This window comes from Pseudomonas sp. Irchel 3A5 (assembly GCF_900187575.1).
GTDB lineage: Bacteria > Pseudomonadota > Gammaproteobacteria > Pseudomonadales > Pseudomonadaceae > Aquipseudomonas > Aquipseudomonas folii.
In genome coordinates, this window is record NZ_FYDU01000006.1 from 346030 (window position 1) to 387423 (window position 41394).

Below are 41394 nucleotides of genomic sequence, written 5' to 3' on the forward strand. Positions count from 1 at the left end.
ATCACCACCAAGCACACCACATGCCAAACCGCCCTTGCCAAAGGCAATTTCTGTGATAGGGTTCGCGCCCGCAAAAATCCGCCGAGCCGCGTAAAAAAACCTTAATAAGTCTCGGAAGGGCGTCGGTCCAGTAGTTATGCGGCCTACACGCGAGGCGGAGCTTTCATACACCAATTACACACAGCTTTATCCACAGGTAGTGCGTTGCAATTGGTGTCCAAAACGCTTTATCTTGTAGCCCGGCTTCACGGACAACCCTACATGTAGGGTTTTACGGTAAAAACCCAACACAAGTCGAACAGGGATTTCAAGCATTTTTCTTACGTGTCGAGGGTTGAATCAAAGGCTCATTCAATAGCCCAAGCTGCGCCCCAGACACCTGAGCATGCATACCCTCTTCGACCGCAGCAAATTCAAGCATTTGTTGCAATATTTAACAGGCACCATCCAACAGATTTCCCGAGGCAGCGAGCAACGATTTCGCTGCCTTTTTGACTTCAAAGCCAGGGACGGCGAAATCCGCCATCCCCATTCCGTTTTGAGGTCGTTACAGCCGACGCTTTTGTCGACTGAATGCCTACAAACCGGATCGGTGGGTGCTGAGTAGCACCCAAACAAACATAGAGAATGTGGAGACACCCATGCAAACAGACACAACTCGCGAGAATTCGCCGAATCCGGCGCCGCAGACAGGCCAGTCCCAACAGGATCTGTCCGCGACCGCTCCCGGCCAGCTGCGCGTGATCAAGCGTAACGGCACTGTCGTCGCCTACACCGACGACAAAATCACCGTCGCTATCACCAAAGCGTTTCTTGCAGTTGAGGGCGGCACTGCCGCTGCGTCTTCGCGTATCCACGACACCGTGGCCCGTCTGACCGAACAAGTCACCGCTACCTTCAAGCGTCGCATGCCTTCGGGCGGCACTATCCACATCGAAGAAATCCAGGACCAGGTTGAACTGGCCCTGATGCGTGCCGGTGAGCAGAAAGTGGCTCGCGACTACGTCATCTATCGTAACGAGCGCTCCAAGGAGCGTGCCGTTCGTGGCACCGACGCACCGGTCGACGCCCACCCTTCGATCCGTATCACCCGCGCCGACGGCAGCGTTGCGCCGCTGGACATGGGTCGTCTGAACACCATCGTCACCGAAGCATGTGAAGGCCTGGCTGAAGTCGACGCCAACCTGATCCAGAACGAAACCCTGAAAAACCTGTACGACGGCGTGGCGATGAAAGACGTCAACACCGCACTGGTGATGACCGCCCGTACCCTGGTTGAGCGTGAGCCGAACTACTCGTTCGTGACCGCCCGCCTGCTGATGGACACCCTGCGCGCTGAAGGCCTGAATTTCCTGGAAGTGGCCGAAAGCGCTACTCACCACGAAATGGCCGACCTGTACGCCAAGGCCCTGCCTTCGTACATCGCCAAAGGCATTCAGTTCGAATTGCTGAACCCGATCCTGGCCACTTTTGACCTGGAAAAACTCGGCAAGGCGATCAACCACGAGCGCGATCAGCAGTTCACCTACCTGGGCCTGCAAACCCTGTACGACCGTTACTTCATCCACAAGGATGGTATCCGTTTCGAACTGCCGCAGATCTTCTTCATGCGTGTGGCCATGGGCCTGGCAATCGAAGAGAAAGCCAAAGAAGACCGCGCCATCGAGTTCTACAACCTGTTGTCGTCCTTCGACTACATGGCTTCGACGCCTACGCTGTTCAACGCCGGTACCCTGCGTCCGCAACTGTCCAGCTGCTACCTGACCACCGTTCCGGATGACCTGTCGGGCATTTACCACGCCATTCACGACAACGCCATGCTGTCCAAATTCGCAGGCGGTCTGGGCAACGACTGGACGCCGGTTCGTGCTTTGGGTTCGTACATCAAGGGCACCAACGGGAAATCCCAGGGCGTTGTACCGTTCCTGAAAGTCGTGAACGACACCGCCGTAGCCGTTAACCAGGGTGGCAAGCGCAAAGGCGCGGTATGTGCCTACCTGGAAACCTGGCACATGGACATCGAAGAGTTCATCGAGCTGCGCAAGAACACCGGTGATGATCGTCGTCGTACCCACGACATGAACACCGCCAACTGGATCCCTGACCTGTTCATGAAGCGTGTCTTCGATGACGGCAAATGGACCCTGTTCTCGCCTTCCGAAGTACCGGACCTGCACGACCTGACCGGTAAAGCCTTCGAAGAGCGTTACGAGTACTACGAAGCCCTGAGCGAATATCCAGGCAAGATCAAGCTGTTCAAGACCATCCAGGCCAAAGACCTGTGGCGCAAGATGCTCTCGATGCTGTTCGAAACCGGCCACCCATGGCTGACGTTCAAAGACCCGTGCAACCTGCGTAGCCCGCAGCAGCACGTGGGCGTGGTTCACAGCTCGAACCTGTGCACCGAGATCACCCTGAACACCAACAAGGACGAGATCGCGGTCTGCAACCTGGGCTCGATCAACCTGCCGAACCACATCGTCAACGGCAAGCTGGACACCGACAAGCTCAAGCGCACCATCGACGTAGCCGTTCGCATGCTCGATAACGTGATCGACATCAACTACTACTCCGTGCCGCAAGCGAAGAACTCCAACTTCCGTCACCGTCCAGTGGGTCTGGGCATCATGGGCTTCCAGGACGCGCTGTATCTGCAGCACATTCCTTACGGTTCCGATGCAGCTGTCGAGTTCGCCGACCGTTCGATGGAAGCTGTCAGCTACTACGCGATCCAGGCCTCTTGCGACCTGGCCGACGAGCGCGGTGCCTACGAGACGTTCCAGGGTTCCCTGTGGTCCAAAGGCGTTCTGCCACTGGATTCGCAACAGATCCTGATCGAGCAGCGTGGCCAGAAGTACATCGACGTTGACCTGAACGAAACCCTGGACTGGGCGCCAGTACGTGCCCGTGTACAGAAAGGTATTCGTAACTCCAACATCATGGCCATCGCACCGACCGCGACCATCGCCAACATCACTGGCGTATCGCAGTCGATCGAACCGACTTATCAGAACCTGTACGTGAAATCGAACCTCTCGGGCGAATTCACCGTGATCAACCCGTACCTGGTTCGCGACCTCAAAGCCCGCGACCTATGGGACTCGGTCATGATCAACGACCTGAAGTACTACGACGGTTCGGTACAGCAGATCGAGCGCATCCCGCAGGAACTCAAAGACCTGTACGCCACCGCGTTCGAAGTCGACACCAAGTGGATTGTTGACGCAGCAAGCCGTCGCCAGAAGTGGATCGACCAGGCTCAGTCCCTGAACCTGTACATCGCTGGCGCATCGGGCAAGAAACTGGACGTGACCTACCGCATGGCCTGGTACCGTGGTCTGAAAACCACTTACTACCTCCGTGCCCTGGCCGCAACCAGCACCGAGAAATCCACCGTCAACACCGGCAAGCTCAACGCAGTATCGAGCGGCGGCCACGGCCCGGACGACTCGGCGATCACCGCCCCGCGTCCAACCGAAGCTGCACCCGCCGGTCCAGCACCAGTGCCGAAGGCCTGTGCGATTGACGAGCCGGATTGCGAGGCTTGCCAATAAGGCAATCTTGAAAGCTGCCTCGCTCTCCCTGTGGAATGATATTCCTTGTGGGAGCGAGGCTTGCCCGCGATAAGGTCACTCTGCTGTAACTACCGAAATACAAACCGGGAGCCTCAAAACCTCCCGGCTTCACCCCGCCAAACCGCTTCCTGCACAGGTCGCCCGCGTGATAACCCTCTCCCTCGCTGCAAAAAAAGCCTACTGCGCCAAAACCCGCAGATCCAACTACGTAGCAAGCCTACGCCTGTCAGACTTCAATACCACCCCACTTGATATTGCACGCCCTCTTCCAACTCGCGAAGACCTACTCAAAACCTATCGCAACAAACACACCTGACATTGACCTGAAACACCGCGTCAAACCCTTTCGGCAACAAGTTACCTCCTACCCGGCACGCGCCACACGGTAGGAGCGAACTTGTTCGCGAGAGGCGTCAGACAATCCCTCCCCCGCAAACGCATGCGCAGTGGCATGATATGGAGCCAGACGGACGGACGGGCTCACTAAATTCCATAGCATGCCGCTATGCCTACTGTAGCCACCCTCAATTGGGCGTAAAGGCCAACTGGAGATACCTTCCCGTTATCGCAATAGATGGCGCATTGATACCAGCGCGCTTCAGCAGTTTGCTTACCCACGAGTTCACTTCATGAAAAACCCGATTTCTCTCGCATCGCGCATCGGCCTGGGCTTTGCCGCCATCGTGTCGCTGCTTGTATTGATTACCGCCGTGGGTATCCAACGAGTTGGATATATCGACACCACCCTGGAAGACGTCAGCGAAAACGCCGCGAAAGTGCAGCGCTACGCGATCAACTTCCGCGGCAGCGTTCACAACCGCGCCATCGCCATTCGCGATGCAGTGCTGGTGACCAATGATCGCGATCTTGAATCCCACCTGACTGAAGTCACCCGCCTGCAAAAAGACTACGTGGACTCAGCCACGCCGATGGACCAACTGTTCGCAAGTAACCCCGTCAGCCCGCAAGAGCAATCCATGCTGCAGGCCATTAAAGACATCGAACAGCGCACCCTCGCCTCCACCAGTAAATTGATCGAGCTGCGCCGCACCGGCGACATCGCTGGTTCCCAGGCTTTGCTGCTCAACCAGATATCCGCCGACTACAGCGAGTGGCTGAAGCGCATCAACGCCTTGATTGACTATGAAGAAGCCTCCATCAAATCGCAGCTCAATGATGTGCAGGCCACCGCCAGCCAGTTCCGTGGCTTGATGTTATTGGCGACCGGCGCGGCTCTGCTGTTGAGCATCTTCCTGTCGATCCTCATCATCCGCTTCGTCAAATCCACCCTCGGCGCAGAACCCACCGAAGTGGCTCAAGCCATCCAGCGCCTCGCCGCGGGCGACCTGCAACAAAGCATCGTGACCCCATACCCCGACAGCGTGATGGGTGTACTGAAAACAGCCCTCAGCCGCCTGTCCGACACCATCACCCAGGTGCGCATGGCCGCTCAGGAAGTTAACCAGTCGTCCACGCTGCTGTCCGCCACCTCGATTACCAACAACGACCAGATCAACCTGCAAACCCGTGAAGCCGAGCAAGTAGCCACCGCCATCACGCAAATGGCAGCCACCGTCAACGAAGTCACCGGCTACGCCTCGCAAGCCGCTGATGCAACGCGCCTGGCCGACGGCGAAGTGGTCAGCGGCAACCAGTTGGTTGCAGACACCACCCTGGCGATCGAACAACTGGCTACGTCACTGGCGGAAACCACCCTGACCGTCGAGCGGGTATCCAAACAAAGCGAAGAGATTGAGAGCGTGATCGACGTGATCAACTCAATCGCCAGCCAAACCAACCTGCTGGCCCTTAACGCGGCCATTGAAGCAGCGCGGGCTGGCGAGCATGGCCGAGGCTTTGCGGTCGTCGCCGATGAAGTGCGCTCTCTGGCCAACCGCACCCAGCGCTCGACGCAAGACATCCGGGACATGATCAGCACCCTGCAAAGCGGCACTGAAACCGCTGCGCAAACCATGCGTGACAACTGCGAACTGGTGGGCCGCACGGTTGAGCAAACCCGCAACGCACAAGGCGCACTGTCCAAGATCAGCCAGGAAGTGGGCGCCATCAACCGCATGAACGCGCAGATCGCCAGCGCCTCGGTTCAGCAAAACAGCGTGGCGGAAGAAGTTGCCGTCAACATCAACCGTATTCACGGCTCAACGGTTCAGTCCGCAAGCGGATCAAAACAAGTGGCCACCGCAAGCCAGGAACTGGCAAAACTGGCAGACCGCCTCACGGAAAAAGTCGCGTTCTTCAAAGTAGGCTAACCGAAGCCCTTCGAAGAAGAACGAAACACACCCTACCTGCCGACACGGACGTGGGACCGGCTTTAGCCGGGAAGGCGGCATTCCTGAAGATCAATTTTCAGTGACTGCCCCGGCCTCTTCCCGGCTAAAGCCGGTCCCACGTCAAGCCCCGTTCGCGAGGCGTCATACCTGATACAACGCGCAGCCCCTCTCGCCAACAAGTTGCCTCCTACCCGAACGGCGACACCGCGCCACACCAACCGTTGGTCGCCTAAAAACCACTACCGCACAGCCCTTCCCCGCCACACCCCCCGGTATCCAAGGCGTAGAGAAACATTGACCAACATCAACTCCGACTGAGTTGCCCGAAATCGATGCGAGCAACACATTGCCGGACACCCTCATCACCTATATGCTGTGTCTCGAAATATGAAAACCACTACATAAGGGATTTCCGCTGCATTTCCGGTCGTTACCTCTCCACTGAGAACGAACCCCCAAATGCAGAAGAAAAAGCAAAAATCCCTTCTTAAACGTAGTCTCAGATGAACAAGTGTCGGGCGAAATCTGTATAATCCCGCGCTCGCTCCAAGGTACTCAAATGACCCTTTGCCCACGCAATGCCGTCTTCCCTGAAAGCCACCTGGGCTCTCCGTTTTGCTCGCCTGTAAGGCCCCCGGCCGCGGCGGCAATCACAGATCGATCCGCTGCATCACCCTCAGGTCGGCCCTGAGTAATACCCGAAAATTCCGTTGCCAGCGTCATCCACTCGACGCAGGCACTACATCCTTTGAAATTCAGGAGCTTCCACCATGCTGAGCTGGGACGAATTCGATAAAGAAGACGGCGAAGTAGCCACCAAAGCGACCAACGCCGGTCACGCCAACGAAGCCAACATGGACCGCCTAGACAGCGCCGGTGGTGCCGCAGCTACCGAAGCTCGCGCCGTCACCGAAAAAGACTCCCCTGCCCTGATCCGTGCCAAAAAAGCACTGGACGCACTGGACGTTGCCGAAGGCCTGGCTGAACTCGAAGGCGCCAGCGCTCGCGTTGCCGTTGACGAAAAAATGATGATCAACTGCCGCGCCGACCTTAACCAGCTCGTGCCCTTCAAGTACGACTGGGCGTGGCAGAAGTATCTGGACGGTTGCGCAAACCACTGGATGCCGCAAGAAGTCAACATGACCGCCGACATCGCCCTGTGGAAAGACCCACAAGGCCTGACCGACGACGAGCGCCGCATCGTCATGCGAAACCTGGGCTTCTTCTCCACCGCCGACTCCCTGGTTGCCAATAACCTCGTACTGGCCGTGTACCGCCTGATCACCAACCCGGAGTGCCGCCAGTACATCCTGCGCCAGGCCTTCGAAGAAGCGATCCACACCCACGCTTACCAGTACTGCATCGAATCGCTGGCCATGGATGAAGGCGAGATCTTCAACATGTACCACGAGATCCCATCGGTCGCGAAAAAAGCCGCCTGGGGCCTGAAATACACCCGTTCGATCTCCGATCCGAAGTTCGAAACCGGCACCGTCGAAACCGACAAAGAACTGCTGCGCAACCTGATCGCCTACTACTGCGTACTGGAAGGCATCTTCTTCTACTGCGGCTTCACCCAGATCCTGTCCATGGGCCGTCGCAACAAAATGACCGGCGTCGCCGAGCAGTTCCAATACATCCTGCGCGACGAATCCATGCACCTGAACTTCGGCATCGACGTGATCAACCAGATCAAAATCGAAAACCCACATCTGTGGGACGCCGAAATGAAGGAAGAAGCCAGCCAGATGATTCTGCAAGGCACCCAACTGGAAATCGAATACGCACGCGACACCATGCCGCGCGGCGTACTGGGCATGAACGCCGCGATGATGGAGGACTACCTCAAGTTCATCGCCAACCGTCGCCTGAGCCAGATCGGTTTGAAAGAAGAATACCCAGGCACCACTAACCCATTCCCATGGATGAGCGAAATCATGGACTTGAAGAAAGAGAAAAACTTCTTCGAGACGCGGGTTATTGAGTATCAGACGGGTGGGGCGTTGAGCTGGGATTGATTTGATCCCGCGCTGACAAGCTTATATGAAAGGGCTGCCTGAAAAGGTGGCCCTTTTTATTGGCTATGTATGCCGTTCAATGACGGTGTGATTGAGGAGCTATAGGAGCGGCGCTGTCGCAAAGCAAACACAGACCTGTAGGAGCGCACGAGCAACGCGAGGCCGCGATAGTGTATCAGACAGGACGCCATCGCTGCCTCGCGTTGCTCGTGAGTTCCTACAGAAGATCATTCCAAATCAGGCGGTTACATTTCTTTGATGAACGCGCTGATCACAAGATTCTCGAATCCCATTTCTCGTCCCCGTACCGGCGGGATTTGTAGCTATCGATCTTCCACTCCCCCGCTTTTTTCAACATGACGAAGAGATACTCGTCCTGAAAGCTCGTCTCCGTTTTAATCACGACTTCGGCTCTGGATTTGGTTTTGATCTCCACCAGAACTTCCGTTGGACTTTCGACGCCGTTGAACTTAGCTATAAAGCCAAACTTTCCAGGATTTTTACCGCCGTACACCCGACGCTTATCAGTGCAGTATTGATCAAACAGCGGGGCCGTACGCTCACCGAATATCTCAAACCAATCGGTTCTTCCCTCCGCGTAGTGGTATTCAATGCCCGGATACTTCTGCCGTAGCTCATCATCTTCTTTTTTATGCCCGGCGTAGATCTCACGCTCGATCGAATTCCACTTGGTCCCGAATTCACTGACCTGCAATGCCAGATGTGATTTGAGTGAAGCTTCGTCCATTTTACCTGGTCCCAGAATTTCCATTGATGCAGAACACTGCTTGAACGCTCGACTTCGTAGCTTACAAAGAGCCAGGCCTGATGGCTATCACAGGTTCAAATCTGGCTCTCATGGACCTATGGCCCTCCCCACCTCACTTCACATCGCAATGTATGGCACGATAATCTTTGAAGGAACATCGCCATACGCAACCCGCTTATTTTGAACCAGAGACAGGACGCTGAAATGGACGCCGCTTTTCAAAAGCTCGCACTCAAGATCGGCATTGAGCTACCAGAACGTTTTTCCGCACTGATCGCCATAGCGCAATCTGGAAAAGCTGGAACAGTCAGACCCTATTGAATTTGCAATACAGCGTGACTGGATGCGCTGAGTACGCCTTGCAGTCAGCAGAACCACAACGGAGTGACCATGAGCGAAAAACAACCCTGCCGGGCTTGCGCAAATTTGATATTGGCAACCACGGCGGCGCGCAACGACGGGATGTGCGTGCCCTGCAAGCGCGGCTATCGGAAAGATATCGAAGACGGGAAACTCCGGGCCGAAGAGCACAAGCGTTACATCGTCAGCCCGCGAGCGCTGTACTGGACGGCGCTGGTTAACCGCGTCTACAACACCCCCGAAGGTTTCTCAGGGCTGACATTGGCAGAACAGCGCTATTACGCCGTCAGTGCATTACAGGGCGAGGTCTACAACGGCGGCTTCGACCAGTACTTCGGCAACTCCTCGGGGGAGCACTTCGACATCGCTTGCGCGGGCCTGATTGAACTGGGCGCGACGCAGACACTGGCGCTGTTCGAAGAGGCCAGGCGCCTGCTGTTCGGTACCCAGCCCGTGCCCACCGACCAGGGCTTGCGCCAGTTGAGCATGCCCACCTACGCAGACGAGCGAGATCTTGATTGCGAAGCGGCGCTGGATGCCCTCGACAACCAATTTTATAAGGATGCCGAACAACTCGACGACCGCTTGCTGAAGTACGCCCTTGAGCACGGCTTGTTCGAAAGGGAGGCTGATTGACCATCAGGCCAGATGACAATCCCCACCCAAATCAGCAAACCCAGGCAACGCCAACCATGAAAAATCACGCACCGTACTACGCGCTATTTACTGTGATGCTTTCAATGTTCTGCCCAGCCGTCCTGGCAGCATCGTGGCAAATCTGCAGCATGGAATTGCGTATTACGGATGTTCTGACGAAACCCTATCCAGCGTTGCAGGCCGAGATCCTCAAGGTAAGCGCAAAGACCGCCACGGTCGTCTGCCCGGAGCAAGGCAAGACTCTCAAGTTTCTGCCGGAAACGTCAGACTATCAGGCCATGATTCCACGCCGAAACTGGCCCAAAAAAGGGCAAGTGGTGCGTTTTGATTACCGATACCTGGATGGCACCTGTAAAGGCGAATGGAAGGATTATCCGTGCCGCATCAAGCACTACCCGCAGACGAGGTAATGAGTGAAGGCAATCGGGCTTCCATCGCCAGTTATCCACAGTGGGAAATTGATTTAGACGAGCATCAGTAGGTGGGCGCATTGCCCATCTCATCGCACCCTGCTTGCGTCGACAAAGCCCGCCGTCGCACCTTACGCAGCGCGAAGAACTACGGGAGCGCGTCGATCATAATATTCGTGAATCCCATTTCTCATTCCCGTAGCGGCGGGCTTTGTAGCTATCGATTTTCCACTCTCCAGCCTTTTTCAACATGACGAAGAGATATTCGTCCTGAAAGTTCGTTTCCGTTTTAATAACGACTTCGGCTCTGGATTTGGTTTTGATCTCCACCAGGACTTCCGTTGGGCTTTCGACACCGTTGAATTTAGCTGGAAAACCAAAGCTTCCAGGACCTTTACCGCCGTACACACGACGCTTATCAGTGCAGTAATCGTCAAAAAGAGGGGCAGTACGCTCGCCGAAAATCGCAAACCAATCGGTTCTCGCCGCGTAGTGGTATTCAATACCCGGACACGTCTCCTGCAGCTCATCGTCCTCTTTTTCATGCCCGGCGTAGACATCACGCTCGATCTCGTTCCACTTAGCCCCGAACTCACTGACACGCAATGCCAGATGTGATTTGAGTGACGCCTCGTCCATATTACCTGGCTCCAAATTTTCCTTTAAAGCAGAACACTGCCTTGAACGTAGCCGACTCTCGACTTTCAGTTTTGAAGCTTACAAAGCGCCAAGCCTGATGCCAACTCACCTTGCGTGGTTTAACGGTTAAAGACGTTCGGCAGTGATTTCGCAGTACTTCTGCACAATGGGCTTTGGACATGGGATGTACTGAAATGGCATGGCCACCGCCCTCGGTAGGAGCGAACTTGTTCGCGATGCGATCGACCTCACACAACCGACCGTCAAGGCAAGACCAAGCATGCCTTATGATCTTCAACCGCCAAGCCATCAGAGCGTTCCTGCGATGATCAAACGCTGCACCTTGCTCGACCACAACGGATGGCTGCCCCTGCGCACAGCCCTATGGCCTGACTCCGCCACTGAAAACGACCACGACAGCCACACCCTACTCAGCAGTGAGCGCTACCTGGTCCTCACCTTCACTCACAAAAATGGCGAAACGCTTGGCTTTGCAGAAGCCTCGATCCGAACAGACTACGTCAACGGCACCCACTCCTCGCCGGTAGCCTTCCTCGAAGGCCTTTACGTCCAACCCGCAAACCGAGGCCAACGCATCGCGCGACAACTCGTAGCGGGCGTTGAACAGTGGGCCGTGGAAATGGGTTGCATTGAACTGGCTTCGGATGCGTTGGTTGAGAATCAGGTGAGTCATGCGATGCATGAGGCACTGGGGTTTGAGGAGACTGAACGGGTGGTTTATTTTTTGAAGGGGTTGGGGGCAAAGACTTAGTCCAAGCCCTCTGCCCGATCAAAGAAGTAAAACGTAACGCGAAAACTACAGCGGAAGAATTAATGACGGGCGCTTCAAACTCACCTCGTCATCGAAAAACTGCCTGAACGTAATGACATTATCGTACCCGTCGTAAGCCGACTCTTTGGCTTTTTTCAAAGACTCCGGTACTACAAGCGTAATCGAGTTTCGCTCCATTTCGTCGATGGCCTCACCCGAAACCCGGTCATCAACAGTTGCAAGAAAAATCGCCCCTAGCGGCTTCTCTAAAGCCAACTGCTTCCAACGTTCTCTCAGCGTGGTCTTCAATGAGACAATCACAGCATCTCCATTTACGTTGAGTGCCTTAACGTCAGGTAAAACGAAATCCGGGCGACGGCCGCCGAAAACGGCTTGGGCCTCGTAACGAACTCGACCGTCCCTGAAAAGTCTCGCCACATGATGCTCAAATGAAAGCCCTGCTCTGCTCTTTCTGGTTTGAGCCGCGCTTAAGAATATCGAGTCGAGCTCAGAGAATGCTCGAACAAGATTGCCTACAGGATCACCTCCGCCATGAAGGAGAATTCGGGCGACTTGAGCGGCGCGGAAACGAAGCTCTGCCTGCTTGTAAATTGAATACTCTATATCCCTGCTGATGAGCATGACTGCATCACCAGGATGGGTTATAGAGAACGGACACATTCCACTGAGTTTGTTCTCCTCAAGCCATTTGTCCTGTGCTTGCCTCGCCAGACTATCCGGCGATGGTAGCGCCTGCCTCTTGATAAATTGCTCTAGAGTTCCGTCCTTGATTGCTTGTGACAGCTCGGCAATCAATTGATCGGTTTCAGACGCAGGCTCAGTTAGAGATGCGGGATCGAATAGGCCATAGTGAAAATCAGAATCCAGATCGAATGCCGTCTCGATAATTTCCGCTTCGTCACTCACCGAATCAACAACGATGAACCAGTAACTGGCACCACATATTGACTCTCGGACTTTTCCGATCACGAGCAGGGAAGCAGGTGAAATCGCCCGAAATTGCTCCTTAGGTATTCCCGTGTGGTGCCACTCGTACCTGGGTCTTGCCTTCTCTATATCGTTGGGATTACGCATAGAGAAATGCTTGATCGTCGAGGTTTTTATCTCGCCAGAAGCAGGCCAAAACGTCAGATATTCCACATCAAAAATATGCGGCTTTTCCGGATTCGAGTTATTTAGTTTTGGAAAAAAAGCAGACTCCGCAATGAAGCGAGGAATGTAAAAGCCATTCTGGTGCCCGTTCTTGTGACTATCCGCCCAAGATGTGTCGTTACGCGATAACTTCTTGATGAAGAGACTTTCACTTTGAGCGATCAAAGCGGAGATATCATTCCATTCAGGGTGGAAGCCCATTCTCTTTCCTTATGTCTGACTCAAGCTTGCCTTCACAGGCGCCAACAATTCGACCGGCTTTATGTACGACAACGCCGGTGATCAGCTTGACCTACTCATTCACGATTGCGCCATAAGATATTAGCGCCTCCACATGTTCTGTTTGCAGTATTACGATCTCGTCGCTGATATTCGGCGCAAAATGTAGATTCAAGCAACTCTTCCTGACCTGAGATCAGCCAGTCGGTTCCAGCGTCCTTTCGTCGATCTGGAAATATTGGGATCCATTTATCAGCCAGTCAGCTACCTGGTCAATAAGCAGCGGAGATTTTTCTTTTTTCATGGACCGCACAGCACATTCCCATATGACAAGTACCCTCCAGCCCATTTCTTTCAGGGCCTTCTCTTGAAGGTTGTCACGAATCTTATTTTTCCCGATTTTCTCCATCCAGAACTCAGTACGAGTCTGAGGGACTTTGAAATAGCGACATGCATGACCATGCCAAAAGCATCCATGGATGAATACAGCCGCTTTGTATTTCGGGAAAAGCAGGTCCGGTTTACCGGGTAGCTGCTTGGCGTGGATACGAAATCGAAAGCCTCGCGCATGCAGAGCTTTACGGATCAGCACCTCAGGCGATGTATTTTTGCCCTGTATGCCGGACATCATTCTGGAACGGGTTGCTACATCGACAACGTCGACCAAGGAAACCTCCGAACCGTAACGCTGGTGCGTCACGGTCAATGCAGAAGTTTTATTGACCTCAAGCAGGCAGTGCGAATTCCATCTGAGGCTGGCTTTCAGTGGTTTTGGCTTTGGCGGCTAAAATTCGATCTTTCATAAGCCTGGCTACGGCCTCGAAAACAGGAACAGCAACAGAGTTACCAAACTGCCGGTAGGCCTGGGTATCCGAAACAGGAATTACGAATTTGCTCTCGCCCGGTTTATCAAAACCCATCAAACGCGAGCACTCATGTGGTGTGAGCCTCCGAGGACGGTTGAGCTGATTGAGCTCACTATTGAAATCCAGGTGCTCCACAAAACCACGGTCCACCAGAATCTCCGAACCATCTTTGTGATATCTCGCGGACAGCGTGCGTGCTACGTCATTTGGCCGGGTCAAGCCAAAACCGAAGCCGTTGCCCTTCTGGCGGTGCTTCTCTGCGTACCTGTAGAGGTAATCCCAGAGCTTGGGAGTAAGGATGTATTTATCGTCTACCTCCTTGTCCAGCAAATCGCCAAAGCTAGGGCGCTGCTTCGGTATGAGCTTGTCAATGTCACGCAAGGTGAAGCCACCATGGATATTCAGATCACGACGGAACCCGACCAACACAATTCGCTCTCGATGCTGAGGGACGAAGTGCTTTGCATCGATCACTTTCGGATCTGAACCCTTTGGAGCATTTACGTCAGCAACTTCATAACCAAGCTCATCCAGTGCCTCACAGATGATTCTAAAAGTGTTGCCCTTGTCATGACTCTTCAGGTTTTTGACGTTTTCAAGCAGGAACGCTGCTGGACGCTTTGCGGCAATGATCCGGGCTACGTCGAAAAAGAGGGTGCCTTGCGTTTCGCATTCGAAACCATGCTTGCGACCAAGGGAGTTCTTCTTGGATACGCCAGCCAGCGAGAACGGCTGGCAGGGAAAGCCTGCCAGCAATACGTCATGATTTGGGATTTCGCGATCAATATTCCTATAAGCGTCTTCGTCGCTCACTTCTGGCTTGTCCGACAAGGTTACGGTGCGAATATCCTGGTTGAACCGGTGGCGAACAGGGTCGCAATAATGGTTGGCCTTATAGGTCCTTACGGCGAAAGGATTCCATTCGGAGGTAAAAACACATTCCCCTCCAATGGCTTCAAATCCTTTACGAATACCACCTATGCCTGCGAACAAATCGATAAAAGTAAACGAAGGCTTTGTGGTCGGGCGCTTTGGTAGCAGGGATTTCAGATGTTGAAACTCTTGGTGAGTCAGACGCGGCAACGCCTTTCCTTTGACCCAGCGATTCACGGTCTCACGGCAATGAGAGGAACCGATTTCGTTCAGCTTTGCCGCCAGTTGCCCTTGGTCATAGATCTCCAACAGCTTGTGAAGGAGTGCCATGTCTTCAGCAGGATGCGGATCAGGTGAAAAAGTGGATTGGCCCATTGAGTATGAATCGGGTGCGGTGCTTTCAAAAAGGTTCATGGGCCTAACTATCCTCTGGGTCAAAGCTGTGACGAACGATCACCATTCTATCCCTTGAATGCCAGATGTAAATTCCTCATTTCATATCACGGGAAAATAGATTCGCATTGCGGGCCGTAGCGATACTGTATGGATGAACAGCATATATTGAATTCTATTTATGTCCACCTGCACGAGCTGCTTAAGAAAATTTCGGAAATGCCCTACAGCCTTCCTGCTTGCCCACCCCGTCAGGTCGCCCTACCCTTGCACCGCGCCTAAGAAACGCACCAGAAACTCAATGTAGCGGCCTGCCCGCCCCCGACAAAATGCGGCTTTTGTACCTGCGGCCTCCGGCTGCGCGTCCTAAAATCTCTGCTATGTCGGGAGTGGACCAATACAAGACCCGCAAGGGAAATACGTCCGGCCTTTTCTACATTGAGGTTTCTTAACTCCCGACGCCTTGGCTCTCACAAGGCGAACAATGTAGAGATCACACGATGCCAAACCTCGATTCATCCCAGCCTCCCAGGCAGCCCACCCCCGAACCTCTCATACCCACCACCTTCCACCGCCATCACCGCCCACTGCGCACAGTTCTGCTGGAATCCCAGGTCTGGTTCTGCGCCCGGGATTTCGGTCGGTTGATGAGTTGGCCATTGAATGAGCGCACGACGCGCAAGCTGGATGAGGATCAGCGTCGTGTGGTGTTGCTCGGCGCTCATTACGGCGCTGAGGAGGAGTTGATGGTGAGTGAGTCGGGTATCTACGAGATGCTGGTGTATCACTGTCATGCGGAGAAGCGCAGTTTGCGGCGTTGGATCACTAATGAGGTGGTGCCTTGCGTGCGTGACGGTGTGCCGCTCAATGACAACGCGCCGAGTTTGAGCCTGCTGCAATGGCCGGAGTTGTCGGTGTGTCTGTTGAATTGGCGCAGTGAGCCGTGGATCAGGTTGCGGGATATGCCGAGGCTGTTGCCGCATGGGCAGTTGCCGGAGGATTCAGTGCGGGGTAAGGGGTGGTTGGGTTGGTGGCGGGCGGTTTGGCGTGGAGTTGATTGATCTGGGAGCGCTGCATTGAAAGCATCTACGGAGCAGGTGGGCGACTTAGCGCCAGTTATGACTGTAACGAGCTAGACGGCGCATAGTTATAAAAACTGACTACGGGGTCGTGACCTGCCGATCGGAACGCCGGTAAAGATACATCAGCCGATAACGCCAAGGGGATTGATATTAAGTTGCTATCAGTCGATGCTTACACCTGCGCAGAGGACTAGCGACAAGGCCTGCCTAGTCAGCGCGCAGCTCCGTCTGTGACGGTGAACCGGATGGCAAGGACGGGCCCGTCTATCCACTAAGGGTCTGGAGCTTAACCTTGCCGATATTGGCCTAAGGAATTGCAGGGAGCTCTATGACAACCTCACAGATTGATATCTTCGAGAAGCAGATCCGCGAAAAGCTTCCGACGTATGAAAGCCCCGCCACGGCTGCAGAAGCCATCAAACGAGAGGCTTCTGTTTTTGGCATTACGTTTTCCGCCGACATGGATCAAAACCTCGCAATCGCACTTACGCGTGTCATCGCGTCGCTGGGAAGTGTTGAGGTACTGCGTCATTCCTCCCTCATCAAGCCGAGAGATGAGTGGTACACAGGGCCGAGTGCCCACGACGTTCACTGGCCAGCGCTCGAAGGCTACTTGAGCAACGTCAAGGGCTGGGACAAGGACGCGGTCAAATCGATAGACAAAAGCTCGTCAGAAGTGGTCTCGCTGCTGGCAAACCCCTCTACGGCCAAATTTCGTCACCGCGGCCTTGTCGTGGGTTACGTACAGTCAGGCAAAACAGCCAACATGACTGCCGTCATCGCCAAGGCAGTGGATGCAGGCTACAACCTCATTGTTCTTCTCGCAGGCGTCACTAATAAGCTCAGGGCACAGACACAGAGCCGAATCGAAAGTGACATCGTGAAACGCCACAGCCATTTGTGGCAGCTATGGACAGAGATTGATGACGACGGCGACTTTGTGATCCCACCCAATCGGCACTTCGCGCTGCCCGTGCCCGGTCGCGCTCAACTGGTAGTGATGAAAAAAGTTGCCTCACGGCTGCAAGCCTTTCGCCGAACGATCATCGACGACAAGGGGCGCAGCACTTCGACGAGTGTCTTGGCGCAACTCAAGGTACTCATCATCGATGATGAGTGCGATCAGGCCTCAGTGAACGCCTCGAACAATGACGAGGACATGACTCGAATCAACGAAGAGATTCGGAAAATCATCCGAGCTCTTCCTGCGGTCTCTTACGTGGGCTACACCGCCACGCCGTTTGCTAACGTCTTTATCGATCCGTATCCGCGCAACAAGGACGAACTGGACGATCTTTACCCTGAAGATTTCATCACTGCGCTACCTCGGTCCGACAATTATTTTGGTGCGAGGGAGGTGTTCGGCTTCGATCCGAAGGACGCCGACAACGAAAGTACAGAAGAAGCCGGCCGGGACATGATACGTACCATACCGGTGGAGAAGCTGAATACGTTGCGCCCCGCTCGCGCAGCCGATAAAAACTTCAAGCCGCAGATGACAGAGGAGTTGGAGGAAGCAATCCTCTGGTTCCTCATCTCGTGTTCCATACGTCGAACGCGTGGCCAAGGGCACGAGCATATGTCGATGCTCATCCACACCTCACCGCTTATTTCTCAGCACGAAGGTATGGACGCGGTCATCTGTGGATGGCTGAAGACGCACAGTACCGATCTGGCTAAAGGTACCGGTGATATCTCTGCGAAATTGAGTACGATTTTCAAGCGTGAAATCTCTGCGGTTTCGCTTGAGAGCGACGCAAGCCTTCCGACATTGCAACAGCTTTTGCCGCATCTCCAGCAGACGCTTGCAGCACTGGAGGTTGCCATCGAAAACGGGGTCAGCGAGAAGCGGCTGGACTACACGAAGGGCCCAAAAACTTATGTAGTGATCGGCGGGGCGGTGCTGGCTCGGGGGCTAACAATCGAAGGGCTCTGCGTTTCCTTTTTCCTTCGCACTTCGATGCAGTACGACACCCTTCTGCAGATGGGGCGCTGGTTCGGCTACCGCAAAGGTTACGAGGATCTTCCTCGTCTCTGGACTACGGCTGAGCTGATTTCAAGCTTCAGGGCGCTTGCACGCATAGAGGAGGAAATCCGCGACGACATCGCACGGTACAGCGAATACAAGACCACTCCTGCGGAGTTCGCAGTGAAGGTACGGGCCATTCCCGGGATGGCAATTACTTCGGCGGCAAAAATGCGCCACGCCTTTCGTACCAGCATCAGCTTTGAAGGGCGTCACGTACAGACCATTCGCTTTGACCATCAAAGTGAACGAGTGGTCAGCGCCAACTGGTCTGCTGCAAGCGGCCTCGTGGATGATATTGGTGCTGAAAACATCGAGGATTTGGGAAATAGAAAACTCGCACAAAACATACCGCTGGCGCTGGTAAGAAAGTTTTTGAAGACCTACGAGATCTGCGACCAGCATATGGATCTGAAAAGAGAAATGCTACTGGCTTATATCGACAAGGCAGAACAACAGCTGCAAACCTGGAACGTGGGGTTCATCACACCGGGATCCAGTCTCTCTCGCAAGCCGCTGGGGCAGTTGGGTCCAATCCCTACCAACCGCCGTGCGCAGTTGAGCGCTTCGGAGAAAAGCTATGCCGACATCAAAGCCTTGATGTCGAAGAACGATATTCTCATCGACGTCTCAAGTCCAGCTAGCGACGAAGATGATGACTCATGGGCATCCTTCAAAAGCCGAAGACCCGCCAGACCGCTGTTACTGCTGTATGCGATTGACCAGGAGTCTCCGCCAATGCCGAGCACGAAAAATCGCGTCATGCTGGATGCCACCGATGACCTCATCGGAATCGGTATCGTGTTTCCCGGTGCCAAGGATCACGCTGGCGCGTACTACGCGGTGGAGCTGGATGTACCATCGGAAGAAAAGATTGATGAAGCACTGGAAGAGCTGCTTGCAGCGGAAGAGGCGCAGACTGCTGATGCATAATCCTCTTCAGCGGTGGTCGCAACTTCGCTCCAGTGAGAGGGGCGATGGCATCGTCGAGATTCCGACTTTGGACTCCGGCATCGACACTGGCTTCGGTGTCGTACGTTACGCTATCGGCCTGCATGGCGAACCCCGTCTATTGGTCCCAACCAGCGGGCATCATCCCGGAGGGCTCACCTCTACCAGCAAGCTCTCGGTATCCATCGTCAGTCTGGCAGTCGCGGGCAAAAGCGTCCGGTTTATTGACATCATGTGCCTCGACAAAACGCTGAATGCAGTGTTTGCGGAGCTGGCGGAAGCAATTCTCAGGCGCCTGGAAAGCGGAGATTCGCCTCACACGGCAGTCGTAAGCGCGATTCATGATTTCCGTGAATTACTGCGGGAAACATCGGACCCGCAAATTCCTGAAAGCGCCATACTGGGGCTTGTTGGTGAACTGCTGGTACTTCATGAACTGGTGAAGATAGACTCAGGCGCTGTCGATGCGTGGTCGGGGCCACTGGGCCAACGCCACGACTTCCGTAGGGGGGTTCACGCGCTGGAAGTGAAGACTTCCGGTCGCCTAAACACGATGCAGATAGGTATCAACGGCATCGACCAACTGGAGCTGCCGGACGACGGCTCGCTTGTCTTGGCTCATGTCAACATTGAGAAGGCAAAGGACGGCGAGTTGTCCGTCGCGGAGCTGGCAAAACTGTTGCAAGCCTGCGGGGTGAATACCTCAACGCTCCATGAGCGCTTGGCCGCGATCGGTTGCCAAAGCCCCGACGCTCCGGAATGGAATCGCATTGCTTATTCCGACTGGTCGATCAAGACCTATCAGGTTGGGCCTGGTTTCCCCCGAATCACCCGTTCGGCACTCGAGTCAAAATCACTCCCGGCCGGCGTGAGCAATTTGACATATGCCGTAGACCTGACCCATGCCACCGCATACGAGCTCTCTGAAAGTGAGCAGATGGGCGCCTTCGAGAGAATCTCGAAATGAGCCTGTTGGAACTCTTCAGCGAACCATTCGCGCGCACCGGTAATATTGCAGCCGATGGATTCAGAAAGTTACTTGGCTGCCCTGCACAGGATCTTCTACAGACAGTATTGCGCGAGTCCATACAGAACAGCATCGATGCGGGCCGTCTCGGCAAAGGCCCCGCCATCCATCTGCGTTATCGCACGCTGACATCGGAGCAGTTGAGCTTTCTCCTGAACGACGTTCTATCTGATCAAATCTCTTGCGACGAAACTGCAGGCGCCGTCCAGGAGACCCTTGGGAAGGCCGATCTAAAAGTCTTGGAGATCTGCGATTTCAATACCACTGGATTAGGCGGTCCGACGTCGGGAGATGCCGTTGCGGAAGGTGACGAGGCGTTAGATTTCGTGAATTTCATGCGCAATGTCGGCGTCGCGCGGGATACTCATAATGGCGGGGGTACATACGGGTATGGCAAAAGCTCCCTTTATGCAATGAGCGCCTGCTCAAGCATTCTCGTCGATACCCAAACCACCGCAGGCGGCATCCCGACAAGAAGGTTCATGGGCTGTCACCTCGGAAGTGCTTTTGACGCCGTAGCATCGGACGGCAAAAGAAAGCGTTTCACCGGGCGCCACTGGTGGGGTATCAAAGATAGCGAAGGCGGTATCGACCCAGCCACCGACGGCACAGCTGAAGAGCTTGCGACATCCTTAGGCATGCCAGCACGTGGGCACGCCTTAAGCGGTACGACAATCATGATCCTCGACCCCTACATAGAGGAGGGGTCACGAATGGCCGCTGATGAGATCATCGAGACGATACTCTGGAACTTCTGGCCTCGACTCACGCAGACGACCCCAGTGAAAAAGAAGCTGGACATTCGGTTGTTCATAGAGCAAACAGAAATACCCATCCCTCTACCGGAACAGTTTCCACCGCTTGATTTATTTTCTGCTGCCATTGCCGAGCATCGCAATATTGACGGCGATATCATTCGGATACAACGGGACAAGCCGCACAAAACGCTTGGGGCTCTCGCGTTCAAGAGGGGGATGCGCGCGACGCGCTCAGCATTAGCCCTTCATGACAATTCCAAGGTACCTCATCAGGCAAGCCACATCGCGGTAATGCGCCCTGTGGAGCTCATCGTCAAATATATAAGCGGTACGCCTTTCCCGGATGCGCGCTACGAATGGGCGGGCGTTTTTATCTGTTCGGATGAGAAGCTGGTAGAAGAAGCATTCGCAATGGCCGAGCCCCCTGCACATGACGATTGGGTGCCTGACATGCTCTCGGGCTCAGACGCTAAGTCAATGGTCAGGATTGCACTGAAGCGCCTTGAACATCATGCCCAAAACTACACCGCCCCTACCTCGACACTTGTTGCGAGCGCAGGAACCAAAGGTCCCTCGCTAGCAAAGACTGCAGCCAAGCTAGGAAATCTTTTGGATGCTGTTTCGGGTAAAGGGCCAGGCAAACCAATCACAGCAAGCTCTCGCACTATCCGTAAACGTGATGAGCTATCAGTCTCTATCCCTGAATTTCTGCGACTCGAAATTAATGAGAATGGGCAGCCATGTGCGGTTTTCGAAGCGGAACTACGTAATGACGAGAGAAATGAACATCTCAAATTAATCGCTGAATCAAAACTCATCGCCGATGGTGGGATGACAGACAGCACCGACCTTCCGCTTGGATTTGAATCCAGAGTATTGAAGATGGATTTGGAAGGGGCTCAAAAAGAAACGAGTGGCGGTATCCTGGAAGTGGGCAAGCAAAGTGGTGTTGTGACTATTTGGGTGCTGCGTCCAGCTCATGCCGCCATCGGGGTACGCTTGGCTTTTGTGAAGGAGGGTGATCAATGAAAAGAATAGCACTGCCATTCCTCACACTCTCTGATGACTCCGTTTTGCTAAGTGACTGGACAATCGGCGAACCTGATCAGCCGCGGTTTCCTCTTGCGGAAACTCTGGAGGACTGGGACTACGAAAAAAATCTAGAGATCGGAGTGGAAGTCACTGTTGATCTTGACCGAGCTGCTTTGGACCTATCTCTCGACGCAACTTCACTTAAACTTGCCGCAGTGCTCGTGGTAGGGACCGGCGCAGGGTCGCTTCCTCGCGTAACCCATCACGCGTGCATAAGAATCCTTGATCTTGAAAACACCTGTGTACGTCTTGAAACGACGCTCGCAGGGCACACACTCTCATCCCAGCTTTATTTTGAAATCAGAATTCTCCTCCACGGGCCCATTACATCGGGAAACCAGTTATCACCCCGATTCAAGGGGGCCAAGCTTTGGCAAACAGACTTGCGTGTTCTCATTGAGGATGGAGGTGGATCGCGCTTTCCGATCGAGCTCACGAGTTTCACTGACAGCTTTCAGGGCATGCCTGAGCAGAATGCTCCTTGGTACGTGCAGTGGGACCCATCAAACTTCCATGCCGACTTCGGCGGAAATGTGCGGCTCTACGTGAACGCCGATATAGAGGAAGTCGCGCAGCGCTTTGCAGACGGTGACCAGCTTTTGCTTCAAGCAATCGTCGCTGACGTCATGACACAAATGATTACGACCGCGCTTGATCAAGAGAATGAGGATGACTTTTTGGCCAGTTTCGAAGAGGGATCTATCGGACAACAGACCCGTGTTTGGATCGAAACCGCTTTTAAGGGGCAGAACTACCAAAGCATTAGCGTCTTGCGTCGAAGCTACCCCGGCCGCTTTCATGCATCGATTTTGGCAGCCGCCGAGTTAGGAGACGAAGAATAATGACCGTCGCGCTATTACCTCGCTTGAAGTCGATTGGTGTGGATACCGCTCTGGAACGATTTCATGAAACAGGCGCTAATACCCGATCTACTCTGAATATCCTGTCGGATTATTCGGACGTATTGTCGTTTGCTCCCAGTGGCGGTTACAAAACGGGCAAGGCCGCAGTGGATCTCGGACAGGGCCTCAAACAGATCGCACAAAGCGCAGGATTCCCTCGCAGAGGGAACCAAAGCGCTAAGGCCGGGTTCGATCAGGAAGCGGCGATTTACCTTGCACAAGCACCAGCACTGTCCAGTGGTGAAGCACTCCGAAACGATGTCTGGGCTTTCCTTGCGACTGTGATTGTCCCTGAACTGGTCGTGTGGCGCTTCCCTGGTGAAAACCGTAGCCGATTCGCCGGTGGAAACCGAAATACGTTCCAACGGCTGTGGATGCGCGGAAGAGGGCTTGATCGTGGAGAGGACCATGCTGACCGCTGGGGCTTGGTTAGAGCACTACCCGAAGATGCGATGGTGCAAATTTTTGAGAGGCCATCTATTGCAAGCTCCCAGCGACTTTCTGCAGCGGTAGCGGAAGGCTGGATGAGGGCGTCAATGACAATAGAAACTAGTACGATGGAGGACATCATGCGTAGAGCGATAAAAATTCTTCGTATTCGGAATGAGATTATCGATCTCACCTACCTCGATGCTGAGCAGTTGGAGAAAACCGTGGCCACGATTTTCGATGATGCAATGAACGCAAAATCTGCCACATGAAATACTTACTTCCGTAACTCATGTGGAAGCCGCAACTCATATATGTTGAAACCATCGACTTCCCCGGAAACATAGTACTGAGATTGACAATTAGCAGAGAAGCAATCATCTGCTGTGACAATGACAACGCGCCGAGTTTGAGCCTGCTGCAATGGCCGGAGTTGTCGGTGTGTCTGTTGAATTGGCGCAGTGAGCCGTGGATCAGGTTGCGGGATATGCCGAGGTTGTTGCCGCATGGGCAGTTGCCGGAGGATTCGGTGCGGGGTAAGGGGTGGTTGTCGTGGTGGCGGGCGGTTTGACGGGGCTGAGGTTGTCGCGAGCCAGGTAGATTGTCGTGAATGTCGTTGCTACAGGGGTTTGTCTGTAATGGGTTTGGCGACTGGGGTGGCCTCTTCCCGGATGAATCCGGTCCCACTGGGTTTAGGGTGTGGCAGTTGGTTTGATGGTCGCTGGGCTGGCGTCATCGCGAGCAAGCTCACTCCTACAGGTCCAATGTTTGCTGTGCGACAGCGTGGTGTCAGGGACATCAGGGCAGCGCCTACAGATGGGCTTCACTCTTGTTTTGGGCTGTTATCTCGCTGCGTCAGGGTGATCCGGTAACTCGTCAGTTTTTCGCCCTCGGTCAGGTACTGTTTGCTGAAGTATCGATAGACCGCGCCCTGTAGCTCGATATTTATGCCGTTGTGGGTGTCATGGATGGCGATGTCTTTCGGGTCGCTGTCCGTGATGAGAAATCCGCTGGTTTCATTCAACTGCTGCAGTATCTCTGTGTCATTGCCCTGCAGTGGCTTCTTTATGTAGAAACGAAGCGTATTCGGATCAGTTGCTGGCGCGAAGTAGCGCGTTGCGTAGAGCCAGGCTCCACCGGGCAGTTCTCGCTTCAAGACCACTTCGTCAGCATCGCCGGGGCCGTCGAGCAGATGGATGGTGACTGATGTGATCCCGACGAATGCGAGCACCCAGAACCCGATTTTGTAAAAGGAATTGGAACTCATACGGTTCAGTTTTGGCATGGCGAATCCGTCTTGATATCCACCGTTCGTGGGTGCGTTTGTCTGTAACGGATTTGGCGACTGGGCTGGCCTCTTCCCGGATGAAGTGGAGCGCCACCCCGCCCGTCCCAGGGTTAAGGGCCAGTGGATTGACGGGGCCGACGTCATGGCGGCCTCGTCATTTGGTTTACAGCGTGCTGAGCCGCTTCATCGACCATCGAATCGGGCGATAAGAATAAGCCGGGCGATCGGGCCAGACGGTTGTTGTCTGGAAATCTACCTCCAGCTTATCGCCAATAAAGCGTCCATTGAAGGTGTTAACCGTGGTGTAGACGAGTTCACCGGCTCTGCTCTTGAGCGGGGTGCGCGACTCGGCGGTGAAACGGTCGCCCGTGCGAGTGATCGCGATGGGAGCATCTACGTCGGCGCCGTCGCCCTTGATGTACTCGTCAAATTTACTCAGAACTGCATCGGGGTCTTCAACGGTACGCCAGTAGATGAAGTGGGTGTCGTCGGTGAACGTCAAGTAAGCATGCCAAGGCACCAATTGCGGCTGCTCGGTTTCTGCATACCAGACTTTCTCCCGAGCGGCGGAGCCAGGCCAAGTGGCACAACCCGACAGCGCGAGTAGAAAAAGCACAGCAATCAATGTCTGTTTCATGCGTCCGTTCCTGATGGTTCATTTTCTGGTTTTACGTTGGTCGAGGGTAGTGTGTCAGGTATGCCGCTTCGCCAACAAGTTGGCTCCTGCAGGGGATCGGCGGGGCCTGTCACTTGGCGTCCAGGCTGGCCTCTTCCCGGATCAATCCGGCCTTTTTCCTGCGGAGCGCACTGCTGAATACCGCGTATGTGACAGTTTCCGGTATGCCCCTCCCCCTTTCGTCGAAGGTGTCTCAAGTTTCCAAAGTTGGGTCGATAGGGTGTTGAGTACATCTACCCCTTCGTTGGAAAACAGGAATCTCGTATGCGTCTTAGAAATCTCAACGTGGCGCCCCGCGCTGCCCTGTTTTTCGCGTTGATTATTGCGTTGGTCTTTGTGCTTGGCGCGTTTGCCGTGGTGCAGATGGGCAAACTGAGGGACGCCGAAAAGGAAGTCGAACTGAACTGGATGGCCAGCATTCGACAGACGGCGTTGATGAACTCTACGGTCCTTCGCTTGAGGCTTGAAACACAGCGTGGCCTTGCTGACCCTCAGTCCATTCAAAAGACTATTGATAGCTTCCCTGGTTACCGTAAGACGTTCACCGATGCGGTGGCGCAGTACGATTCCCTCGTCGGGGACGACAAAGAGCGCACGTTGTATGCGCAGGTAAGAAACAGCGCCGATGCGTACTCCAGACAGTTGGACCTTCTCGAACCCATGATGAGGCAGGGCGACATCGCGGCTGCGGTGAGCCTGGTGAGTACCGGTATCCGTCCGCTGACGAATACGATGGAGCAGCAGATCAAGGATCTGACTAATTACAACAACGAAGGCGCAGCACAGGCCGGGCAGAACGCAACGGATCTTTACAACAACGGGCTCTGGCTGGTTGTGGGCATTATTGCCGGGGTTATCGTGCTGACGGTCGGCTTGGCATTGCTGCTGACGAAGAGCATCACGTCTCCCATTAATGATGCCCTGACCGTCGCTGAGCGTATCGCGGCCAGTGATCTCTCCAAAGAGGTACTGGTCAGCGGCACTGATGAAGCCGGGCGATTGTTGAAAGCCCTCGCACAGATGCAAGCGAACCTGCGCAGCACGATCATGGAGATATCTGATTCATCCACCCAACTGGCCTCGGCGTCAGAAGAGATGACGGCAGTCACCGAAGAATCGAGTCGGGGCCTTGTTGCCCAGAACGATGAGGTCAATCAAGCGGCAACAGCGGTCACGGAAATGAGTGCGGCCGTTGATGAAGTCGCTCGCAACGCGGAGTCGGCCTCCCAAGAGTCGAAGCTTACTCAGGGCTATACCGAGGTCGGTCTGGCGCGAGTGGCTCAGACGCTGAAGTCTATTCAGAAATTGAACGGTAACGTTGAAAACACGAGTGAGCAGATTCAGGGGTTGTCGGATCGCGCTCAGGGCATCACTAAAGTTGTCGAGGTCATTCGGGCGATTGCCGAACAGACCAACCTGTTGGCGTTGAACGCTGCCATCGAGGCAGCACGAGCAGGCGAGCAAGGTCGTGGGTTTGCGGTGGTGGCTGACGAGGTCAGAGCGTTGGCCCATCGTACTCAGGTATCGACTCAGGAAATCGAACAAATGATTGCTGCTATTCAGAACGAATCTGATCAGGCGGTGAAGGCTATGAATACAAGCAAAGACCTGGCAACTGAATCACTGGGCGTCGCCCAGGAGGCCAGTACCTCGCTGGATCAAATCGCCACGGCCATTGTTCAGATCAATGAGCGTAACTTGCTGATCGCGACCGCCTCTGAAGAACAATCCCATGTGGCGCGTGAGGTTGACCGCAATCTGGTCAGCATTCGCGAGCTGGCAACACAGAGTGCTGCGGGTGCGAGCCAGACGGCCAGTGCCTGCGGTGAAATGTCGAAACTGGCGGTTAACCTTAATCAGTTGGTGAGCCGGTTTGTGGTGTAGTCATGCATTCAGATCTACGAGCCAGTGGGACTGGCTCTTATCAAACAACAATCTGATTTGAAATACTTGGCTGTAGGAGCGCACGAGCACCGCGAGGCCGCGATGGCGATCTTTCTGATACACCGCCATCGCGGCCTCGCGGGGCTCGTGCGCTACTACAGGTCTACCGTTTGCCGCTAGAACAGGGATCGGCGACGCTTTTATCTACCCGGTTTGCGCGCCCATGCGCCGAACATGACGTCGCCGATGTAGATACCTTCGGACTTTGTGCGCTCTTGGTCCAGGCGTTGTTGCAGGGTTTCGATGTCGACTTCTTCTGCTGTTGCCACGCCCAGGGCGATGATGCGGGGTAGGCAGGCTTGCACGATGTAGCCGAGACTGTAAGCGCTGTCGGGTGTTTGTACGACGCATTCTGCGCGCACGCTTTCGACCGTCAGCCCGGCCTTGGTGAAGATGGCGTGCAGGTTGAAGCCGATGTGCAGGTCGGCGCCTTCACGCGCGAGCATCTGTTGTAACCAGCCTTGGGCTTTTCGGTGCAGGCTGAACGCGTCGATGCTGGCTGGGGCCAGGGTGGTGTCGTGCTCCTGGAACACCATGACCCCGCCCGGACGAAGATGCTTAGCCAGTGCCGCGACGGCTGCAACGGTGTCCGCCTGATACATGAGCACTCGACGGCCGACAATGGCGTCGAACGTGCCCATGGATGCAGGCAAGTCGAGCAGTCCGCTTTGAATGAAGGTGGGTGCAGGTTGCTGACTGGCACTCGCTCGGTTGCGGGCCGTCGTGAGCGCATTGCTGTCGTGATCAATTCCCACGACCTCGCCGGTATTTCCCACCAGACCGCAGAGCAGGAAGGCCACATCGCCCGATCCGCACCCAGCGTCCAGAACGCGCATCCCACTGCTAATGCCTGCATCCATGAGAAGTTGAGTGGTGAAGTCGTGTCTGGCAGTCGTCATGCGGCTAGCTCCTGGAATTGTGCGCAGAGTCTGAGGCAGGCTTGCCGTGTAGTGCAATGAACGTGCGGGATTTGTCTCGCCAGTGGCGAGACAAATCTGCGCTTGGGTTTGGGCTTTTTATTGCGGCTTCGGTGGGTCGATCGGGTCCCAGTTGAAGTGCTGGCGCTCGCCGATACCGTTGAAGTCCACGCGGTAGGTGTGTTGTTTGCCACCAACGTCACACACGCCAATGTAGTCGTGGTTGTGTTGTTCACGAGGCGGCGGCGTTTCGATGCGCACGGTTCCTTTGCAGCCCTGATGGTTGCAAGCCGCGGTTTTGCGATAGAGCAAGTAATCGCCAGCTTCGTCACGCTCGACCCAGCGACCATCAATGAAACGCGCCTGCCCTTCTGGAATGGTTTGCAGGGCTATCTTGCCTTTGGACTTGTAGAACACGAGGCCGAACATGCCGATGATGGCGATGGCCCAGGCGAGGATTTTCCAGCCGAGATTGAAGTAGGAAAAGATACCCACCGCATCGGCAAAGATGGACATGACGGACAGCGCAAACGCCGGTATGGAGCCTGCGAAATACCAGGCGCCTTTGTTGACGCTGGCACGGCTCAGCCGTTGCACGCTGCTGGCTACAACTTCGAACTCGATGGGCCTACGCATGGTGGATTGGCTCTGGGCAATATTGATGTGATTGGCGTTACCGATAGAGCCAATGTTGATGTTGTTACCATTCTCGTTGTCGTTGTCGTTGTCGTTGTCGTCGGACATAACGTGCCTCGTGGGATTTCAGGGATGTGCTTTGTGCAAGGTTGAAACTAAATAGAAGGACGTTCGAAAACCACCGGACTTGATGTCTTTGCTCGCGGACCTTGTAGCGTAAGGGTTTCAGAGCTGGTTGGGACAGGCTGAGATGTTCAGGTTCTCAGCGCCAGTTCGTTTGACGCAGGAATGGACCTTAGCAAGGCGACGGACAGGACTGGTCGTTGAGGGAGAAAAAGAGAAGAGTCCTACGTGGTAGTAGACTTTCTGGTGTAGGGCTGGTGTATCGCCAAGAAATTGTTCTAATCAAACAAAATATAAATCACTGAATGGATGCGTGTTACGTGGGGGCGGTGCTTGCCCGCGATAAGGGCAACGCGGTCTGAAGGATAAATCGCGGTGCTCTTATCGCGGGCAAGCACCGCTCCCACATGGAACTGTGTTCGCTGCGCGACCGCGTGGTGTCACGGGTGTGGTGATGTCGCAGATATCCATTTAGTGAATGGCCATGCTTGGCAGTGTGAGCAAAGTATCGTTGTCGCCTGGGCTGGTGCGCTAGTAATCCAGCCGCCCAAACAAATCGTCAAAAGGAATCATGACATGTTCCCGAAACGCTAGACTCGCTTGCAGCCGTTGATACCAAGCCTCCACGTGAGGGACATTGGGCCGGGCGATATCCAGATTGAAATAGCGATAGAGGTGGGTGCCCGCGGGTATGTCTGCCAACGTCAGGTGTTGCCCGGCGAGGAAGTCCTGGTCACTCAGAACTTGATTGAGTAGCTGAAAATATTGCGCACACAGCGCCACATTTCTTTCGATAGCTTTAACGTCTCGCTGGGCTTCGGGGGTTCTGTAAAATCCCCAGAACACGCCGGTCAGGAACTCGGGTTGCAGCGTTGTCTGAGACCAATCCATCCACCGGTCGACCTGCGAGCGACGCGCCGGGTCATCACTCCAGAAATCGGGCCCGCCGTATCGTGCTGCCAGATACCTGAGAATGCTGTGGGATTCCCACACTACGGTGCCATCGCTGTCCCTGATAACAGGGACACGGCCGTGAGGGTTCATGGCCAGGAATTCGGGGGTGTCTTTGAGGCCAAAGGCGCCACCTGCCGGGATATGCTCATGAGGCAGATCCAGCTCGCCAATGAGCCACATGACTTTCTGAACATTGAACGATGAGCGTCTTCCCCAGACTTGCAGCATGCAGCCTCCTTTTATTGATTCGTTCGAGCCAAGTGTCGCGGGCAACTTCACAAATCGGTAGCTTACCTTGATCAAGGTGGGTTGATGCATTTCGAGGAAGGCGTCCGCCTCGGTGCATCTCGCCCTACGTCGTAGGAGTGGCTTTAGCCGCGAGAGGGCCAGTACATTCGCTGGACTTTTTTTCGTCAGAACTATCGCCCTCCCGGCTAAAGCCAGTCCTACGGATTTGCGTTTGCGGTAAAGTCTGCGCCCTGCCCGCTTCTGACCCATCAGGTTATCACTGTGAAACGCTCTCGACTCTACACGTTGCTCGCTCGTGTTTTTGCCCGGTTCCAAGTCAAGCGTGAGACTGTGGTCGGGTCGCAGGTGGTTGAGGAGGCGTTACCCGATGTGCCGCCCGTTGAGCCCGTCAAACCGAAGGTCAGGAAGGCCAAACCGAAGGCAGCGCCCAAGGCTGCAGCCGAACCGAAAGCCCCTGCGTGTCCGCATTGCAAGAAAGTCATGGTGCAGAAAGTCGCACGCACCGGGGCCAATGCCGGAGGTAAATTCTGGGGGTGTGGGGATTATCCCAAGTGCCGCGGAATTCGGGCGATCTTTGCGTCGATGAAGGTTAAGTAATCTTTGTTTTGGATGGATGCGCTGAAGCAAAAGTCTCGGCAGTGCTGAGACTTTTGCTGTGCTGAAACGGGAGCGTTATTTGTGTCAGCAGCGCTGACACAAATGGTCCACTTAAATAGTGTCACCACTGGGGACACAAAGTCATAGGCTGGCAAATCCCGCTCGGTTGCTGACCCGGCAATATGTCATGGCAGATAACAGACTGATCAACAAATCCTCAATTGCCTGAGTTGAAATGAAATTCCAGTGGGAGCGAATTCATTCGCGAAGAGGCCGTCCTGAAAAACACCTGTGTCTGACACAACGCTTTCGCGAAAGAATTCGCACACAGATCCCTTTGTGCAGTGTCAGGAAGATTGTGTCAGTTACCCGTTGGGCATCGAAGTCCGCAGCCCTACCCCTCTACCCCATTACTGATAATCCAACGAATCATGTTTTTCAGCGGCACGCTGTGGTGGCGGGCCGTGCACCAGCTGTTGTTTTCGTCGCCGTAGAGTTCGACGTAGCGGCTGAGCGTTACATGGCGGCCGTCTTCGGTGAGGCGCAGTTCGATTTCGCGGCTGTGCAGTGACGCGGGATTGGGGTTTCGGGTTCTGCGGTGCAGCACCAGTGCTTCGGTTCTATTCGTCATCGGGTTCACCACCTGGGCAGGTTGAATGGGTTGGAGCGACAGCGCCCGATTTACCTTCGACCACGAAGTTGGCGCGTTTCTGGGCAACGGTGTCACGCAGGGCTACGTAGTAATCCGGTTGTTTGCGCAGCTGGTCGGTGAACGGCAAGGCTTCGGCGCGACCGTCGACAATCCCGCCAACCGTGTTGATGGTGCCCAGGGTCTGCACGGTGTCGCTGTTGCTGCCCAGCGGGTCAACCACGAAGCTCAGGACTTTACCGGTCGCGTCCCGCAGGTTGCCGGTGCCGAGCAATGGCAATTCGACGATTGGCCCGTTGGCAATGTTCCACACGCCGAAGGTCTGGCCGAAGTCTGACTTGTGGCGTTGGATGCCCATCTTGCCGGAGACGTCGATCAAGCCGACGATGCCCACGGTGGTGTTGATCACAAAACGCCCAAAGGTGGCGACCGAACGCTCGCCGTTACCTTGCAGCAGGTCGTTGATGAACACCTTTGGCTCGCCGAAGTTGGCGACGAAGTTATGCACGCCAGTCTGGAAGAAGTCCGGCAGGTGGCGATAACCACGGGCGACCGGGGCAATGGCGTAGTCGTCAACCGTGCGGTTGAACGCAAAGATGCCGCGGTTGACCGGCTCCGCCGGGTCATGAAGCGTGTAACTGACGTTGTCGCAAGGGCCAACCGGTGTGGAAGGCGCGCTTGCACACCCGCTGACCAGCACGACGACGAAACCGGCAAAGGTGAAGCGGGCAACAGGCGGAGCGGATTTGAGAGTGGGCATGCAAGATAATCTCGGCTAGGACTGGCGCTGATCCTGCCTGCGGTTTTTTGCCTGAAGATTTCTGTTTTATTGCCTGCCGGTCGCTTTATTACCGAGTTGAAATATATGACGTAGCGCCTGGAATGATTTTAGATAGGCGCTGCGAATCCACTCCGGCAGCGAGCCCACTGTGAGCCATTTATTACTGGTCGACGACGACGTTGAAGTCCTCGCCCTTCTGCAGAAATTCCTTGAGCAACACGGCTACAGCGTCGCCGTGGCGACCGATGGCCCGTCGCTGTGGCGGGCGGTGGAGCAGCGTTTGCCGGATCTGATCATTCTCGACGTTATGCTGCCCGGCGAAAGCGGCCTGGTGCTCTGTCAGCAATTGCGGGCCAAACACAAGATCGCTGTGATCATGCTGACGGCCATGGGCGAATTGAGTGACAGGGTCATCGGCCTGGAGTTGGGTGCCGACGATTACCTGACCAAGCCGTTCGACGCCCGGGAGTTGCTGGCGCGGGTGCGTGCGGTGCTCAGGCGTGTGGGGGAAGCGGCGACGGTGTCGACTGACTCCTCGCGCTCGATTCTGGAGTTCGCCAACTGGCAGCTGGATGTCACGCGGCGCGAGTTGCGCTCGCCGGAAAAAGTCATGATCCCGCTCTCCACCGGGGAGTTCGAATTGCTGTTGGTGTTTGCCGAACACCCGCGGCGCATCCTCACCCGTCAGCAGTTGCTGGACATGGCCCGTGGCGAAGCTTACGACGCGTTTGATCGCAGTGTGGATGTGCAAGTCAGCAGGCTGCGGCGCAAGCTGGAGGCCGATATTCACAGTGAGCCGATGATTCGCACGATCCGCAACGGCGGGTATCTGTTCAGCCCATCCGTGGTGAAGCGATGAGTTTTATGTCGGCATTGCGCGCCAGATGGAATCGCCCCCATGACACGGTCGCACGCTGGATCGCCCTGACGACGATGCTGGCGATGCTTACGTCACTGGCGCTGAATGGCGCCTTTACGTTGTTGGCAGGCGTCTGGGCGCGACCGCCGATTCTGGAAACCGGCCTGATGGAAAAGGTCGCGATCATCGCACGCATCATCAATGCTGCGCCTTTGGATCAGCGGGCAAGCATCGCCCTCTCCGCCACTGACTCGGTGTCCAATGTTCAATGGTTGCTCCGCCATGATGACGCAAATCTACCTGCCTCCAATGATCCGGGCTTTGATGATGGTCAGCAGCTTTTGCGTGATCTGCTGGAGATGCCCAATGCAACTATCGAGGCCTACGAGCCAAGTGACTGGGACACCGGGCAGGTCGAAAGGCCCTATGCGTTGATGCTGCAATTGACGGATGGCTCTTGGGTGAAGTTTTCAGTGCCCACTCGTAAATGGGGGCTGGACCCGTTCGAGCGTAATCTGGTCGTGCTCGTTCTGGTGCTGTTGTCGACCATCGTTGTGGTGTTGATTACAACTCGCCATTTGGCCGCACCGCTTGAACGCTTTGCCGAAGGGGCCAGGCGTTTTGGTAAAGACTTCAGGGCCCCGCCGATTCCGGTGGTCGGGCCCCATGAAATCCGTCAGGCGATCCTCGCCTTCAACGCGATGCAGGCGCAGATCCAGCATTTCCTCAACGATCGCACGCAGATGCTTGCGGCCATCTCCCACGACCTGCGGGCCCCGCTGACCCGCATGCGCTTGCGCGGGGAGTTCATCGAGGATGCCGAGCAGCAAACCAAGCTGTTCCGGGACGTGGATGAGATGCAGACGATGGTCAATTCTGCGCTGGAGTTCTTCAGGGACGATGCACGGCTGGAACCGGCCACGGCGTTTGATCTGGCGGAGCTGCTGCTTACGGTGGTGGATGATTTCAAGGACGCGGGCGTTGAAGTGCAGTTCGTGGGGGCTAGTCGTTTTGTGTATGAAGGACGTCCGATTGGCATCAAGCGCGCGCTGGTTAATTTGATTGATAACGCCGTGAAGTATGGTCATGAGGCCAGTGTGCAGCTCGACTCTCGCGCAGGTTGGGTCGAGATTCTGGTGCAGGATCGCGGGCCGGGTATTGCCCCGGAGCTGCACGAGCAGGTGTTTGCCCCGTTCTTTCGCATCGAAGGCTCGCGCAACAAAAACACCGGCGGTGTGGGATTGGGCTTATCCGCAGCACGGGCAACGGTGCTTGAACACGGTGGATCGCTGACCTTGCGCAACCGGCGCAGTGGCGGGTTGGAAGTGAAGGTGGCGTTGCCGTTGGATTGAGGTCTCTGTAGGTGATCTGTAGGAGCTGCCGAAGGCTGCGAAAGCGGCGTGTCAGGATAAATGCTTCGCAGCCTTCGGCAGCTCCTACAAAAAATGCATTTCAATTCGAGGATTGCATTCAGCTTTAGCCAGGTTGAAATTCGACATCAATCTCCCCTTAGGGCAGGATGCCAGCATCTCCCGCCGCGATCACACCGGCGCTCTCTTCGAGGACATCCGATGCGGTTTTTTAGCTGTAAGACTCTGCTGTTGGCCGCTGCGTTGGCGATGGGTCTGCAAGGTGCGAATCTGGCCGCCGCGCCTCAACAAAAAGCCCCAACCCAGCAGAAAGTCTCGATGCTGGAGGGCAAATGGGTGTTCCGCTTGCCCAAGGACTACGTGAAAAGCCCGATGCCGGAGATTGACGACAAGGCCAAGGCTGCAGGGGTCACGGGTTCGCTGTACATGAACAAGGCTGCCAAGCGTGTGGTGATCGTCACCGAAACGCCGCTGGAGTCTCGCGAAACGGTGTCGAGCAACGATGACGCCACCCTGAGCGGCGTCATTGCCGCGACCATCGAACAGCAGAAAGCCAGCTACCAGAACTTCAGGCAACTGGGCGACGTGAAGAAAATGGTCCGCCGCGGACTGGGCCTTCGCCAACTGGATATTTCCGGCAGCGTCGACGGCGGCAAAGTGTTGAGCACTACCGTGACAGCCGCCTCAGGCAAGCGCATGGCAATGGTCAACGTGATTTCCCTAGAGAAAGACGCCAAGGCGCATGGGGAGCTGTTAAAAGGGATTACGGCGGGGAAGTAGCGGACCGCTATGAGACCGCTTCAGCCTGCAGCGAATAGATGGCAAATTTTGTGTTCGGAAGGTCTATCTATGGACAGCTATCCAGGATTCAACTTCTCCGAGCAGCCGCAGGGCGTACTCCACAGCCTCGTTAGCCATGGCCCCACTCACGGGGTCTCCCGAGTAGTCACTGAGATTGCGCAATTTCCGCAGACCATCCAGCGTAATCATGAACTGCCGATCCAGGCCAATCGTTGTAGGCAGCGTCTGAATCATTGTCATGTGATGACCGGGCTTGCTGGTCAGTGTCCGAAAACCGTTGGCTTGCAAGGCTGCATTGGCGGCTTGCATGATGGACTTGTAAGCCATGTCGAAACGCCCTTCATTGCTCATCTGCGTGAGTTGGGCATCTGCAAGACTTCGCTGGGCCGCACTTATCAGACGGTCAATGTTGGCTGAATCCTTATGAATGCTTTCGAGTGCAGTGCCTAAAAGGTTTTCCAGCGTCATGCGTTACTCCCTGTGTTTTGCGTCAAGACCCTCCTCGGAGCCGATCACGAATAGCTTAGGTTTACTCAACAAGTCCCGCACAAAACCACCCTGCTCTTTTACCAATTGAAACCATTCACCTTCGGGATACTGTTTGGGATTGATCTCTCTGCCTAACGTCTCTTGCAGAGGATAAAGCAGGCTGATCAGCTCGCTGAAGGTCACGTCGCCAATCACCATAAGATCTATATCGCTGTCAGGGCCAGCTTTGCCGCTGGCCATCGAACCGAACACAAATGCCGCCTTGATCCTGTCTTCCAGAGGCTGGAGTACGACCGAAAGGGACTGAAGCCAGCCGTCGGTTTTGCGCAAAATACTGGCCAACTCTTCATATATCGGGCAGCCAGGATCAGCGCGATACTGCACCTGATTACCGACACGGATTTTTTTAAGAATCCCGACTTCGACCATCTTGTTCAATTCGCGACTCAGGGTGCCGGAAATGGTCCCGGTCAGCCGCGCGATCTCTCGCTGGTGATACTGCTCTCCCGGATGCAGGAGCAGAAGGGCTAAGACCTTGCGCCTGTATTCGGAGAACAGAAAACTGGCCAATTCCATACCGTCGTCCTCAACGCTGCTTTAAAGGCAGCAATTGAAGCCTTTAAAGCAGCAATTTGCCAGTCGATTTTAATGCTTCAATCCATCCGCAACGTCGTCGACAGTAATTCCACTAACTGATGCACCTTGGGCAGTGACTCGCGATTACGTGGCCAGGCCAGGTGCAGGTCGAGGCCCTCGGTTGCGAGGTGGGGAAGGATTTCTACCAGTTCTCCGCGTTGCAGTTGGTCCTTGATCAGCCAGGTTGCCAGCTGAGCAACGCCGCTGCCTGCCACCACGGCGGCGACTTGGGCTTCGCCATTTCCGACCACAATGCGGCCATCGACCATGCGCAGCTGGGTTTGCCCGGTGGCGTCGACGATCACCCAAGGGCTGGTGCCGCCCTTGTCTTTGCCGTACAGGATGCAGGCGTGATCGGCCAGATCATCAAAGGTCTGTGGCGTGCCGTGGCGATGCAGGTAAACCGGGGCGGCGCAGAAGATCACTCGCTCGGTCCCCAGGTAGCGATGACCGAGTGTCGATGGCCAGGCCGATGAGCCGCCGATGCGCACCGCGAGGTCGATGCCCTCTTCGATCAAGTCCACAAAACGATCCGTAAAAGACACGTGCGGGCGCAACTTGGGGTGCCGTTCGGCGAACTCCAACAGCCGTGGCAACACGTGGATGCGCCCGAACGATGCTGGCAAATCCACGCGCAGATTTCCGGCGGGCTCCGAGCGCTGTGCGGCCAATGCGGTTTCGGCGTCTGCCAGTTCATCGAGGATGCGGGTGCAGACGGCATAGTAAGCCGTGCCTTCATCCGTCAGCGCGAGGCTGCGGGTGGTCCGCTCGAACAGGCGCATGCCCAGCCGCCCTTCCAGCCGGGCAATGCTCTTACTGACCGCAGAGTTGGTCAGGCTCAGCCGTTCGGCGGCCGCGGTAAAACTCCCCGCATTGGCCACGGCTACGAATGTGGATATACCTTTGAGGCGGTCGGCGGAGATCATGAGCGCTGTCAACTGATGAAATTAATTCCATAGTGCACGGAAAAACCACCAAAGATAAGAAGTGATTTCTCGAATAGTCTAGCGTCATTCTTTCAATTCGAGTTATTCCCATGCCTTCTGTAGACACTACCGCTGCTGGTTCTGCCAGCGGCGCAAGCGCCACTGGTGCGAATCTGGCGATTGCGATGCTGGCGCTAGCCGGTTTTGTGATCGTCACCACTGAGTTTCTGATCATCGGCATGCTGCCGGGTATGGCCCGCGATCTGGGGATTTCAATCTCTGACGCGGGTTTGCTGGTGACCTTGTTCGCCTTCACGGTGATGTTGTTCGGTCCGCCGCTGACGGCAATGCTTTCACACCTTGATCGCAAGAAAACCTTTGTGGCAATCCTGCTGATCTTCGCCGCGTCCAACGCCCTGGCGGCTGTGTCCAGCAACATCTGGATCCTCGCATTCGCCCGCTTCGTACCTGCTCTGGCTTTGCCAGTGTTCTGGGGCACGGCCAGCGAAACCGCCAGCCTGATGGCCGGGCCAAGTCAGGCCGGTAAAGCCGTAGCGCGGGTTTATCTGGGTATTTCCGCGGCAATGCTGTTTGGTATTCCGCTGGGCACGCTGTTTGCGGGCGCAGTGGGCTGGCGCGGGGCCTTCTGGGCACTGACCGTGATGTCGTTGTTGATGGCGTTGCTGCTGTGGATTTCCATGCCTTCAGTCGCTAAAACGGCGAAGGTCGGCCTGGCCAAACAGGCAAAAATCCTCACTGACCCGCAGTTCATCGTCAATTTGCTGCTGTCGATTCTGGTGTTCACCGCGATGTTCACCGCTTACACCTACCTGGCGGATACCCTGGAGCGCATCGCGATGATCGCCCCTACCCAGGTCGGCTGGTGGTTGATGGGCTTCGGCGCAGTGGGCCTGATCGGTAATGGCCTTGGTGGTCGTTATGTGGATCGCAGTCCGTTGGGTTCGACGATTGTCTTCGCGCTGTTATTGGCAATAGGCATGACGGCCACTGTGCCTGCCGCTGGCTCGATCCCGCTGTTGTGTGCGGTCTTGCTGGTGTGGGGCATCGCCCATACGGCGTTGTTCCCTATTTGCCAGATCCGCGTCATGAAAACGGCACCCCATGCTCAGGCACTGGCCGGGACACTCAACGTGTCAGCCGCCAACGCCGGTATCGGCTTGGGTTCGGTGATTGGCGGTCTGACGATCGAGCATTTGAGCCTGGCTGATGTGGGTTATATCGCCGCGTTCATCGCCTTGCTGTCTATCGCAACGGCCGTGGTTGCCATTCAAATGAAGTCGAGATGAGTCGGAAAACATCCTTTACGTTCCAGATAGCGACTATTTGCGACGTTATTTTTCAATAATGGCGAAAGGCTCTTCCCATTTCTCATGAGGGAGAGCCAAAATCCGATATTTCGTTCTGACCTAAGGCTGGTAGGCCCTCAGATCGATTCGGTAGAGCGCCATGAAAAACCACGACGGCAAGGGAAGGTCCTTTGCCAAACGCATTTATTGGGTACGCAGTGTTGGCGTCGGCATCGGATTTTTCAGTGTCGCGGCTACCATGTACCCATTACGCCCGCCTGCCTGGGTCTGGGCAATCATGCTGTGCAACTCGATTGTCTGGCCTCCCATTGCCTTATGGCTCGCCACTCGCTCGCGCCAGCCGTATCACGCGGAACAACGCAATATCCTCGTTGATTCACTGGCAGGTGGTTTCTGGGCCGGCGCGATGGGTTTCAATCCATTACCGACCGTTACTGTGCTGGCGATGATGGCCATGCATAACCTCGCGGCCGGTGGTAAACGCCTGTTTCTGCGAGGCTGTGTTGCACAAATAGTCGGTGCCGCCATTTCCCTCTACCTGTTTCGCCAGCCTTTCGTGTCCTCCAGCACTCCCACGCAGATCTATGCCTGTCTACCGGTGCTGGTGTTCTACCCGATGTTCGTCGGTTATATGAGTTATCGGGTGGCGGTCAAGCTCAGTGAACACAAACATATTCTGGGGAAACTCAGCCGTACCGACAGCCTCACCGGGCTGATCAATCACGGTTCCTGGAAGGACCTGCTGCAGTTGGAGTTCAACAAATGCCAGGTATTGTCGCGGCAGTCGTCCATTGCGCTGATTGATATCGACCACTTCAAAGCGATCAACGATACCCATGGCCATATTGTGGGGGACAGCGTACTCAAGCGCTTGAGCGAGGCACTCCTGGCCAACCTGCGGGATGTTGATCTGGCAGGACGCTACGGTGGTGACGAATTCTGCCTTATCCTGCCCAATACCAGCGCAACGCTGGCGTGGGAAATTCTCGAACAGCTACGCCGCGATGTGAATAACCTGAAAGACCCACAGCTGCCTCACTTGCAGTTGAGCCTGAGCATCGGCATTTCGACATTCGGCCCTCACCTCAGCGATGCCGCCACGTGGATCAACGAAGCCGACAAGGCGCTGTATATCGCAAAAACCACAGGCCGTAATCGGGTCTGTTCTGCAGCACCGACGGTGATGGATTATCCACGACTGGGGATTGAATCCTCCGCGTCGTGACGTGCACGGCCGTTTGGTTTCATGCCTGTATAAGGCTCGCCCAGAGTACCGCTTCCAAATCTGCTCAGAAGCGGTAACCCCGTCAGCCAGTCAATGCCATTACTGGCTTATCAGTCGAGTGTTCTGCGCCCTTCAATCAACGGTAATCCTGCTCAGGCAGAGGTTCGTCAATAACCACTCAGGGGTGTGCTCTTCAAGCAGTTCACTCACGCTTTTTTCAAGTTCCAGCCTGCCATACAGCGCTTCTTCCCGTTCCAGGTGCCTTTGCTGAGCCAAACGGTAATCAACGGGGTAGATGCATTGTTCTATGGGTAACAGCGCATCGAAGTGTTCCAGCAACCCCATGAAAACCAGACGCCGCTCGACGGTATGCCGGGTGGTTGCGATGAGGTTAATGAAGTACAGGCTGTCGCGCTGACGCAAGGCTTCAGACGCCGCAAAGCGCTCTGCCAGGGTGTAGACCGACAGGTCGTCGAACACCATGCAACATAGCAACTGGCGTGAGAAGTCATGAAAAGGGTTGTCGGTCAGCGTCCGTCGATGATGCAGACCGAGGACAAAATCAACCGCCTTTTCTGCCTGCTGAAGACGCTCGAAATCACTGGATTCCGGGAGCTCAGCCAGCAAAGGCGCCTGCCGCCCCTGCGCAGCAACCTGCCGGGAGAACATCGATAGTTTCCCTTGCGGTCCCAGTAGCGCGACCTGTTGATCACACAACTCTGTTCTGGATAACGCTGCCTGCCGGGCGACCATTTGCTGGAAGCCCTGGCCCACCTGAACAAGTGGTGCACGCACCGATTGCCCCCACGCCTGATCATCCTCCCGAGAAAGCAAAACGCTCATGATATAACTCCCTTATATTTACGTTTGTGTTGTGCAGTTTTTATTGTTGGTTCACACATCGCCTGTACAGGCCGATAACAATCTATTCCATGGATAAAAAGGGCGTGGTTATAACCTCCTCTCTAATCGAATCCGTAGGAGAATTCTTTATTTACATTCCTTGTGATGACTGCAGGGCAATTCAAAGGCCTTGGGCATAACGCCGCGGGTTCTATAAGCAGCGAGCCGCGTGGCGAGATCGAGCACATCTATTAGCCCAAACAGAATCTTCCTACATAGAGCACGGACACATCTGTAAAACGTAATTTAAACAAGCCAGGACGACGTAAAGACGATGACTTGTATAGACAGAAACGATAAACATTCGGAATAACAATTACAATCATTCGTTACAAATATAGCGATTTGCAATTAACTTACAGAGATGGTTTTCGATTACGTGTTTGGAATAAGATTTTTCCCACATAAGTAATGGATATGTACTGACAGATATTATTATTTTAGTGTGTCTTCTGTGCCCTCATGAATCAGGATGGATGCGGGGACTGGAGGTGTAGAAATCACGAGCGATGCGAGACGGCAACTGGGCTCTTAATAAACTGCAATTGTCAGCAGTGAAATGCAGCGCCTATCAAACAAAATGCAATCACCTGACTCGGAATGATTCTCTGTAGCAACTGTGTTCTCAAGCCAGATGCGCGCCAGCCTGCAAGGCTTCGCGCATCCTTGCGTTGAGCATGGTAACCAGTTTACGAGCAGCGGCCACGAGGGCCACTTTCTTGGGTTTACCATTGGCGACCAAGCGTTGGTAAAAGGGTTTT

The 41394-nt window shown here is 55.1% G+C and carries 36 protein-coding genes; 20 read left to right on the plus strand and 16 right to left on the minus strand.

The features are described 5' to 3' along the window. Positions 1–641 precede the first annotated feature (641 nt). The 4 genes from CKW31_RS12545 to CKW31_RS12560 all read left to right on the plus strand — a co-directional run bounded on the left by CKW31_RS12545 (position 642) and on the right by CKW31_RS12560 (position 7884). A complete protein-coding gene (locus CKW31_RS12545; protein WP_095095011.1) occupies positions 642–3554 on the plus strand; it encodes a ribonucleoside-diphosphate reductase subunit alpha in 2913 nt (970 codons plus the stop codon). A gap of 166 nt (positions 3555–3720) precedes the next feature. Continuing rightward, positions 3721–3891 (plus strand): YhfG family protein, encoded by a 171-nt coding sequence (locus tag CKW31_RS30070; protein WP_095095014.1) that lies wholly within the window; start codon positions 3721–3723, stop codon positions 3889–3891. 313 nt (positions 3892–4204) lie between these two features. Continuing rightward, positions 4205–5845 carry a methyl-accepting chemotaxis protein gene (locus CKW31_RS12555; protein ID WP_095095017.1) on the plus strand — a complete coding sequence of 547 codons (1641 nt, stop codon included), beginning with the start codon at positions 4205–4207 and terminating at the stop codon, positions 5843–5845. Positions 5846–6636: 791 nt separating this feature from the next. Continuing rightward, positions 6637–7884 (plus strand): ribonucleotide-diphosphate reductase subunit beta, encoded by a 1248-nt coding sequence (locus tag CKW31_RS12560; RefSeq protein WP_087272475.1) that lies wholly within the window; start codon positions 6637–6639, stop codon positions 7882–7884. A 271-nt stretch (positions 7885–8155) separates the two neighbouring features. Here CKW31_RS12560 and CKW31_RS12565 read toward each other — a convergent pair whose 3' ends face one another. Further along, positions 8156–8632 carry an NTF2 fold immunity protein gene (locus CKW31_RS12565; protein ID WP_095095020.1) on the minus strand — a complete coding sequence of 159 codons (477 nt, stop codon included), beginning with the start codon at positions 8630–8632 and terminating at the stop codon, positions 8156–8158. A gap of 411 nt (positions 8633–9043) precedes the next feature. On the opposite strand from CKW31_RS12565, the gene CKW31_RS12570 reads away from it, so the two are divergent. Next, complete coding sequence (locus CKW31_RS12570; RefSeq protein WP_095095023.1) at positions 9044–9649, plus strand: DMP19 family protein; 606 nt, start codon at positions 9044–9046, stop codon at positions 9647–9649. A gap of 56 nt (positions 9650–9705) precedes the next feature. Next, the gene (locus tag CKW31_RS12575) at positions 9706–10080 is read left to right on the plus strand and encodes a hypothetical protein (RefSeq protein WP_256582587.1); all 375 of its coding nucleotides are present in this window, start codon (positions 9706–9708) and stop codon (positions 10078–10080) included. Positions 10081–10245: 165 nt separating this feature from the next. Here the strand turns inward: CKW31_RS12575 and CKW31_RS12580 are convergent, their stop codons facing one another. Next, positions 10246–10719 carry an NTF2 fold immunity protein gene (locus CKW31_RS12580; protein ID WP_095095026.1) on the minus strand — a complete coding sequence of 158 codons (474 nt, stop codon included), beginning with the start codon at positions 10717–10719 and terminating at the stop codon, positions 10246–10248. 325 nt (positions 10720–11044) lie between these two features. Here CKW31_RS12580 and aac(6') point away from each other — a divergent pair, with 325 nt between their 5' ends. Then, on the plus strand, positions 11045–11491 hold the full coding sequence (aac(6'), locus tag CKW31_RS12585; RefSeq protein ID WP_095095216.1) for an aminoglycoside 6'-N-acetyltransferase: 447 nt from the start codon (positions 11045–11047) through the stop codon (positions 11489–11491). Positions 11492–11536: 45 nt separating this feature from the next. Here the strand turns inward: aac(6') and CKW31_RS12590 are convergent, their stop codons facing one another. From CKW31_RS12590 to dcm, 3 genes are all read right to left on the minus strand, one after another. Then, entirely contained in the window at positions 11537–12865 is a 1329-nt protein-coding gene (locus CKW31_RS12590; RefSeq protein WP_095095031.1) for a type II restriction endonuclease, read from the minus strand. 214 nt (positions 12866–13079) lie between these two features. Beyond that, positions 13080–13550, minus strand: a complete 471-nt coding sequence (locus tag CKW31_RS12595; protein WP_095095034.1) for a very short patch repair endonuclease — start codon at positions 13548–13550, stop codon at positions 13080–13082. 58 nt (positions 13551–13608) lie between these two features. After that, a complete protein-coding gene (gene dcm, locus CKW31_RS12600; RefSeq protein WP_095095037.1) occupies positions 13609–15036 on the minus strand; it encodes a DNA (cytosine-5-)-methyltransferase in 1428 nt (475 codons plus the stop codon). A gap of 479 nt (positions 15037–15515) precedes the next feature. Between dcm and CKW31_RS12605 the strand changes: the two genes are divergently transcribed. The 6 genes from CKW31_RS12605 to CKW31_RS12630 all read left to right on the plus strand — a co-directional run bounded on the left by CKW31_RS12605 (position 15516) and on the right by CKW31_RS12630 (position 23554). Beyond that, the gene (locus CKW31_RS12605) at positions 15516–16076 is read left to right on the plus strand and encodes a Bro-N domain-containing protein (RefSeq protein ID WP_095095040.1); all 561 of its coding nucleotides are present in this window, start codon (positions 15516–15518) and stop codon (positions 16074–16076) included. Positions 16077–16425: 349 nt separating this feature from the next. Further along, complete coding sequence (locus CKW31_RS12610) at positions 16426–19056, plus strand: Z1 domain-containing protein (RefSeq protein WP_095095043.1); 2631 nt, start codon at positions 16426–16428, stop codon at positions 19054–19056. Beyond that, positions 19049–20041 (plus strand): PD-(D/E)XK motif protein, encoded by a 993-nt coding sequence (locus CKW31_RS12615; protein ID WP_176469868.1) that lies wholly within the window; start codon positions 19049–19051, stop codon positions 20039–20041. The genes CKW31_RS12610 and CKW31_RS12615 overlap by 8 nt, the downstream gene beginning before the upstream one ends. Then, positions 20038–21888 (plus strand): hypothetical protein, encoded by a 1851-nt coding sequence (locus CKW31_RS12620; protein WP_095095049.1) that lies wholly within the window; start codon positions 20038–20040, stop codon positions 21886–21888. Before CKW31_RS12615 ends, CKW31_RS12620 begins: the two co-directional genes overlap by 4 nt. After that, positions 21885–22793: a hypothetical protein gene (locus CKW31_RS12625; protein WP_095095052.1), complete on the plus strand. Its 909-nt coding sequence runs from the start codon at positions 21885–21887 to the stop codon at positions 22791–22793. The genes CKW31_RS12620 and CKW31_RS12625 overlap by 4 nt, the downstream gene beginning before the upstream one ends. Further along, positions 22793–23554 carry a DUF6339 family protein gene (locus CKW31_RS12630; RefSeq protein WP_095095056.1) on the plus strand — a complete coding sequence of 254 codons (762 nt, stop codon included), beginning with the start codon at positions 22793–22795 and terminating at the stop codon, positions 23552–23554. The genes CKW31_RS12625 and CKW31_RS12630 overlap by 1 nt, the downstream gene beginning before the upstream one ends. A 551-nt stretch (positions 23555–24105) precedes the next feature. Here the strand turns inward: CKW31_RS12630 and CKW31_RS12640 are convergent. Next, positions 24106–24567: a hypothetical protein gene (locus CKW31_RS12640; protein ID WP_095095059.1), complete on the minus strand. Its 462-nt coding sequence runs from the start codon at positions 24565–24567 to the stop codon at positions 24106–24108. Positions 24568–24733: 166 nt separating this feature from the next. Then, on the minus strand, positions 24734–25207 hold the full coding sequence (locus CKW31_RS12645) for a hypothetical protein (RefSeq protein WP_095095062.1): 474 nt from the start codon (positions 25205–25207) through the stop codon (positions 24734–24736). 303 nt (positions 25208–25510) lie between these two features. Here CKW31_RS12645 and CKW31_RS12650 point away from each other — a divergent pair, with 303 nt between their 5' ends. Continuing rightward, positions 25511–27130, plus strand: a complete 1620-nt coding sequence (locus tag CKW31_RS12650) for a methyl-accepting chemotaxis protein (protein ID WP_095095065.1) — start codon at positions 25511–25513, stop codon at positions 27128–27130. A gap of 200 nt (positions 27131–27330) precedes the next feature. Here the strand turns inward: CKW31_RS12650 and CKW31_RS12655 are convergent, their stop codons facing one another. The 3 genes from CKW31_RS12655 to CKW31_RS12665 all read right to left on the minus strand — a co-directional run bounded on the left by CKW31_RS12655 (position 27331) and on the right by CKW31_RS12665 (position 30048). Next, complete coding sequence (locus CKW31_RS12655) at positions 27331–28089, minus strand: methyltransferase domain-containing protein (RefSeq protein WP_095095068.1); 759 nt, start codon at positions 28087–28089, stop codon at positions 27331–27333. Between the two features lie 117 nt (positions 28090–28206). After that, positions 28207–28851: a hypothetical protein gene (locus tag CKW31_RS12660; RefSeq protein ID WP_095095071.1), complete on the minus strand. Its 645-nt coding sequence runs from the start codon at positions 28849–28851 to the stop codon at positions 28207–28209. A 546-nt stretch (positions 28852–29397) separates the two neighbouring features. Beyond that, a complete protein-coding gene (locus CKW31_RS12665; protein ID WP_095095076.1) occupies positions 29398–30048 on the minus strand; it encodes a glutathione S-transferase family protein in 651 nt (216 codons plus the stop codon). Between the two features lie 282 nt (positions 30049–30330). Here CKW31_RS12665 and CKW31_RS30355 point away from each other — a divergent pair, with 282 nt between their 5' ends. Next, entirely contained in the window at positions 30331–30666 is a 336-nt protein-coding gene (locus tag CKW31_RS30355; protein WP_371856733.1) for a topoisomerase DNA-binding C4 zinc finger domain-containing protein, read from the plus strand. A gap of 394 nt (positions 30667–31060) precedes the next feature. Here the strand turns inward: CKW31_RS30355 and CKW31_RS12675 are convergent, their stop codons facing one another. Both CKW31_RS12675 and CKW31_RS12680 read right to left on the minus strand, forming a co-directional pair. After that, positions 31061–31297 carry a hypothetical protein gene (locus CKW31_RS12675; RefSeq protein ID WP_095095082.1) on the minus strand — a complete coding sequence of 79 codons (237 nt, stop codon included), beginning with the start codon at positions 31295–31297 and terminating at the stop codon, positions 31061–31063. Further along, a complete protein-coding gene (locus tag CKW31_RS12680) occupies positions 31287–32075 on the minus strand; it encodes a VacJ family lipoprotein (protein ID WP_095095085.1) in 789 nt (262 codons plus the stop codon). Before CKW31_RS12680 ends, CKW31_RS12675 begins: the two co-directional genes overlap by 11 nt. Positions 32076–32244: 169 nt before the next feature. Between CKW31_RS12680 and CKW31_RS12685 the strand changes: the two genes are divergently transcribed. The 3 genes from CKW31_RS12685 to CKW31_RS12695 all read left to right on the plus strand — a co-directional run bounded on the left by CKW31_RS12685 (position 32245) and on the right by CKW31_RS12695 (position 35105). Next, the gene (locus CKW31_RS12685) at positions 32245–32955 is read left to right on the plus strand and encodes a response regulator (protein ID WP_095095088.1); all 711 of its coding nucleotides are present in this window, start codon (positions 32245–32247) and stop codon (positions 32953–32955) included. Beyond that, positions 32952–34307, plus strand: coding sequence for an ATP-binding protein (locus CKW31_RS12690; RefSeq protein WP_095095091.1), 1356 nt, complete (start codon positions 32952–32954; stop codon positions 34305–34307). Before CKW31_RS12685 ends, CKW31_RS12690 begins: the two co-directional genes overlap by 4 nt. A gap of 219 nt (positions 34308–34526) precedes the next feature. Then, on the plus strand, positions 34527–35105 hold the full coding sequence (locus CKW31_RS12695) for a polyribonucleotide nucleotidyltransferase (protein WP_095095095.1): 579 nt from the start codon (positions 34527–34529) through the stop codon (positions 35103–35105). 63 nt (positions 35106–35168) lie between these two features. Here CKW31_RS12695 and CKW31_RS12700 read toward each other — a convergent pair whose 3' ends face one another. From CKW31_RS12700 to CKW31_RS12710, 3 genes are all read right to left on the minus strand, one after another. After that, entirely contained in the window at positions 35169–35594 is a 426-nt protein-coding gene (locus CKW31_RS12700) for a HEPN domain-containing protein (RefSeq protein WP_095095099.1), read from the minus strand. Between the two features lie 3 nt (positions 35595–35597). Next, positions 35598–36191, minus strand: coding sequence for a nucleotidyltransferase domain-containing protein (locus CKW31_RS12705; RefSeq protein ID WP_095095106.1), 594 nt, complete (start codon positions 36189–36191; stop codon positions 35598–35600). A gap of 77 nt (positions 36192–36268) precedes the next feature. Continuing rightward, positions 36269–37177 carry a LysR family transcriptional regulator gene (locus CKW31_RS12710; protein ID WP_095095109.1) on the minus strand — a complete coding sequence of 303 codons (909 nt, stop codon included), beginning with the start codon at positions 37175–37177 and terminating at the stop codon, positions 36269–36271. A gap of 110 nt (positions 37178–37287) precedes the next feature. On the opposite strand from CKW31_RS12710, the gene CKW31_RS12715 reads away from it, so the two are divergent. Continuing rightward, positions 37288–38484 (plus strand): MFS transporter, encoded by a 1197-nt coding sequence (locus CKW31_RS12715; protein ID WP_095095112.1) that lies wholly within the window; start codon positions 37288–37290, stop codon positions 38482–38484. Positions 38485–38644: 160 nt separating this feature from the next. Further along, complete coding sequence (locus tag CKW31_RS12720) at positions 38645–39730, plus strand: diguanylate cyclase (RefSeq protein WP_095095115.1); 1086 nt, start codon at positions 38645–38647, stop codon at positions 39728–39730. Positions 39731–39862: 132 nt separating this feature from the next. Here the strand turns inward: CKW31_RS12720 and CKW31_RS12725 are convergent, their stop codons facing one another. Further along, positions 39863–40573, minus strand: a complete 711-nt coding sequence (locus tag CKW31_RS12725) for a hypothetical protein (RefSeq protein WP_095095118.1) — start codon at positions 40571–40573, stop codon at positions 39863–39865. Positions 40574–41394 lie beyond the last annotated feature (821 nt).

Bases quoted from the DNA above. Each gene is read 5' to 3' on its own strand.
- CKW31_RS12715 (WP_095095112.1), top strand. From the start codon at position 37,288: ATGCCTTCTGTAGACACTACCGCTGCTGGTTCTGCCAGCGGCGCAAGC.
- CKW31_RS12645 (WP_095095062.1), bottom strand. From the start codon at position 25,207: ATGAAACAGACATTGATTGCTGTGCTTTTTCTACTCGCGCTGTCGGGT.
- CKW31_RS12700 (WP_095095099.1), bottom strand. From the start codon at position 35,594: ATGACGCTGGAAAACCTTTTAGGCACTGCACTCGAAAGCATTCATAAG.
- CKW31_RS12625 (WP_095095052.1), top strand. From the start codon at position 21,885: ATGAAAAGAATAGCACTGCCATTCCTCACACTCTCTGATGACTCCGTT.
- dcm (WP_095095037.1), bottom strand. From the start codon at position 15,036: ATGAACCTTTTTGAAAGCACCGCACCCGATTCATACTCAATGGGCCAA.
- CKW31_RS12690 (WP_095095091.1), top strand. From the start codon at position 32,952: ATGAGTTTTATGTCGGCATTGCGCGCCAGATGGAATCGCCCCCATGAC.
- CKW31_RS12665 (WP_095095076.1), bottom strand. From the start codon at position 30,048: ATGCTGCAAGTCTGGGGAAGACGCTCATCGTTCAATGTTCAGAAAGTC.
- CKW31_RS12590 (WP_095095031.1), bottom strand. From the start codon at position 12,865: ATGGGCTTCCACCCTGAATGGAATGATATCTCCGCTTTGATCGCTCAA.
- CKW31_RS12710 (WP_095095109.1), bottom strand. From the start codon at position 37,177: ATGATCTCCGCCGACCGCCTCAAAGGTATATCCACATTCGTAGCCGTG.
- CKW31_RS12620 (WP_095095049.1), top strand. From the start codon at position 20,038: ATGAGCCTGTTGGAACTCTTCAGCGAACCATTCGCGCGCACCGGTAAT.
- CKW31_RS12565 (WP_095095020.1), bottom strand. From the start codon at position 8,632: ATGGACGAAGCTTCACTCAAATCACATCTGGCATTGCAGGTCAGTGAA.
- CKW31_RS12545 (WP_095095011.1), top strand. From the start codon at position 642: ATGCAAACAGACACAACTCGCGAGAATTCGCCGAATCCGGCGCCGCAG.
- CKW31_RS12610 (WP_095095043.1), top strand. From the start codon at position 16,426: ATGACAACCTCACAGATTGATATCTTCGAGAAGCAGATCCGCGAAAAG.
- CKW31_RS12680 (WP_095095085.1), bottom strand. From the start codon at position 32,075: ATGCCCACTCTCAAATCCGCTCCGCCTGTTGCCCGCTTCACCTTTGCC.
- CKW31_RS12605 (WP_095095040.1), top strand. From the start codon at position 15,516: ATGCCAAACCTCGATTCATCCCAGCCTCCCAGGCAGCCCACCCCCGAA.
- CKW31_RS12695 (WP_095095095.1), top strand. From the start codon at position 34,527: ATGCGGTTTTTTAGCTGTAAGACTCTGCTGTTGGCCGCTGCGTTGGCG.
- CKW31_RS12555 (WP_095095017.1), top strand. From the start codon at position 4,205: ATGAAAAACCCGATTTCTCTCGCATCGCGCATCGGCCTGGGCTTTGCC.
- CKW31_RS12630 (WP_095095056.1), top strand. From the start codon at position 22,793: ATGACCGTCGCGCTATTACCTCGCTTGAAGTCGATTGGTGTGGATACC.
- CKW31_RS12580 (WP_095095026.1), bottom strand. From the start codon at position 10,719: ATGGACGAGGCGTCACTCAAATCACATCTGGCATTGCGTGTCAGTGAG.
- CKW31_RS12650 (WP_095095065.1), top strand. From the start codon at position 25,511: ATGCGTCTTAGAAATCTCAACGTGGCGCCCCGCGCTGCCCTGTTTTTC.
- CKW31_RS12640 (WP_095095059.1), bottom strand. From the start codon at position 24,567: ATGCCAAAACTGAACCGTATGAGTTCCAATTCCTTTTACAAAATCGGG.
- CKW31_RS12705 (WP_095095106.1), bottom strand. From the start codon at position 36,191: ATGGAATTGGCCAGTTTTCTGTTCTCCGAATACAGGCGCAAGGTCTTA.
- CKW31_RS12720 (WP_095095115.1), top strand. From the start codon at position 38,645: ATGAAAAACCACGACGGCAAGGGAAGGTCCTTTGCCAAACGCATTTAT.
- CKW31_RS12660 (WP_095095071.1), bottom strand. From the start codon at position 28,851: ATGTCCGACGACAACGACAACGACAACGACAACGAGAATGGTAACAAC.
- CKW31_RS12560 (WP_087272475.1), top strand. From the start codon at position 6,637: ATGCTGAGCTGGGACGAATTCGATAAAGAAGACGGCGAAGTAGCCACC.
- CKW31_RS12570 (WP_095095023.1), top strand. From the start codon at position 9,044: ATGAGCGAAAAACAACCCTGCCGGGCTTGCGCAAATTTGATATTGGCA.
- CKW31_RS12675 (WP_095095082.1), bottom strand. From the start codon at position 31,297: ATGACGAATAGAACCGAAGCACTGGTGCTGCACCGCAGAACCCGAAAC.
- CKW31_RS12615 (WP_176469868.1), top strand. From the start codon at position 19,049: ATGCATAATCCTCTTCAGCGGTGGTCGCAACTTCGCTCCAGTGAGAGG.
- CKW31_RS12725 (WP_095095118.1), bottom strand. From the start codon at position 40,573: ATGAGCGTTTTGCTTTCTCGGGAGGATGATCAGGCGTGGGGGCAATCG.
- CKW31_RS12655 (WP_095095068.1), bottom strand. From the start codon at position 28,089: ATGACGACTGCCAGACACGACTTCACCACTCAACTTCTCATGGATGCA.
- CKW31_RS12575 (WP_256582587.1), top strand. From the start codon at position 9,706: ATGAAAAATCACGCACCGTACTACGCGCTATTTACTGTGATGCTTTCA.